Annotated in this window: 52 protein-coding genes and 1 pseudogene (1 of these 53 cut by a window edge); 22 read left to right on the top strand and 31 right to left on the bottom strand. The window is 62.3% G+C overall.

Going from position 1 to position 56,584, the window contains the following annotated elements; translation table 11 throughout:
* The 3 genes in view from JOY50_RS21180 to JOY50_RS21170 are tightly spaced (each overlapping or abutting the next) and all read left to right on the top strand, a layout consistent with a single transcriptional unit that may run on beyond the window.
* Positions 1–338, top strand: the 3' end of a protein-coding gene (locus JOY50_RS21180) for a heme A synthase (RefSeq protein WP_132846323.1). 742 nt of this gene lie to the left of the window's left edge; only the last 338 of its 1,080 coding nucleotides appear in the window; the start codon falls outside the window, past its left edge; it ends in the stop codon at positions 336–338.
* Positions 323–1,216, top strand: coding sequence for a heme o synthase (cyoE, locus tag JOY50_RS21175; RefSeq protein WP_132846324.1), 894 nt, complete (start codon positions 323–325; stop codon positions 1,214–1,216). Before JOY50_RS21180 ends, cyoE begins: the two co-directional genes overlap by 16 nt.
* A complete protein-coding gene (locus JOY50_RS21170) occupies positions 1,213–1,845 on the top strand; it encodes an SCO family protein (protein ID WP_019472426.1) in 633 nt (210 codons plus the stop codon). The genes cyoE and JOY50_RS21170 overlap by 4 nt, the downstream gene beginning before the upstream one ends.
* A 57-nt stretch (positions 1,846–1,902) precedes the next feature.
* On the opposite strand, the gene JOY50_RS21165 is transcribed toward JOY50_RS21170, so the two are convergent.
* The 3 genes from JOY50_RS21165 to JOY50_RS21155 form a co-directional block, all read right to left on the bottom strand.
* A complete protein-coding gene (locus tag JOY50_RS21165; protein ID WP_016497410.1) occupies positions 1,903–2,673 on the bottom strand; it encodes a MetQ/NlpA family ABC transporter substrate-binding protein in 771 nt (256 codons plus the stop codon).
* A gap of 64 nt (positions 2,674–2,737) precedes the next feature.
* Entirely contained in the window at positions 2,738–3,409 is a 672-nt protein-coding gene (locus JOY50_RS21160) for a methionine ABC transporter permease (RefSeq protein ID WP_012269918.1), read from the bottom strand.
* The gene (locus JOY50_RS21155; RefSeq protein WP_016497411.1) at positions 3,409–4,416 is read right to left on the bottom strand and encodes a methionine ABC transporter ATP-binding protein; all 1,008 of its coding nucleotides are present in this window, start codon (positions 4,414–4,416) and stop codon (positions 3,409–3,411) included. Before JOY50_RS21155 ends, JOY50_RS21160 begins: the two co-directional genes overlap by 1 nt.
* A 227-nt stretch (positions 4,417–4,643) precedes the next feature.
* Here JOY50_RS21155 and katE point away from each other — a divergent pair, with 227 nt between their 5' ends.
* Positions 4,644–6,788: a catalase HPII gene (gene katE, locus JOY50_RS21150; protein WP_132846325.1), complete on the top strand. Its 2,145-nt coding sequence runs from the start codon at positions 4,644–4,646 to the stop codon at positions 6,786–6,788.
* A 108-nt stretch (positions 6,789–6,896) separates the two neighbouring features.
* Here katE and JOY50_RS21145 read toward each other — a convergent pair whose 3' ends face one another.
* The 4 genes from JOY50_RS21145 to zur form a co-directional block, all read right to left on the bottom strand.
* Positions 6,897–7,604, bottom strand: a complete 708-nt coding sequence (locus JOY50_RS21145) for a PA5502 family lipoprotein (protein ID WP_132846326.1) — start codon at positions 7,602–7,604, stop codon at positions 6,897–6,899.
* A 127-nt stretch (positions 7,605–7,731) separates the two neighbouring features.
* The gene (znuB, locus tag JOY50_RS21140; RefSeq protein WP_019472431.1) at positions 7,732–8,514 is read right to left on the bottom strand and encodes a zinc ABC transporter permease subunit ZnuB; all 783 of its coding nucleotides are present in this window, start codon (positions 8,512–8,514) and stop codon (positions 7,732–7,734) included.
* Positions 8,507–9,280 (bottom strand): zinc ABC transporter ATP-binding protein ZnuC, encoded by a 774-nt coding sequence (gene znuC, locus JOY50_RS21135; protein ID WP_012269923.1) that lies wholly within the window; start codon positions 9,278–9,280, stop codon positions 8,507–8,509. Before znuC ends, znuB begins: the two co-directional genes overlap by 8 nt.
* Positions 9,277–9,762, bottom strand: a complete 486-nt coding sequence (gene zur, locus JOY50_RS21130; RefSeq protein WP_019472432.1) for a zinc uptake transcriptional repressor Zur — start codon at positions 9,760–9,762, stop codon at positions 9,277–9,279. Before zur ends, znuC begins: the two co-directional genes overlap by 4 nt.
* A gap of 18 nt (positions 9,763–9,780) precedes the next feature.
* Between zur and JOY50_RS21125 the strand changes: the two genes are divergently transcribed.
* Positions 9,781–10,737, top strand: a complete 957-nt coding sequence (locus JOY50_RS21125) for a zinc ABC transporter substrate-binding protein (RefSeq protein WP_132846328.1) — start codon at positions 9,781–9,783, stop codon at positions 10,735–10,737.
* A gap of 209 nt (positions 10,738–10,946) precedes the next feature.
* On the opposite strand, the gene JOY50_RS21120 is transcribed toward JOY50_RS21125, so the two are convergent.
* Complete coding sequence (locus JOY50_RS21120; protein ID WP_138736664.1) at positions 10,947–11,897, bottom strand: homoserine kinase; 951 nt, start codon at positions 11,895–11,897, stop codon at positions 10,947–10,949.
* A 69-nt stretch (positions 11,898–11,966) separates the two neighbouring features.
* Entirely contained in the window at positions 11,967–12,254 is a 288-nt protein-coding gene (locus tag JOY50_RS21115; protein ID WP_019472435.1) for a DUF2782 domain-containing protein, read from the bottom strand.
* 75 nt (positions 12,255–12,329) lie between these two features.
* Between JOY50_RS21115 and polA the strand changes: the two genes are divergently transcribed.
* Complete coding sequence (gene polA, locus JOY50_RS21110; RefSeq protein WP_138736663.1) at positions 12,330–15,077, top strand: DNA polymerase I; 2,748 nt, start codon at positions 12,330–12,332, stop codon at positions 15,075–15,077.
* A 399-nt stretch (positions 15,078–15,476) separates the two neighbouring features.
* On the opposite strand, the gene yihA is transcribed toward polA, so the two are convergent.
* Positions 15,477–16,109, bottom strand: a complete 633-nt coding sequence (gene yihA / locus JOY50_RS21105) for a ribosome biogenesis GTP-binding protein YihA/YsxC (RefSeq protein WP_132846331.1) — start codon at positions 16,107–16,109, stop codon at positions 15,477–15,479.
* A 201-nt stretch (positions 16,110–16,310) separates the two neighbouring features.
* Here yihA and JOY50_RS21100 point away from each other — a divergent pair, with 201 nt between their 5' ends.
* From JOY50_RS21100 to JOY50_RS21070, 7 genes and pseudogenes are all read left to right on the top strand, one after another.
* Positions 16,311–16,613, top strand: coding sequence for a cytochrome c5 family protein (locus JOY50_RS21100; protein WP_243055768.1), 303 nt, complete (start codon positions 16,311–16,313; stop codon positions 16,611–16,613).
* A gap of 31 nt (positions 16,614–16,644) precedes the next feature.
* On the top strand, positions 16,645–17,262 hold the full coding sequence (locus JOY50_RS21095; protein ID WP_132846332.1) for a cytochrome c: 618 nt from the start codon (positions 16,645–16,647) through the stop codon (positions 17,260–17,262).
* 219 nt (positions 17,263–17,481) lie between these two features.
* A complete protein-coding gene (gene dsbA, locus JOY50_RS21090; protein ID WP_019472439.1) occupies positions 17,482–18,114 on the top strand; it encodes a thiol:disulfide interchange protein DsbA in 633 nt (210 codons plus the stop codon).
* Between the two features lie 34 nt (positions 18,115–18,148).
* Positions 18,149–18,981, top strand: a pseudogene (locus tag JOY50_RS21085) (endonuclease/exonuclease/phosphatase family protein).
* Between the two features lie 27 nt (positions 18,982–19,008).
* A complete protein-coding gene (locus JOY50_RS21080) occupies positions 19,009–20,928 on the top strand; it encodes a GGDEF domain-containing protein (RefSeq protein WP_138736662.1) in 1,920 nt (639 codons plus the stop codon).
* Between the two features lie 79 nt (positions 20,929–21,007).
* The gene (locus JOY50_RS21075) at positions 21,008–21,796 is read left to right on the top strand and encodes an N-acetylmuramoyl-L-alanine amidase (RefSeq protein WP_132846335.1); all 789 of its coding nucleotides are present in this window, start codon (positions 21,008–21,010) and stop codon (positions 21,794–21,796) included.
* 286 nt (positions 21,797–22,082) lie between these two features.
* The gene (locus JOY50_RS21070; RefSeq protein WP_019472443.1) at positions 22,083–23,687 is read left to right on the top strand and encodes an EAL domain-containing protein; all 1,605 of its coding nucleotides are present in this window, start codon (positions 22,083–22,085) and stop codon (positions 23,685–23,687) included.
* 39 nt (positions 23,688–23,726) lie between these two features.
* Here JOY50_RS21070 and JOY50_RS21065 read toward each other — a convergent pair whose 3' ends face one another.
* Both JOY50_RS21065 and algB read right to left on the bottom strand, forming a co-directional pair.
* Positions 23,727–25,508: a KinB sensor domain-containing domain gene (locus JOY50_RS21065; RefSeq protein WP_243055766.1), complete on the bottom strand. Its 1,782-nt coding sequence runs from the start codon at positions 25,506–25,508 to the stop codon at positions 23,727–23,729.
* The gene (gene algB / locus JOY50_RS21060; protein ID WP_019472445.1) at positions 25,505–26,851 is read right to left on the bottom strand and encodes a sigma-54-dependent response regulator transcription factor AlgB; all 1,347 of its coding nucleotides are present in this window, start codon (positions 26,849–26,851) and stop codon (positions 25,505–25,507) included. The genes JOY50_RS21065 and algB overlap by 4 nt, the downstream gene beginning before the upstream one ends.
* Positions 26,852–27,061: 210 nt before the next feature.
* Here algB and JOY50_RS21055 point away from each other — a divergent pair, with 210 nt between their 5' ends.
* The 6 genes from JOY50_RS21055 to JOY50_RS21030 all read left to right on the top strand — a co-directional run bounded on the left by JOY50_RS21055 (position 27,062) and on the right by JOY50_RS21030 (position 32,568).
* Positions 27,062–27,883 (top strand): BON domain-containing protein, encoded by an 822-nt coding sequence (locus JOY50_RS21055; protein WP_019472446.1) that lies wholly within the window; start codon positions 27,062–27,064, stop codon positions 27,881–27,883.
* Between the two features lie 174 nt (positions 27,884–28,057).
* Positions 28,058–28,348, top strand: a complete 291-nt coding sequence (locus JOY50_RS21050; protein ID WP_019472447.1) for a hypothetical protein — start codon at positions 28,058–28,060, stop codon at positions 28,346–28,348.
* A gap of 43 nt (positions 28,349–28,391) precedes the next feature.
* Positions 28,392–28,553, top strand: a complete 162-nt coding sequence (locus tag JOY50_RS21045; RefSeq protein WP_003252966.1) for a DUF1328 domain-containing protein — start codon at positions 28,392–28,394, stop codon at positions 28,551–28,553.
* A gap of 2 nt (positions 28,554–28,555) precedes the next feature.
* Positions 28,556–29,026 (top strand): inhibitor of vertebrate lysozyme family protein, encoded by a 471-nt coding sequence (locus JOY50_RS21040; RefSeq protein WP_019472448.1) that lies wholly within the window; start codon positions 28,556–28,558, stop codon positions 29,024–29,026.
* Positions 29,027–29,772: 746 nt separating this feature from the next.
* Positions 29,773–31,101: a glutamate/aspartate:proton symporter GltP gene (gltP, locus tag JOY50_RS21035; protein WP_132846339.1), complete on the top strand. Its 1,329-nt coding sequence runs from the start codon at positions 29,773–29,775 to the stop codon at positions 31,099–31,101.
* Positions 31,102–31,338: 237 nt separating this feature from the next.
* On the top strand, positions 31,339–32,568 hold the full coding sequence (locus JOY50_RS21030) for a nucleoside recognition domain-containing protein (protein WP_019473458.1): 1,230 nt from the start codon (positions 31,339–31,341) through the stop codon (positions 32,566–32,568).
* Here JOY50_RS21030 and JOY50_RS21025 read toward each other — a convergent pair.
* The 9 genes from JOY50_RS21025 to JOY50_RS20985 form a co-directional block, all read right to left on the bottom strand.
* Positions 32,550–33,185 carry an ABC-type transport auxiliary lipoprotein family protein gene (locus tag JOY50_RS21025; RefSeq protein ID WP_243055765.1) on the bottom strand — a complete coding sequence of 212 codons (636 nt, stop codon included), beginning with the start codon at positions 33,183–33,185 and terminating at the stop codon, positions 32,550–32,552. The genes JOY50_RS21030 and JOY50_RS21025 overlap by 19 nt on opposite strands.
* A complete protein-coding gene (locus JOY50_RS21020; protein WP_132846341.1) occupies positions 33,182–34,120 on the bottom strand; it encodes an MlaD family protein in 939 nt (312 codons plus the stop codon). The genes JOY50_RS21025 and JOY50_RS21020 overlap by 4 nt, the downstream gene beginning before the upstream one ends.
* Positions 34,121–34,123: 3 nt before the next feature.
* Positions 34,124–34,915: an ABC transporter ATP-binding protein gene (locus tag JOY50_RS21015; RefSeq protein WP_019473455.1), complete on the bottom strand. Its 792-nt coding sequence runs from the start codon at positions 34,913–34,915 to the stop codon at positions 34,124–34,126.
* Complete coding sequence (locus tag JOY50_RS21010; RefSeq protein WP_243055764.1) at positions 34,912–36,045, bottom strand: ABC transporter permease; 1,134 nt, start codon at positions 36,043–36,045, stop codon at positions 34,912–34,914. Before JOY50_RS21010 ends, JOY50_RS21015 begins: the two co-directional genes overlap by 4 nt.
* Positions 36,046–36,159: 114 nt before the next feature.
* Positions 36,160–37,182 (bottom strand): DUF5924 family protein, encoded by a 1,023-nt coding sequence (locus JOY50_RS21005; RefSeq protein WP_019473453.1) that lies wholly within the window; start codon positions 37,180–37,182, stop codon positions 36,160–36,162.
* Positions 37,183–37,303: 121 nt separating this feature from the next.
* A complete protein-coding gene (locus tag JOY50_RS21000; RefSeq protein WP_132846344.1) occupies positions 37,304–38,710 on the bottom strand; it encodes a pitrilysin family protein in 1,407 nt (468 codons plus the stop codon).
* Positions 38,711–38,740: 30 nt separating this feature from the next.
* Positions 38,741–40,399 (bottom strand): Na/Pi cotransporter family protein, encoded by a 1,659-nt coding sequence (locus JOY50_RS20995; protein ID WP_019473451.1) that lies wholly within the window; start codon positions 40,397–40,399, stop codon positions 38,741–38,743.
* A 238-nt stretch (positions 40,400–40,637) separates the two neighbouring features.
* Positions 40,638–41,408 (bottom strand): TerC family protein, encoded by a 771-nt coding sequence (locus tag JOY50_RS20990; RefSeq protein ID WP_019473450.1) that lies wholly within the window; start codon positions 41,406–41,408, stop codon positions 40,638–40,640.
* A gap of 69 nt (positions 41,409–41,477) precedes the next feature.
* Entirely contained in the window at positions 41,478–42,785 is a 1,308-nt protein-coding gene (locus JOY50_RS20985; RefSeq protein ID WP_016497440.1) for a CitMHS family transporter, read from the bottom strand.
* 267 nt (positions 42,786–43,052) lie between these two features.
* On the opposite strand from JOY50_RS20985, the gene JOY50_RS20980 reads away from it, so the two are divergent.
* Positions 43,053–43,454, top strand: coding sequence for a GFA family protein (locus tag JOY50_RS20980; RefSeq protein WP_132846346.1), 402 nt, complete (start codon positions 43,053–43,055; stop codon positions 43,452–43,454).
* A 127-nt stretch (positions 43,455–43,581) separates the two neighbouring features.
* Here JOY50_RS20980 and JOY50_RS20975 read toward each other — a convergent pair whose 3' ends face one another.
* The 10 genes from JOY50_RS20975 to JOY50_RS20930 form a co-directional block, all read right to left on the bottom strand.
* Positions 43,582–45,537: a DUF4105 domain-containing protein gene (locus tag JOY50_RS20975; protein ID WP_243055762.1), complete on the bottom strand. Its 1,956-nt coding sequence runs from the start codon at positions 45,535–45,537 to the stop codon at positions 43,582–43,584.
* The gene (locus tag JOY50_RS20970; protein WP_019473446.1) at positions 45,534–45,854 is read right to left on the bottom strand and encodes a DUF2388 domain-containing protein; all 321 of its coding nucleotides are present in this window, start codon (positions 45,852–45,854) and stop codon (positions 45,534–45,536) included. Before JOY50_RS20970 ends, JOY50_RS20975 begins: the two co-directional genes overlap by 4 nt.
* 37 nt (positions 45,855–45,891) lie before the next feature.
* Positions 45,892–46,185, bottom strand: a complete 294-nt coding sequence (locus JOY50_RS20965) for a DUF2388 domain-containing protein (protein WP_019473445.1) — start codon at positions 46,183–46,185, stop codon at positions 45,892–45,894.
* Positions 46,186–46,273: 88 nt separating this feature from the next.
* Complete coding sequence (locus tag JOY50_RS20960; RefSeq protein ID WP_019473444.1) at positions 46,274–46,591, bottom strand: DUF2388 domain-containing protein; 318 nt, start codon at positions 46,589–46,591, stop codon at positions 46,274–46,276.
* 304 nt (positions 46,592–46,895) lie between these two features.
* A complete protein-coding gene (locus JOY50_RS20955; protein ID WP_012269957.1) occupies positions 46,896–47,111 on the bottom strand; it encodes a DUF1127 domain-containing protein in 216 nt (71 codons plus the stop codon).
* A 402-nt stretch (positions 47,112–47,513) separates the two neighbouring features.
* Positions 47,514–49,007, bottom strand: coding sequence for an acetyl-CoA hydrolase/transferase family protein (locus tag JOY50_RS20950; RefSeq protein WP_063424583.1), 1,494 nt, complete (start codon positions 49,005–49,007; stop codon positions 47,514–47,516).
* Between the two features lie 186 nt (positions 49,008–49,193).
* Complete coding sequence (locus JOY50_RS20945) at positions 49,194–50,630, bottom strand: NAD(P)(+) transhydrogenase (Re/Si-specific) subunit beta (RefSeq protein WP_016484307.1); 1,437 nt, start codon at positions 50,628–50,630, stop codon at positions 49,194–49,196.
* Between the two features lie 2 nt (positions 50,631–50,632).
* Positions 50,633–50,947, bottom strand: a complete 315-nt coding sequence (locus JOY50_RS20940) for an NAD(P) transhydrogenase subunit alpha (RefSeq protein ID WP_016484308.1) — start codon at positions 50,945–50,947, stop codon at positions 50,633–50,635.
* Between the two features lie 11 nt (positions 50,948–50,958).
* Entirely contained in the window at positions 50,959–52,080 is a 1,122-nt protein-coding gene (locus tag JOY50_RS20935) for a Re/Si-specific NAD(P)(+) transhydrogenase subunit alpha (RefSeq protein ID WP_016497449.1), read from the bottom strand.
* A gap of 436 nt (positions 52,081–52,516) precedes the next feature.
* Positions 52,517–53,416: a LysR family transcriptional regulator gene (locus tag JOY50_RS20930; RefSeq protein WP_132846349.1), complete on the bottom strand. Its 900-nt coding sequence runs from the start codon at positions 53,414–53,416 to the stop codon at positions 52,517–52,519.
* 161 nt (positions 53,417–53,577) lie between these two features.
* On the opposite strand from JOY50_RS20930, the gene JOY50_RS20925 reads away from it, so the two are divergent.
* Both JOY50_RS20925 and JOY50_RS20920 read left to right on the top strand, forming a co-directional pair.
* Positions 53,578–54,759 carry an acyl-CoA dehydrogenase gene (locus JOY50_RS20925; RefSeq protein ID WP_243055761.1) on the top strand — a complete coding sequence of 394 codons (1,182 nt, stop codon included), beginning with the start codon at positions 53,578–53,580 and terminating at the stop codon, positions 54,757–54,759.
* A 14-nt stretch (positions 54,760–54,773) separates the two neighbouring features.
* Complete coding sequence (locus JOY50_RS20920; protein WP_243055760.1) at positions 54,774–55,994, top strand: CaiB/BaiF CoA-transferase family protein; 1,221 nt, start codon at positions 54,774–54,776, stop codon at positions 55,992–55,994.
* Positions 55,995–56,584 lie beyond the last annotated feature (590 nt).

Genomic DNA, 56,584 nt, shown 5'->3' with positions numbered 1-56,584 from the left:
ACCGCCTGGGCGCGCTACTGGTGACTTGCGTGCTGCTGATGCTGAGCTGGAAGCTGTACCGCTGTGGCCTGCCCGGCCTGGCACGGCTGGTGCTGCTGGCGCTGGCCCTGCAAGTGGGCCTGGGCATCAGCAACGTGGTGTTTCACCTGCCGCTGGCGGTAGCGGTTGCGCACAATGCCGGCGGGGCACTGTTGTTGCTGAGCATGGTGCTGGTGAACTACCGCATTCGAGTGGTCGACAAGGTACGCGTGGGTGTCGGCCAAGGCTGGCGCCTGCGACCGGTGGCCGGCGTGGGCATCTCCCATCACATGAGGAACGACTCGTGGCGACGCTTCTGAGCGCACGGTGGGCCAGCTGGCGCGATTACCTGGAGCTGACCAAGCCCAAGGTGGTGGTACTGATGCTGATCACCTCGCTGGCGGGCATGTTCCTGGCCACACGTGCGGGTGTCGGCTGGGGTGTGCTGCTGTTCGGCAACCTGGGCATCGGCCTGTGCGCTGGCGCGGCGGCGGTGGTGAACCATGTGGTGGACCGGCGCATCGATGCACTGATGGCCCGTACCCACAAGCGGCCGCTGGCCCAAGGCCGGGTCGAGCCGCTACCGGCGTTGTTGTTCGCCCTGGCCCTGGCGCTATTGGGTATGGTCCTGCTGCTGGTGTTCACCAACGCCCTCACTGCCTGGCTGACCCTGGCCTCATTGCTCGGTTATGCGGTGCTCTACACCGGCTTTCTCAAACGCGCCACGCCACAGAACATCGTCATCGGCGGCTTGGCCGGCGCCGCCCCGCCGTTGCTCGGCTGGGTCGCGGTAAGCGGCCATGTCAGCGCCGAACCCTTGCTGCTGGTGCTGATCATCTTCGCCTGGACCCCGCCGCACTTCTGGGCGCTGGCCATCCACCGCAAGGAAGAGTACGCCAAGGCCGATATCCCGATGCTGCCGGTGACCCACGGGGAGCGCTACACCAAGCTGCATATCCTGCTGTATACCCTGATACTGCTGGCGGTGAGCCTGCTGCCGTATGCCATCCACATGAGCGGCCCGCTGTACCTGGCCTGTGCCCTGGCGCTGGGCCTGCGCTTCCTGCAATGGGCCTGGGTGTTGTACCGTGGCACCCGGCCGCACGCGGCGATCGGCACCTTCAAGTACTCTATCGGCTACCTGTTCGCGCTGTTCATCGCGTTGCTCCTCGACCACTACCTGCTGCTGAGCCTATGACCCGAACCCAGAAAACCGTCTTCATTCTCGTCGCCCTGGTCGCGTTGATCCTGGGCCTGACCGTCAACAAGGTGCTCAATGGCCGCGACCAGCCCAACCCTGCCGAGTTGATCGACGCCGGCATCATTCTGCTGCCGCAGAGCCGCAGCGTGGCCGACGTGACCATGACCAACCAGGATGGGCAGCCGGTGCAGCTGGATGACCTGAAAGGCAAATGGTCGCTGTTGTTCTTTGGCTACACCTACTGCCCGGACATCTGCCCGACCACCCTGGCCCAGTTGCGTCAGGTGAAGAGCGAGCTGCCCAAGGAAGCCGTCGACCGGCTGCAGGTGGTGCTGGTGAGCGTGGACCCGAACCGCGACACGCCGAACCAGCTGAAGCAGTACCTGGGGTATTTCGACAAGGACTTTGTCGGGGTGGCGGGGTCGATCGAGGATACCCAGAAGCTGGCCAATGCCTTGAGCATTCCGTTCATTCCGGCGGATACCAGCAAGCCGGGGTATACCGTGGATCACAGCGGTAACCTGGCGGTAGTCGGGCCGGACGGGCGTCAGCGTGGGTTCATTCGTGCGCCGTTCAACAACCAGAAGCTGGTGGCGCAGTTGCCTGGGCTGGTTAAACGGGATTGATGGGGCATTAAAAGCTTCGCGGGCACGCCCGCGAAGAATCCAGCGCGATTGTTCGGCTTAGAACGCCGGGACCACAGCGCCTTTATATTTCTCGATGATGAACTGCTTCACTTCAGGCGAGTGCAGCGCAGCCGCCAGTTTCTTCATGTCTTCCGAATCCTTGTTGTCCGGGCGGGCAACCAGGATGTTCACGTAAGGCGAGTCGCTGCCTTCGATGGCCAGCGCGTCTTTTTCCGGGTTCAGCTTGGCTTCCAGCGCGTAGTTGGTGTTGATCAGGGCAGCATCGACCTGGGTCAGTACGCGCGGGATGGTGGCGGCTTCCAGCTCACGGAACTTCACGTTTTTCGGGTTCTCGGCAACATCCTTCACGGTGGACAGGATGTTCTTGTTGTCCTTGAGCTTGATCACACCGGCCTTGTCCAGCAGCAGCAGGGCGCGGCCGCCGTTGGTGGCGTCGTTGGGGATGACCACGGTGGCGCCGGACGACAACTCGTCGAGCTTCTTGATCTTGGTGGAATACACGCCCAGCGGCTCGATGTGCACGCCGGCCACGCTGACCAGGTTGGTGCCCTTGGCCTTGTTGAACTCATCCAGGTACGGCTGGTGCTGGAAGAAGTTGGCGTCCAGGCGCTTTTCGGCAACCTGTACGTTCGGCTGGATGTAGTCGGTGAATTCCTTGACCTTCAGCTCCACGCCTTCTTTCGCCAGTTGCGGTTTGACGAAGTTGAGGATTTCGGCGTGCGGCACCGGGGTGGCGGCAACGGTCAGGGTATCGGCGTGGGCCGAGAAGGCCGCAACAGCGGCAGCAACAGCAAGCAGCTTCTTCATTGATCACTCCTTGTGAGGGCCGCGACGGCCCCCGAACGGGTCGGCCAGGCCGACCCCATTGGGGTTACTTACGGGAAAAATGCACGACCAGTTTGTCGCCCACGCTCTGCAGTACTTGAACCAGTACCAGCAGCAGTACCACGGTCACTACCATCACATCGGTCTGGAAACGCTGGTAACCGAAGCGGATAGCCAGGTCGCCCAAGCCACCGGCACCCACCACACCGGCCATGGCGGTGTACGAAACCAGGGTGATGGCGGTGACGGTAATGGCCGCGAAGATACCCGGACGGGCCTCCGGCAGCAGCGCACTGGTGATGATCTGGCGGGTGGTGGCGCCCATCGACTGGGTAGCCTCGATGATGCCGCGGTCCACTTCACGCAGGGCGGTTTCCACCAGGCGCGCGAAGAACGGCGTGGCACCCACCACCAGCGGCGGGATGGCGCCGGCAACGCCCAGCGAGGTGCCGGTGATCAACACGGTGAACGGAATCATCACGATCAGCAGGATGATGAACGGCAGCGAGCGCAGGATGTTGACCACCAGCGACAGCAGCGCGTACACGCCCTTCTGTTCGAACATCTGCTTTGGCCCGCAGAGGAACAGCAGCACACCCAGTGGCAGGCCCAGCAGCACGGTGAAGAACAGCGAGCCGAACAGCATGATCATGGTGTCGATGGTGGCCAGCCAGATTTCGGCCCAGTCGACGTTGGCAAAGAAATTAAGGGCGTCCATCAACGCAGTACCTCCATATGTACGTCAGCTGCCTTGAAGCGGGCGAACGCCGCTTCCATGTCACCGCCGATCAGGGCGAGGGTGAGCTGGCCATAGGGGACATCCTTGATGCGGTCGATACGCCCGGCGAGGATGCTGTAGTCCACACCGGTTTCGCGGGCCACGGTGCCCAGCAGCGGCGCGTAGGTGGCGTCGCCCTGGAAGGTCAGGCGCACGATGCGGCCCGGTACGTGGGCAAAGTCGTCGCGTTGCTCGCCTTCGTCGACCTGCTCGTCCTCCTGGACGAAGCGCTTGGTAGTGGGGTGCTGCGGGTGCAGGAACACATCGGCCACCGAGCCTTGCTCGACGATCTGGCCGGCGTCCATCACTGCCACGCAGTCGCAGACACGGCGGATCACGTCCATCTCGTGGGTGATCAGCACGATGGTCAGCTTCAGCTCACGGTTGATTTCGGCCAGCAGTTGCAGGACCGAGGCCGTGGTTTGCGGGTCGAGCGCACTGGTGGCCTCGTCGCACAGCAGGATCTTCGGGTTGGTGGACAGGGCGCGGGCGATACCGACACGCTGCTTCTGGCCGCCGGACAGCTGCGCCGGGTACTTTTTGGCGTGGTCTTGCAGGCCGACACGGGCCAGCAGCTCGGTGACGCGCTTGTCGATTTCGCTGCGCGACAGCTCACCGGCCAGGGTCAGTGGCAGGGCGACGTTGTCGGCGACGGTCTTGGAGGCCAGCAGGTTGAAGTGCTGGAAAATCATCCCGACCTGCTGACGGAAGCCGCGCAGCTGGCTGGCGTTGAACGCGGTGACGTCTTCGCCGTCGACGATGATCTTGCCGCCGGAGGGTTCTTCAAGGCGGTTGATCAGGCGCAGCATGGTGCTTTTGCCGGCGCCGGAATGGCCGATCAGGCCGAACACCTGGCCATCTTCGATGGTCAGGCTGGTCGGATTCAGTGCGGGGATTTCCCTACCGGCAACGCGGTAGGTCTTATGTACCTGTTGGAACTCGATCACGTAGCGAACCTTGTGGGGCGCATTGAAATTTGGGTCAGCGGTTAGCTGGGGTCGCGCATTTTAGCCTTTTCCCATAGCTGTTCTTAGCATTTATTTCGTAATGCACCAATCCTTCGGGCATATCGCGACAACTGGTAATCAAGATTGAACGCTCGGCAACGCCCTCCAGTCACTACTTGGACAAGCCCTGAACGGGCACGCCTTAAGACTGATGAGGAGAGCCGATCATGCCCAGCAAGAAAACGGACGCGCCCAAGCAGAGCGAAGCCGCCGGCACCCAGACCCCTGACCGGGCCAATACCAACGCCAAGCTGCAAAGCCTGGAGGCCGACCGCAGCGATGCGACCGGGCATGCGCTGCGTACCAACCAAGGCGTGCGCATCGCTGACAACCAGAACACCCTGAAGGCGGGTGACCGCGGGCCCTCGCTGCTTGAAGACTTCATCATGCGCGAGAAGATCACCCACTTCGACCATGAACGGATCCCCGAGCGCATCGTGCACGCACGCGGTACCGGGGCCCACGGGTTCTTTCAGAGCTATGGCAACCACGCGGAACTGACGAAGGCGGGCTTCCTGCAGGACCCGGAAAAGATCACCCCGGTTTTCGTGCGCTTTTCCACGGTGCAGGGCCCACGCGGTTCTGGCGACACGGTGCGCGATGTGCGGGGCTTTGCCGTCAAGTTTTACACCGACGAAGGCAATTTCGACCTGGTCGGCAACAACATGCCGGTGTTTTTCATCCAGGATGCCATCAAGTTTCCCGATTTTGTCCACGCGGTAAAGCCAGAGCCACACAACGAGATACCTACCGGCGGCTCGGCGCATGACACCTTCTGGGACTTTGTCTCGCTGGTGCCGGAGTCGGCCCACATGGTCATGTGGGCCATGTCGGACCGCGCCATCCCGCGCAGCCTGCGAATGATGGAAGGCTTTGGCGTGCACACCTTCCGCCTGATCAATGCCGAGGGTGTGGCCAGCTTCGTCAAGTTTCACTGGAAGCCGAGCCAGGGCGTGCATTCGCTGCTGTGGGACGAAGCCCAGAAACTGGCGGGCAAGGACACCGACTTCCAGCGCCGTGACCTGTGGGAAGCCATTGAAACCGGCGACTACCCGGAATGGGAGCTGGGCGTGCAGATTGTGCCGGAGGCTGACGAACACAAGTTCGACTTCGACCTGCTGGACCCGACCAAGATCATTCCCGAAGAACTGGTACCCGTTACCCCGCTGGGCAAGATGGTGCTGAACCGCAACCCGGACAACTTCTTTGCCGAGGTCGAGCAGGTTGCCTTCTGCCCTGGCCATATCGTGCCGGGTATCGACTTCACCAATGACCCACTGCTGCAGGGCCGGCTGTTCTCCTATACCGACACGCAACTGAGCCGGCTGGGCGGGCCGAACTTCCACCAGATCCCGATCAACCGCCCTGTGGCGCCCAACCACAACAACCAGCGCGACGCTTTGCACCAGCACATCGTGCACAGGGGCCGTGCCTCGTATGAGCCGAACTCCATCGACGGCGGCTGGCCGAAGGAAACGCCACCCGCGGCACAGGACGGCGGATTCGAGAGCTTCCAGGAACGCATTGATGCGCACAAGATTCGCCAGCGCAGCGAGTCGTTCGGCGACCATTTCTCGCAAGCGCGGTTGTTCTTCCAGAGCATGAGCCCGACAGAGCAACAGCACATCATCAAGGCCTACAGCTTCGAGCTGGGCAAGGTCGAGCGCGAGGCCATTCGTGCCCGTGAGGTGAACGAAATCCTGGCCAACATCGACCTCAAGCTGGCGGCCGCCGTAGCCGCCAACCTGGGGCTGCCGGCACCCAAGGCGGGCACCGTTCAGGTGAAAGGCAGCAAGCTTGCCGAGTCCCCGGCATTGAGCCAGATGAACCATCCCGGGGTTGTCGGCATCAAGGGGCGCAAGATAGCCGTGCTGCTGGCCGATGGCGTGGATGCCGGCAGTGTCGACCGGCTGGTCAAGGCGCTTGAGGCGCACAGCGCGCGCATTTTGCTGCTTGGGCCAACTTCGGCGCCGGTCAAGGCTGCCGACGGCAAGGCGCTGCCAGTGGATGCCTCGATGGAGGGCATGCCGTCGATCATGTTCGACGGGGTGCTGGTACCGGCCGGCAAGGCCGCACTGGATGCGCTGGGGGCGAGTGGTCTGGCCAAGCACTTCCTGCTCGAAGCCTACAAGCACCTGAAGGCGATCGGCTTTGCCACAGAGGGCAAGGTGCTGGTGGACGCGCTGGGCCTGAAGGAGGACAAGGGGCTGTTGCTGGGCGATGACCAGAAGACGCTGGACGCTTTCGTCAAAGCGGTCGAGGGGCATCGGGTGTGGGAGCGTGAAGCTGCTGCGCAGGCTGTGCCGGCCTAGGGCTGTTTCGCACCCCATCGCGACACAAGGCCGCTCCTACAGGAGATTGCATTCCCTTGTAGGAGCGGCCTTGTGTCGCGAAAGGGGCGCGCAACGCTCCCAGTGTTTTCAGCGCTGATGCGGTACCAGAACCACCTGCGCCGGCAGCGAGCGCTGGATTTCATGCTTTTGCTTCAGCTGGAACCCACTGTCGATCTTGCGCACGCGCTTCTCCAGCAAGTTCTTCAGCCACGGCGCATCGTCGGTACGTGGCACCTGGAACACCACTTCGCAGTCATAGCTCACCACATCGGCAGCAATGTCATCGAGCTGGCGGCGCATGGCACGGCTGTCAGTGGTCTTCAACGCCACCACCGTGCTTGGCGCTGTTGGGTCTATGATGCGTGCCGTGGGCTTGGCTTCGGCGGCTTTCAAGGCAGCCTCCGCCTTCTCCAGCTCGGCCTTGCGTGCCTGGGACAGCGGATCGCCACCGGTTACGGCCGGGGCTTGCGGCATCAATGCACGGGCACGGGCCAGGGCGGTGGCGGCCGCGTTCACATCGCCCTTTTGCAAGACGATCTGGCTGCGTTGCAGATAGGCTTCAGCCAACTGACGCTGGTATTGCTCCAGGCGTGCGTCATCCGGCGACTGGGCCTGCAGGGCTGCCAGCTGGTCTTCGGCGGTGGCCAGCTCGTTGCTGGCGATGTTTTGTTGCAACTGCTGCCAGGCATCGGCTTGGGCAGGTGCGGTGGCCTGTTCGACCGGCGCGCTGGAACAGGCAGCCAGGAACAGGGAAAACGCGGCAACAAGCAGATAACGGGAGGCGAACGGCTTCATTCCTGCGACTCTCTATTTGCGCAAAAAGCGAGCAAGTCTACACCCAGGTGCGCACGCTCGAAAACAGGTCTTACAGACCCTTTACCCGGCAAAAGGTTGCAAGGCGTGCCTGCACACGCCCTGTCTCTCAGCGTTTCGGCAGGGCCAGGCTCAGCAAGAATAGCACCGCCGCGCACACCACGATCGACGGGCCTGCGGGTGTGTCCTTGAACCAGGACATGGCCAGCCCACCGCAGACGGCGATAACGCCCAACAGGCTGGCGCCCAGGGCCATCTGCTCGGGGGAGCGGGCGTGACGCTGCGCCGCGGCCGCGGGGATGATCAACAGCGAGGTGATCAGCAGCACACCGACGATCTTCATGGCCACGGCAATCACCACCGCAATCAGCAGCATCAGTGCCAGGCGCAGGCCGGCCACCGGCAGGCCTTCGACCATGGCCAGTTCTTCGTGCACGGTAACCGCCAGCAGCGGCCGCCACAGCGCGGCCAGTAGCAGCAGCACTAGCGCACTGCCGCCCAGGATCCAGGCCAGGTCGGTGGTGCTGATGGCCAGCAGGTCGCCGAACAGGTAGGCCATCAGGTCGATGCGCACATCGTGCATGAAGCTCAGTACCACCAGGCCCAGCGACAGGGTGCTGGGGGCGAGAATGCCGAGCAGGGTATCGGACGCCAGCGGTTGCCTTTGCTGCAAGGTGACCAGCAGGATCGCCAGCAGCAGGCAGCCGATGGTAACTGCCAGCGCCGGGCTGACATCCAGGGCAAAGCCCAGGGCTACGCCGAGCAGGGCGGCGTGGGACAGGGTGTCGCCAAAATAGGCCATGCGTCGCCACACCACGAAGGAGCCCAGCGGGCCGGCCACCAGCGCCAGGGACAAACCGGCAAGCAAGGCGTAGAGAAGAAAATCAGCCATGCTTGCAGTGCTCTCCGTGAACATGGGTGCCAGGGGCGACCACCGAACCGTGCAGGTCGTGGCTGTGGTCGTGGTGGTGGTGGTAGATGGCCAGGCTCGGCGCAGTCTGGCCAAACAGTTCGACGAACGCCGGGTCGCCGCTGACCTGCTCGGGGTGGCCCGAGCAGCACACGTGACGGTTCAGGCATACCACCTGATCGGTGGCGCTCATCACCAGGTGCAGGTCGTGGGAAACCATCAGCACGCCGCAACCATGGCGATCACGCAGGCGGGTGATGAGGTTGTACAGCTCGGTCTGGCCGACCACGTCCACGCCCTGCACCGGCTCGTCGAGCACCAGCAACTGGGGTTCGCGCAGCAGGGCGCGGGCCAGCAGCACGCGTTGCATCTCGCCACCGGAAATGGTCTGGATCGGGCTGTCGATGACCTGTTCGGCGCCCACTTCCTGTAGCGCCGACAAGGCTGCTGCGCGGTCTACGCCGGGCACCAGGCGCAGGAAACGCAGCACCGACAGCGGCAGCGTGGCATCGACCTGAATCTTTTGCGGCATGTAGCCAATGCGCAGCTTCGGCTTGCGCCATACCTTGCCGCGGTGCGGCTTGAGTAGCCCGAGTACGGCGCGCACCAGGGTCGTCTTGCCCGCCCCGTTTGGGCCGATCAGGGTGACGATCTGGCCGGGGGCGACCGACAGGTCGATGCTGTCGAGCACCGCCTCGCCGCCAAAGGTGACGCCGACCTGCTCCAGGCGGATCAGGGCATCGCTCATGCCGCGCTCCGGCAGCTGCCGCACAGGCCGACCACTTCGACGGTCTGCGTCTCGACCGTGAAGCCCACGCCTTTGGCGCTGTTGATGATGGCGTCGCTGATGCTGCTCTGCTCCAGCTCGATGGCCACATGGCAGGCCCGGCAAATCAGGAACTGGCCCTGGTGCACGTGTTCGGGGTGGCTGCAGCCGATGAAGGCGTTGAGCGAGGCAATGCGGTGCACCAGGCCGTTTTCCAGCAGGAAGTCCAGTGCGCGGTACACCGTGGGCGGGGCGGCACGGCGGCCATCCTGCTCGCTCAGCACGGCGAGGATGTCGTAGGCGCCCAGCGGCTTGTGGCTTTGCCACACCAGCTCCAGCACACGGCGGCGCAGCGCGGTCAGGCGCAAGCCCTGGCGGGTGCACAAGGCGTCGGCTTCAGCCAGTGCGCTGTGTACGCAATGGGAATGATCGTGAGGACGGTTGGCCAGCGGCGTGATGGACATGGGCAGCGACGGTTCTGGATGGAGACGTTATTATGTTACCTGTTTCTGACGACTCGAGTATCCACCGTGTCCCGATTCCTAGCTCTGTTTGTCGCTTTCATCGCATTTTCTGCCCAGGCCGATGTGCGTGTGCTCACCAGTATCAAGCCCCTGCAGCAGATTGCCGCCGCCGTGCAGGATGGCGTTGGCAGCCCTGACGTGTTGCTGCCGCCAGGCGCCTCGCCGCACCACTATGCATTGCGCCCGTCCGATGTGCGGCGGGTGGGTGATGCCGACCTGCTGTACTGGATCGGCCCGGACATGGAGAACTTCCTGCCGCGGGTGCTGGCAAGCCGCAGCAAGGCCACGGTGGCTGTGCAGTCGCTTGAAGGCATGAAGCTGCGCCACTTTGGCGAGGACAGCCATTCCCATGAGGAAGAAGACCACGACGACCATGACCACGATCACCGTCCAGGCAGCCTGGATGCGCATTTGTGGTTATCGTCGGTCAACGCGCGGGTAATCGCGGCAAAAATGGCGGCTGACCTGGCACAGGTCGACCCGGCTAACGCGGCTCGGTACCAGAGCAACCTGAAGGCCTTCGATGAGCGGCTGGATGCGTTGGATGGACGTATCAAGGCGCGGGTGGCCGGTATTGCCGACAAGCCGTACTTCGTGTTCCACGAAGCGTTCGATTATTTCGAGGCTGAATATGGCTTGAAGCACACCGGGGTGTTCAGCGTGGCGTCCGAGGTGCAGCCGGGGGCGCAGCATGTGGCGGCCATGCGCAAACGCCTGCAGGAAGTGGGTAAGACCTGTGTGTTCAGCGAACCGCCGCTGCGGCCGCGTTTGGCCGAGACTTTGACTGCCGGGCTGCCGGTGCGTTTGGCTGAGCTGGATGCACTGGGTGGCACCGACCCGGTGGATGGCAAGGGTTACGAGCGCTTGCTGGAGAGGCTGGGTGGTGAGCTGGCGGGGTGCCTGGAACAGCTGTAAGCCTGCACCGGCCCCTTCGCGGGTGAACCCGCTCCCACAGGGATAACACAGACTTAGAGGTTGTCGTTGTGCCTGTGGGGGAATGGGAACAGATGTACGCCTGCACCGGCCCCTTCGCGGGCATGCCCGCTCCCACAGGGACTAAACAAACCTCAAGGTTGTCGGTGTACCTGTGGGAGCGGGTTTACCCGCGAAGAAGCAGACGCGGTCTAGAGGGCGAACGGCAGGTGCAAGGCCACTTGCTGGCGCTGCGCCAGGCGCACTTCGAACTCGCTCGGGTCATGGATCATCACATCCATCCCGGCAAACGACTCGGCCGCAATCAGGCGCGACAGCCAGAAGCGCACGCAGCCTACCCGCAACATTTCCGGCCACAGCTCGGCTTCGGCCGCCGTGAACGGCCGCAGCGCTGCATAGGCTGCCAGCAATGCCTGGGCACGCGGTACATCCACCGCGCCCTTCTCATCCAGGCACCAGTCGTTCACGGTGATGGCGATGTCATACAGCATCGGCCCGGAGCAGGCGTTGTAGAAGTCGATCACGCCGGTCAGGTGAGTGCCTTCGAACATCACGTTGTCGCGGAACAGGTCGGCATGCAGGTTGGCCCGTGGCAACGCGAGGATCTGTGCCTTGTGCGCGGTGATTTCATCCAGCGCCGGCTGCAGCAGTGCAACTTGCTCGGCGGACAGGCGTGGCAGCAGCTCGGCACCCGAGGCCAGCATCCAGTCCAGGCCACGGTCGGTGCGGCGCTCGATGATGTGCTCGCGGGTGGCCAGGTGAATGTGCGCCAGCAGCTCGCCGACCTGGGCGCAGTGCTGGTTGTTGGGCGCCTTGATGTGCTTGCCCGACAGCCGTGGCTGCAGCAGCGCCGGCTTGCCGCACAGCTCGCGCAGGCCGTTGCCGTCGCGATCCCGAATGGCGTAGGGCACAGGCATGTCGGCGTCGTGCAGGGTGTCGAGCAGTTCGATGAAGAACGGCATGTCCTCGCTTGGCCCACGCTCGATCAGCGTCAGGACGAACTCCCCCTGTTCGAGGCTGACGAAGAAATTGCTGTTCTCGGTGCCGGCGGCAATGCCCTGGAAGTCGAGCAGACGGCCCAGCTCATACGGTGCCAGAAAGGTTTCCAGCTCAGGCCGGGTCACGGGGGTGAAGACTGACATGATGAAAATTTGCCCATACGGGCACTTCCGCCGGGAAGTGCCGGGTTGATGTGAACGGTGCGCGTCAGATTACCACTCGAAGATCTTCCAGGACGGAATCAGCATGTCCGGCTGGTCGGATCGAATGAAATTGGCATCAGTGCCATCAGCGCGCACCAGAAAATAAGGCTTGCCGTTTTTCGGCGTGATTTTGATCGCATACAGGAAGCCGTTCTGCCGGTACTCCTGGATGGTTTTGTCGCCTTCCGTGCGAATGGTCACCTCGGGATCGGCCGAGGGGGCGTCATCCGCCGCCAGGGTGACGACTGGCGTGGTTGCCAACAGGCCGAGCAGTAACAGGCGATTGAGTGCACGCATGATAACCTAGTCCCTTTGTCGTCAATGATTCTGGCTATTCTAGCGCCGGACCCGTCGAAAAGGTTGATTCTGCTCATGAGCCAAGCCCCCCTCGTCCTGGTGGACGGTTCCTCCTACCTGTACCGCGCCTTCCACGCGCTGCCGCCGCTGACCACGTCCAAGGGCATGCCGACCGGTGCGGTGAAGGGTGTGCTGAACATGCTTAAGAGCTTGCGCAAGCAGTACCCGGACAGCCTGTTCGCGGTGGTGTTCGACGCCAAGGGCGGCACCTTCCGTGATGCCATGTTCGCAGAGTACAAGGCCAACCGCCCAAGCATGCCTGACGACCTGCGTGTGCAGGTCGAGCCACTGCATGCCAGCGTGAAGGCGCTGGGCTATCCGCTGCTGTGCGTCGAGGGTGTCGAAGCCGACGACGTCATCGGGACCCTGGCGCGCAGCGCTGCCGCCCAGGGCCGCCCGGTGATCATCTCGACCGGTGACAAGGACATGGCTCAGCTGGTGGACGGGCACATTACCTTGGTCAACACCATGACCGGTAGCGTACTGGACGTGGCTGGCGTGCACGAGAAATTTGGCGTCGGCCCGGAACATATCATCGACTTCCTGGCCCTGATGGGTGACAAGGTCGACAACATCCCAGGCGTCCCCGGCGTTGGCGAAAAAACTGCGGTGGGCCTGCTGACCGGTATCGGCGGCGGCCTCAGCGATCTGTATGCGAACCTGGACAAGGTGCCGGCACTGGCCATTCGCGGCGCCAAGACCCTGCCGGCCAAGCTTGAAGAACACCGGGACGCGGCATTCCTGTCCTACGAACTGGCCACTATCAAGGTCGATGTGCCGCTGGATGTCGAAGTTGATGCACTGGTGTGCGGTGAGCCTGACCGCGAAGCGCTGCAAGCGCTGTACACCGAGATGGAATTCAAGAGTTGGGTTGCCGAGGTGCAGCGAGACGCCGCAAGGGCTGGTGAGGATGTTGCGCCGGTCGAAGAGCCGGCGGCCAAGGTCGAGCCGAAGTACGAAACCATTCTTGACCAAGCCCGTTTCGACGCCTGGCTAGAAAAGCTTCGCCAGGCGCCGCTGTTCGCCTTCGATACCGAAACAACCGGCCTGGATGCCCAGAAGGCGCAGCTGGTTGGCCTGTCGTTCGCTGTCGCGCCCCATGAGGCGGCTTATGTGCCGTTGGCCCACGACTATGAAGGCGCACCGGCCCAGCTGGACCGCGAGACCGTATTGCTGGCACTGAAACCGCTGCTGGAAGACCCGGCCAAGGCCAAGGTCGGGCAGAACGCCAAGTACGACATCAATATCCTCGCCAACGGCTCGCCCGCCATCGAAATGCGCGGTGTGGCCTACGACACCATGCTCGAATCGTACGTGCTGAACTCCACCGCCACCCGTCACGACATGGACAGCCTGGCGCAGAAGTACCTCGGCCACACCACCATTGCCTTCGAGGACATCGCCGGCAAAGGCACCAAGCAGCTCACCTTCAACCAGATCCACCTGGACAAGGCCGGCCCCTACGCTGCCGAAGATGCCGACATCACCCTGCGCCTGCACCAGGCGTTGCAGGCGCGCCTGGCACAGACGCCGAGCGTGCAGCCGGTGCTGACGGACATCGAGATGCCGCTGGTGCCGGTGCTGGCCAAGATCGAGCGCCAGGGTGCGCTGGTCGATGCCGCACTGCTGCACATACAGAGCGGTGAACTGGGCGTGAAGATGGCCGAGCTGGAGCTGCGTGCTTACGAGTTGGCCGGTGAGGAATTCAACCTTGGCTCGCCCAAGCAGCTGGGTTCGATCCTTTACGACAAGCTGGGCATGCCGGTGCTGAGCAAGACCGCCAAGGGCCAGCCATCCACCGCCGAAGCCGTGCTGGATGAACTGGCCCTGCTCGGTTATCCACTGCCTGAGGTACTGATGCAGTACCGCAGCCTGAGCAAGCTCAAGAGCACCTACACCGACAAGCTGCCGGGCCAGATCAACCCGCGCACCGGGCGTATCCACACCTCCTATCAGCAGGCAGTGGCGGCTACCGGCCGGCTGTCGTCGAGCGACCCGAACCTGCAGAACATTCCGATTCGTACCGCCGAAGGCCGGCGTATCCGCCAGGCGTTCATCGCCAGCCCGGGCTACAAACTGCTGGCGGCGGACTACTCGCAGATCGAGCTGCGCATCATGGCCCACCTGGCCAAGGACGAAGGCTTGCTGCACGCCTTCCGCAACGACCTTGACGTACACCGGGCGACGGCGGCGGAAGTGTTCAGCGTGGCCCTGGAAGACGTCACCACCGACCAGCGCCGCAAGGCCAAGGCCATCAACTTCGGCCTGATCTACGGGATGAGCGCCTTCGGCCTGGCCAAGCAGATCGGCGTCGACCGCAAACAGTCGCAGGACTACATCGACCGCTATTTCGCCCGCTACCCGGGCGTATTGGCCTACATGGAGCGCACCCGTGCGCAGGCGGCCGAACAAGGGTTTGTCGAAACCCTGTTTGGCCGTCGGCTGTACCTGCCAGACATCAACGCCAAGAACCCGGCCCTGCGCAAAGGCGCCGAGCGTACGGCGATCAACGCGCCGATGCAGGGCACTGCCGCGGACATCATCAAGCGAGCCATGGTCAATGTGGATAACTGGTTGAGCGAGAGCGGGCTGGATGCCCGGGTGATCCTGCAGGTACACGATGAACTGGTACTGGAGGTGCGTGAGGACCTGGTGCAGCAGGTGAAAGATGAAATTCGCCAGTACATGAGCCAGGCCGCGCAGCTGGATGTGCCGCTGCTGGTGGAAGCAGGAATCGGCGCGAATTGGGACGAAGCTCACTGATTGATCAGGTAAAGCTGTGTAGGATCTGCGACGGAGTGACGCGGATCCTGGCACTGCTCAGTGCCGTGGGTGCTGAAGTTTCATGAAACTATCGCAAATAGTTTTCAGGCCTTCGGAACTAAAGTGGTGAAGCGGAACTCAGAGTAACTGAATGGCTGGTGAAGCCCTTCGATGCTCCTATGTTGTGTTAAGTGTTGGCAGATATCTGGACCCCGCCCTAGCGGTCCGGACTTGGACCCCGAACTTCCCCCTCCCCATACGAAGTCCGGGGTTTTTTTTGCCCGGAATTTGGGTCGACCGTACCGGCCTCATCGCCGGCAAGCCAGCTCCCACAGGGGTATCACTTCCCTTGAGTCCTGTGTTGAACCTGTGGGAGCTGGCTTGCCGGCGATAGGGCCCTCAAACAGCAGGCTTGTCTTCCAGCTCCATCCAGCCCGCCAGCACGCGGTAGGCGTCTTCCACGCCCAGGCGCTTGGGTGCCGAGAACAGCTGGATGGTCACGCCATCGCCCCAGCCCTTGCGGATTTCCGACTGCACTTTCAGCAGGGTGTTCTTGCCCGCGCCGTGGGTCAGCTTGTCGGCCTTGGTCAGCAGGATGTGCATGGGCATGCGGCTGGCCTTGGCCCAGTCGAGCATCATCTTGTCGAAGTCGGTCATCGGGTGGCGCACGTCCATCATCAGGATCACGCCGCGCAGGCACTCACGGCTGCCCAGGTAGGCTTCCAGGTGTTTTTGCCAGTGCTGCTTGAGCGGGATCGGCACTTTCGCATAACCGTAGCCCGGCAGGTCGACCAAACGCCGTTCATCGTCCAGACTGAAGAAATTCAACAGCTGGGTGCGCCCCGGGGTTTTCGAGGTACGCGCCAGGCTGGCATGGGTCAGGGTGTTGAGGGCGCTGGATTTGCCGGCGTTGGAGCGGCCGGCAAAAGCCACCTCGTAACCCTGGTCGTCCGGGCATTGTTCGACCTTGGCAGCGCTGAGGGCGAATGTGGCTTTCTGGCAGAGGCCGAGGATGGGGTTCTTGACTTGCATGGGATATCCGATGTGGGTGTTGCCTGACTCTGAAGGCCCGAGCCTGGCAAGCGGTGTCGTTTCCGTTTGGATGGCGGAAGTATATAATGCCCCAGTTTTTGTGTGCTCATTCTCCCAGCGAAGGGGAACGGGCATGGGGTGTCGAACAATAGCTCGCGCATCAGAACGCAGCGCGGCCCCCAACCCTGAAGGTCGTTCCGCATGGCGAAATGGCTGCTTGCTGTCGGTATGTTCCTGCCGGTTTTCAGCGCACAGGCTACACAGGATCCCGAGGTGTTGTACAACCGCACGTGTGCGGCCTGTCACACCGGGCAGTTGCCACAGGCACCCAGACAGGGTGACCGGGCAGCTTGGGAGCCAAGGCTGGCGCAAGGCATGGATGTACTGGTGAAGCACTTGACTCAGGGTTTCAAGGCTATGCCGCCGCGTGGATTGTGCATGGACTGCAGTGCCGAGGACTACCGTTTGGTCATCCTTTGGATGAGCGGCAGTCCCGATACATAACATTTCACCCTTAGCCGTGTTGGATTAGCTGATGAACAAACTAGTCGTGAGTCTGCTGTTGACCCTGGGTGTCGCAGGTGCGGCCACTGCTGCGCAAACTGTCAAAGGCGATGCCGCCGCCGGTCAGGCCAAGACGGCCGTCTGTGGCGCCTGCCACGGTCCCGACGGCAATAGCCCGGCACCGAACTTCCCGAAACTGGCCGGCCAGGGCCAGCGTTACCTCGAAAAACAACTGCACGATATCAAGTCGGGCAAGCGCACCGTGCTGGAAATGACCGGTATGCTGGCCCCGTTCAGCGACCAGGACCTGGCCGATATCGCCGCCTACTTCTCCAGCCAGAAAGGCAGCGTGGGCGCCGCCGACCCCAAGCTGGTCGAACGTGGCCGTTCGCTGTTCAATGGCGGCGACTTGGAGAAAGGCATGCCTGCCTGCACCGGTTGCCACTCCCCCAACGGCGCAGGTATCGCTTTGGCCGGCTTCCCGCACCTGAGCGGCCAGCACTCGCAGTACGTGACCAAGCAGCTCACGGACTTCCGCGAAGGCAACCGCACCAACGATGGCGATGCCATGACCATGCGCACCATTGCCGGCAAGCTGAGCAACCACGACATCGAGGCGTTGGCCAGCTACATCCAGGGCCTGCATTAACGTGTAGGAGCGGCCTTGCGTCGCGATGGGCCGCAAAGCGGCCCCAGTATCCCGCCAGCGCTGCATTAACCTTCAGTTAATGTTAGAGGCCAATGATGAAAGGGCGGCCGGGCCGCCCTTTTTTCAGTCCGCAGCCGTTACACTACAGAACTCGAACCCTTCCCGGCCTGTCTAGTGCAGGTCGCGTCGTGGCGACCAATGACTGCTCAGGAGTAAAGCATGCGTAAACTGATTCTCAGCGCCGCGCTGGTGGCTGCCAGCGTATTCGGTATGACTGCCGTCCAGGCCGCGGAGCCTGTTGCCGGCAAGCAATACCTCGAGCTGAGCAACCCTGTTCAGGTTTCCGTACCTGGCAAGATCGAAGTGGTCGAGCTGTTCTGGTACGGCTGCCCACATTGCTACCACTTCGAGCCGGTCATCAACCCATGGGTTGAAAAACTGCCACAGGATGTCAACTTCAAGCGTGTACCGGCCATGTTCGGCGGCCCATGGGACGCACACGGCCAGATGTTCCTGACCCTCGAAGCCATGGGCGTCGAGCACAAGGTACACGCGGCAGTGTTCGATGCCATCCAGAACCAGCACAAGCGCCTGACCGACCCGAAAGACATGGCTGACTTCCTCGCCACCCAGGGCGTGGACAAGGACAAGTTCCTCGCCACCTTCAACTCGTTCGCCATCAAGGGCCAGGTCAACCAGGCCAAGGAACTGGCGAAGAAGTACGAAATCACCGGCGTACCGAGCATGGTCGTCAACGGCAAGTACCGCTTCGACCTGGGTACCGCTGGCGGGCCGGAAGGCGTTCTGGACGTCGCCGACCAACTGATCGCCAAGGAGCGCGCCGCCAAGTAGGCGGCGTAACCCATGCCTCGCTTCAGAACCACGCGTGGCATTGGCCTGCACCAGCCGCAGGTCAACGAGCATCACCTGGAGGCCTCTGGCCTGCCCGAGGATGGTCGCCTGCGGCTGCTCAGTTTCAACATTCAGGTCGGCATCAGCACCGAGCGCTACCGGCATTACCTGACCCGCAGTTGGCAGCACTTGCTGCCACACAACGGGCGTGCCGGCAACCTGCAGAAAATCGGTGAATTGCTGGCCGACTTCGACCTGGTGGCCTTGCAGGAAGCCGACGGTGGCAGCATGCGCTCGGGCTACGTCAACCAGGTCGAGCACCTTGCCCAACTGGGTGCCTTCCCTTATTGGTACCAGCAGCTCAACCGCAACCTGGGGCGTTTTGCCCAGCACAGCAATGGCGTTCTCAGCCGGCTGAAGCCGCAACTGCTTGAAGATCACCCGTTGCCCGGCCCGGCCGGCCGTGGGGCGATCCTGGTACGGTTTGGTGAAGGTGAAGATGCGCTGATCGTGGTGATGATGCACCTGGCGCTGGGTGCCAAAACCCGCGCCCTGCAACTGGGCTACATCCGCGAGCTGATTGGCGGTTACCGCCACCAGGTGCTGATGGGCGACATGAATACCCATGCCACCGACCTGCTGGAGCACTCGCCGCTGCGCGATCTGGGCCTGATTGCCCCGCAGGTCGAGGCTACCTTCCCCAGCTGGCGCCCGCAGCGCTGCCTGGACCATATCCTGCTCAGCTCAAGCCTTACGCTGGAGCGTGTCGAGGTGCTGGCGCGGCCAATTTCCGACCACCTTCCCGTTGCTGTCGAGATTCGATTGCCTGATGCATTGACTGTGGATACGCTGCCGGTCTTGAGCTAATTGCCATCACCGTTTGCGGACCCCGGCATGACTGAAGACGCTGAGCGCTGGAAAGAAAAATACCTTAAAAGCATCGAGCAGCAAGAAAAGCTCGAACGCCGCTGGGACGCCCGTCTCGACCTGCTGCGTCGCGGTCTGGTGCGCAGCACCCTGGCTGCCGAAGGCAGTGACAAGGTGGTGGACGCGTGCATGAAGGAGATGCGTGAGGTTATCCGCAGCGACAACATGGACGCCGGCCTCGCCGGGTTGATTCCGCGCCTGGAGAAAGCGGTGCTGGACTCTGAACAGCGCCGCGAAACCCGCATGAATCAGGTCAGCGATGCGTTGACCGCGCTGGTGGGCCAGCTGCAAGGCTTGCCGCTGCCCAGCGAGATCTCGCGGCCGTTGAAAAAGCTGGCGAAAAAACTTGATGGTGGCGTTGCCCAGTCCCGCGAACTGCCGCCTCTGTTGGGCGAGCTGAGTGGCTTGCAGGGCCTTGCACTGTCGGCCCTTGGCAAACCGGGGGACGAAGCCCGGCCCGGCTTTTTGCAACGCTTGTTCGGCAGCCGTGAGGACGACCCCCAAAGCGAGCACGTGCCGGTGCCGGTGCTTGTTGCTGACGCGCCCCAGGCTGCAAAGGGCAGTATCGAAGCCCCGCAGCCTGACGATGTGGATGCGCTGCTACCGCTTCCAGCCTCTGCCGCCGAAGCGATCGAAGTGCCTCAACCTGAGCTGGAGGGTTCTGGTCCGGCGCTGATCGAAACAATTGAAACACCTACTGCCCTGCTGCCGCTGCAGGATGAAGCGCCCGAGCCTGGCGCGGCCGTCAGCGAACCTCTGGCAGCAGCACAACCGGCACCCACACTTGAAGAAACCTTCGGCGAAGACGGCCCCTATGCCCTGCCCTACGCGGTAGAGCCGCCCTACAGCCAGGTCGCTGCGCACATCGAAAAGACCCTGATCGGCCTGCTCGATGACCTGAGCCTGCCCGAGCGGCACAAGGCCCAGGCGCTGGAAATGCGCGAGCGAGTCGCCCGTGGCCTGAACTGGTATGAGCTGATCCCGGTGCTCGATGACCTCGCTGTGCTCATGCTGGCGATCACCGACAGTGGCCAGCACGAGTTCGAAACCTACCTGCAGCAGCTCAACGAGCGCCTGGAAGGCTTCCAGAGCCACCTGCACGAGGCCAGCGCCGGCCACGCCGACAACAGCGTTGCCGCTCGCGAGCTGGATACCCAGTTGCGCGAGCATGTCGATGGCTTGCAAAGCAGTGTGCAGGGCGCCGCCGACGTCGATAGCCTCAAGCACATCCTGGAAAACCGCCTGGAAGGCCTGCTGGTCACCATGGACGAGCACAAGCACGAGCGGGATCGCCGCGAGCAAGAGCTGGCCGGGCGCCTGCAAGGCCTGTCCGAACGGGTTGCGAACATGGAGCACGAGGCGCTCGGTTACCGCGAGCACCTGGAAGAGCAGCGCCAGAAAGCCCTGCTCGACCCCCTCACCGGCCTGCCAAACCGCGCGGCCTGGAGCGAGCGGGTCGAGCGCGAAATAATCGAGTGGCAGGAGAACGGCGGCCATCTGGCCATGGCGATCCTCGACTTGGATCACTTCAAGCGGATCAACGACAGTTATGGGCATCTGGCCGGGGACAAGGTTTTGAAGATTGTCGCCGACCAGTTGCGCAAGCGCCTGCGGGGCCGTGACTTCATCGCCCGCTTCGGTGGCGAGGAATTCGTCCTGCTGCTGCCACAGACATCGCCGGCCGCCGCTGCCCAAGTGGCGGAAACAATGCGGGCCACGGTGGAAGCCTGCCCGTTCCACTTCAGGGGCGAGCGGGTGGTGATCACCACCTCCATCGGCCTGGGTGCATTCCGCTCCGGCGAGCGCGGCGACCAGGTGCTCAAGCGTGCCGATGCGGCGCTGTACCGGGCCAAGGAGCAGGGGCGCAACCGCGTCGAGCAGGGCTAGCCTGCAAACACTGACCCACGGTAAGCGCGGCCATGGGGAGCACGTTATACTGTAGCGCTCATTCGCTGAGGCCACTGACGTGCTTTCTTCGCTAAAAAAAACGCTGATTTCCTTTTTGCTATTGTCTGTCGCCGGTTGCTCGACGGGCCTGCGGATTGACCGCAGCCACCCCTCGGCCAACCAGGACAACCGCATCCAGTTCGTTGTCCTGCATTACACCAATGCTTCGCTGGAGCGCTCCCTGGCGTTGCTTACCCACGGTGAGGTCAGCAGCCATTACCTGATTGGCGACGGCCCGGCGACGGTGTATCAGCTGGTGGATGAAAACCGCCGAGCCTGGCATGCCGGTGACAGCCAGTGGCAGGGGCGCACCTGGCTGAACTCCTCGTCCATTGGTATCGAGATCGTCAACCCGGGGTTCACCGACACACCGAACGGCCGGGTCTGGCACCCTTATAGTGAAGCGCAGGTGCAATCACTGATCGCGCTGCTCAAGGACATCGTCAAACGCAACAACATCGAGCCGCGGCACATCATTGGCCACAGCGATATCGCCCCGCTGCGCAAGCTGGACCCGGGGCCGCTGTTCCCGTGGAAGCGCCTGGCCGATGCCGGGCTGGGTATCTGGCCAGATGCCAATGCCGTGGCACGCCAGCAGGCCTACTTCAGCGTCAACCCGCCGAACATTGGCTGGTACCAGCAGGAGCTGGCGCGGTTTGGTTATCAAATCGAGCAGACCGGGGTGCTGGATGTAGCCACCCGCCATGTGATTGCTGCGTTTCAGATGCGCTTCCGCCCGCAGCGCTTCGACGGCATGCCGGATGCGCAGACGGCAGCGATGCTGCAGGTGCTCAACCGCATGCGCTGAGCCCTGTAGGAATACCGTTTTGCACCATCACTCAGGCTGGCGCATCACCCTGTGGGAGCGGGCGTGCCCGCGAAGAATGCGACGCGCGGCATGGCACCGGCTACGCCGGTGTTCGCGGCGGTTCGGCGCTCCGACACGCCCGCTCCCACAGTGATCGCGCAAACCTTTGGATTTTAATAGGGCAGTTGCTCCCACAAGAAACAGTGTGGCGTGCAGCGAAGCGCCAGACGGTGAAGGTGATTCTCAATTCAGTTGCTATACCTTAGTTATCAACTGGATGCCTTTGATGTCTGCCATCATCACCCTGCTGCGCCAAATTTTTTACCGTCCCTGGATGCTGGCCACTTTGGCAGCGCTGGCCAGTGCCGCCCTGTTGCTCTCTGCCAGCATCGGTATTGCCCTGCAACAGATGAAGCAAAGCGAGAGCGAACAGATGAACGCCCAGGGCGAGCGTTTTCTCGACCGCCTCGAGCAAGTGTTTGGCCAGTTGCGAGAAGGGGTGGACCTGTTGCAGGCGCAGCCCTTGCGTGGCTGTAGCCCGGAGATGCTGGCGGCGTTGCAGCAGGTTGGCCTGAGTTCTCGTTTCATTTATGAAGCAGCTTATGTAGATGGCAATGTCGCTTGCTCCAACCGTGGCGATGAGCGGGCGTTCGAACCTTTGCGGGCACCCGATATCCAGGGGCCGACCTACAGCTACTGGTTGAACACCACCACCGAACCGAACGAGAACCTGGCTGCACTGATGTTGGGCCGGGGCAAGTTCGTGGTCTCCACCTCGCGCGGGCACCTGACCGATGTGGTCGACCTGCCCCCGGGCGGCAGCCTGGTGGTGGTGCTGGATAACGGCGCCCGGGCCATACCGGTGCTCGGCCCGCCTCAGGTATGGCCACCGCCCTCCGCATGGTCGAACAGCCACAAGTCACTGCTGGAACTCAGTGACCGGCTGATCTACCGAATGCCGACCAAGTCGCCGGATTACCAGCTTGTGCTGATAGCGCCCAGGGCGAGCCTGCCGCTGAGGATGAACGGCATGCTCTGGTTGCTGTTCCCCGGTAGCGTGCTGGCAGCCTGCTGCATCGGTTGGCTGGTACTCCAGCTGATCCTGCAACGACGGTCGATGAGCTCGGAGTTGCAGCATGCCTTACGGCGTGGCGAGCTACAGGTGCTTTATCAGCCAATCATCGAGCTCGACAGCCGGCGTTGCGTGGGTGCCGAGGCCCTGGTGCGCTGGCGTCGCCCGGACGGCACCCTGACCAGCCCGGACCTGTTCATTCCGCTGGCGGAGAACACCGGGCAGATTCGCCAGATCACCGATTTTGTCCTGCAACGTGTGCTTGAACAGCTAGGGCAGCTACTGCGCTCGCACCCCAAGTTGTACATATCGATAAACCTGGCGGCATGCGATGTGATGGTGCCTCGCATTGGCCGGGTGGCGGCGCGCCTGTTGGCCTTGCATCGCGTGGCGCCCAGCCAGATAGCCTTCGAGGTGACCGAGCGTGGGCTGATCGACGTGGTGGTAGCCCGCGACAACCTGCAGGCGCTTCGCGCCGTGGGGCATCAGGTGCTGATTGATGATTTTGGTACCGGTTATTGCAGCCTGGCCTACCTGCAGACCTTGCCGGTGGACTGCCTGAAAATCGACAAGGCGTTCATTGATGCCCTGGGCCACGATGCCGCCAGCAGCGGCGTTGCCCCGCATATCATCCGCATGGCCCATGACCTGCACCTGCGGGTGATTGCCGAAGGTATCGAGTTCGAGGACCAAGCGGTTCTGCTGAACAGCGAAGGGGTCAACTATGGCCAGGGCTGGCTGTTTGCCCGGCCTCTGAACGCTCGGCAATTTGCCGAGCTGGTCACTCGCGGGCACTTGCCGCGACGGGTTGACCACTGAGTGATTCCGGCCCGGCGATGAGGTCGGTGCAGGCGAAACTCAAACGGGCAACGCCATGTAGAACTGCGTGCCCTCCCCCGGGCGGGAAAACACACCCATGCGCCCGCCATGCAGCTGCACGATCTCCTTGCACAACGCCAGCCCCAGCCCGGCGCCGCCTTTCTTGCGGCCTACTTGCACGAAGGGCTCGAAGATGCGCCCTTGCTGCCCATAGGCAATGCCCTCACCGTTGTCCTCGACGCTGATGATGACCCGCTCCGCATGCCGCCGGGCATGCAGACGGATCCGCCCGCCATTGGCGGTATGGCGGATGGCGTTGTGCAGCAGGTTGTCCAGCACCCGATCCAACTGGGCGGCATCGGCCTGAAGGCGTGGCAGCGGCAGTTCCAGTTCCTTGATCAACTCGATCTGCTTGTGTGCTGCCTGCTCGGCAAAGCGCAGTTGCGCCCGCTCCAGCAGTTCGTCCAGGGCGCAGGGGGCCAGGTCGAGTTTCTGCAGCCCGCTTTGGTAGCGGGAGAAGTTGAGCAGGTCGTTGATCAGTTGGGTCAGGCGCTGCATTTCTTCGCCGATGGTTTCCAGCAGGTCGTTCTCACGAGCCTCGGGCGGGAACTTGACCCGCTCGCGCAGCAGGCCGAAGGCCATATGCATGCCCGTCACCGGGGTGCGCAGTTCGTGGGAGGCGCGCAGCACGAATTCGCTGCGCACCCGCTCGAAGGCCCTTTGCTCGGTCACATCGTGCAGCACCATCACTGCGCCAAGGATCGGCCCTTGCGGGTGGCTGACGGGGGTCAGGCTGTAGGTGAGCAGGCGTGATTCTTCATCAACCTCCATGTTCAGGTCGTCAGGTGGGCGGTCCAGGCTGCCGCCGCGCAGTACCTGGCGCAGCTGTTGCTCAAGCTCGGGGCGTTGCAGGGCTTCGGCCAGGCTGCTGCCCACGCGGCCGTCGTTCCAGCCAAGCTGGCGCTGCGCCACCGGGTTGAGGTGCTCGAGGCGGCCCTGGCGGTCGATGATCAGCAAGCCGTCGTCGATGCTGTCGAGCACGGCCTGCAGCCGCTGCTGGCCGGCGAGCAGCTCGTCCACATTGGTGGCCTGGTGCTTGCGCAAAGCATCGGCCATCAGGCCAAAGCGGCGGGTCAGCTGGTTGAGCTCGGAAGCCTGAGTGACCGGCAAGGTGACGTCGAAGTTGCCTTTGCCCAGCTGGTCGGCCGCCTTGGCCAAGGCTTCGATCGGCTGGCCGAAACGCCGGGCGATGTTGTGCGCGGTTATAAAGCCCAGTACCAGCACCACCAGGCCCATCAGGCCGAGGACACCACTGACCAGCAAGGCGCGGTCACGGGTGCGTTCCTCGCTACGGGTGATCAGGTCCAGTGCCTGCCTGTGGGAATCGATCAGGTCGCTGCGCACCTGGTTGAACGCGGCCCCCAGCGGCTCATCCACCCCCATGCTGCGAGCGGGTGCGGCGCTGTCGCGATAGGCCTGGAGGAAGGCCTGGTAATTGCTGCTGGCCTTGCTGAAACCGGTGCGCTCACCGCCTTGCTCCAGCCCTTGATTGAGCAAGGCCTGGAAGTTTTCCTGCAGCAGCCGCAGGCTTTCCGGGGCGGTGTCTTCATCAAGCATCAGGGTCAGCTGTTCGCCCAGGTTCTGGCGCAACTTCAGCCCCACTTCCAGGGCATGGGTGGTCTCGCGCACCAGCTGCTGTTGCACGGTGGCCATCTGCAGCACGCTGACCAGGCCCAGCAGCAGCCCAAGCAAGGCCACGGTCACGAGCGCCGAGATGCTGAGGAAAAGCCGCGTGCGCAGCTTCATGGGTGGCCACTTCATAGGTTGTACTGCTTGCGTTTGCGGTACAGGGTGGAGGCATCGATGCCCAAGGTCTTGGCGGCTTGGTCCAGGGTATCGCTGGCGGCCAGCACAGCGCCGATATGGGCGCGCTCCAGCTCATCCAGGCTCAGTGCGGCGCCCACGCGCGGGGCATTGCCGGCGGGTTGTTCGCCCATGCCCAGGTGGCTGATTTCCACACGCTCCTGCGGGCAGATGATGCTGGCCCGTTCCACCACGTTGCGCAGTTCGCGAATGTTGCCGGGCCAGCGGTAGTTGAGCAGGGCCGAGCGCGCCTCGTCACTGAACCCGCGAGCGGGGCGGGAGTATTCCTTGACGAAGCGGGCAAGGAAACGGTCGGCCAGGGTAAGGATGTCCTCGCTGCGCTCGCGCAGGGGGGGCAGGTGCAGTGTGATGACGTTCAGGCGATACAGCAGGTCTTCACGGAAGCGGCTTTCGCGCACCATCTCTTCGAGGTTCAGGTTGGTGGCGGCCAGAATCCGCACATCGGCACGCCGGGTAACCGGGTCGCCGACGCGCTCGTATTCCTTGTCCTGGATGAAGCGCAGCAGTTTGGGCTGCAAGGTCAGCGGGAAATCGCCGATCTCGTCAAGGAACAGCGTGCCACCGTCCGCCTGGCTGACTCGCCCCAGTGTGCTTTCGCTGGCGCCGGTGAAGGCGCCGCGGGTATGGCCGAACAGTTCGCTTTCCATCAACTCGGCGTTCAGCGACGGGCAGTTGATGGTCACGCAGGCTTTGCGTGCACGCTTGCTCCAGCCATGGATGGCCCGGGCCAGCTCGCCTTTACCGGTACCGGACTCACCCAAGATGAGGATGTTGGCGTCGGTGGTGGCAACCTGGCGGGCGGTTTCCAGCACCGCCATCATGGCCGGGCTATGGGAGTCGAGGCCGTCCTTGGGTTTGCGCACTTCACCTTCCAGGGCTTCCAGGCGCGCAGAAAGCTGGCGCACCTCCAGTTGCTTGGCGGTGGCCAGGCGCAACTGGTCAGGGCTGCACGGCTTGACCAGATAGTCGGCAGCGCCGGCCTGGATCGCGTCTACCGCAGTGTCGATTGCCGAATGCGCGGTGACGATCACCACGCGCATCCACGGGGCCTGGATGCGCATCTGCGCCAGTACGTCCAGGCCGTTGTCCTCGCCCAGGCGCAAATCGAGGAAGCACAGGTCGAACACCTGGCGCTGCAGCAAGGTTTCGGCCTGGGCGGCGCTGTTGGCCGTGGCCACGCTGTAGCCCTCGTCCTCCAGGCAGTAGCGGAAGGTGCGCAGGATCGCGGACTCGTCATCCACCAGCAGAATGCGGCCTTGCTTGTCCTGGGCTGACTCCATTTCCTGTGCTCCTTAGGGATAGATCTTTATTTAGTGTGGGAAAAATCGGGCAAGTTGCATGGTCCATTCTGAAGGATTCTGTCCTTTGCATGCTAGCCAATGGCCAAACGATGCCTACAGACCGCGATTTTCCAATGATTTGCTTAGAGACATGCGCTGGCACATTGGTTGCGATGATTTTCAGATTTTGCCTACGAAGGAGGCACTGCCATGCCCTTTTCCCTACGTACAGCCGTTCTGGCAGCCACCCTGCTGCCAATCTTTACCCCGGCTTTCGCCGACCCTGTACAGGACGCGCGGCTGGAAGGCGCGCTGCAAACCGCACTGTCACTGAACCGCATGCTCGACCCGTTTCGTATCAAGGTAGAAGTGGACGGCAAGCAGGCGCGGCTTTCGGGTGAGGTGGAGAACGAGGTCGAGCGGCAGCTGGCCGAAGATATAGCCCGGGCCACCCGGGGCATCGAACAGGTGGAAAACCAGCTGCAGGTCAACGCCCAACTGGTTGAGCGCCCGCTGGAGCTGCGTGCCTACGCCCAGCGCCTGGAGGACGCCACCCTGGCGGCGGTGATCCGTGCCCGGCTGCTGTGGAGCCGTACAACCGAAAAAGCACCCATAGAAGTGCAAAGCAGTGACGGCGTGGTGACGTTGCGCGGCAGGGTTGACAGTGCCGAAGCCAAGGAGCTGGCGGGCGTGGTGGCGCGTACGACCGACGGCGTGCATCTGGTCAACAACCTGGTCAGCCTGGATACCGCCGCCATGGCCAAGGCGCGGGAAACGCCGGTGGGGGCGCCAACCGGGCCGCAGCCGAGTGACAGCTGGATCGTCGACAAGATCCAGAACAGCTACCGCTTCAGCCGCAACCTCGATGGCCTGAACCTGAAAGTGGCCAGCGAAGCGGGCATGGTGCGGCTGTCGGGCGAGGTGGTCAGCGCTGAGCAGAAAACCATCGCCGTGGAGATCGCCCGGCAGATCATCGGTGTACGCGGGGTGGACGCCGATTTGCTCAAGGTGGCGACCAAGGTGGAAGGCTGATCGTGCAATTCGCACGACCCCACAGGCGCCATCGTGCAGGATACGTGCTTGGCGTCCATTTGCCGTCTAGTTAAACCATTGATTTATAAGGAATTTATTTAAATCACAAGGCTGGCATGCAGGCTGCAATTACCTGTTCAGGTTTGAACAAAAATTACAGCAGGAGGAGCCGGCATGAACCGCCAATCCGTCAACCGCTCGCAGATCGCCGCACTGCCATTGCGCCAGATGCTGACACTTGGCATGGCGCTGCTGCTGACTTTGGCCGCTGGCCTCTTTTATTACAGCTGGCAGACAGCGCGCCTGGCTGAGCAAGTGGCAGCTCAGACTGCCCTGTTGACGCAGATTCAGGCAACTCGTGCCAATACCCTGGTCCAGGCCGCTGACCGGCTGCCAGCTGGCCAGGCCACTGTTTCACCGGCCACCCTGGAAAATGTCGTACCCCAGGACCGTTGGGTTTTCTGACCCACCGGCCGGATCTATTCCGCAAAAAGAAAGGAGAACCACCATGCTGAGCTGGGCTATCACTTTCCTCATCATCGCCATTGTCGCTGCCGTTCTGGGCTTCGGTGGTATCGCCGGCGCTGCGACGGGTATCGCGAAGATCCTGTTCATTGTCTTCCTGGTGCTGTTCGTAGCCTCCTTCTTCTTTGGACGTGGACGAGGTTGAAGATGGGCAGGAAGCTTTCTACAGCCCTGGCTGCCGCCCTGTTACTGGGTGGCAGTGCGGCGGCGATGGCGGCCAATGACGGCCAGGTCCGGGTCGATCAGTTGCTCGGCTCGGACCCGGAGTACCGGGAAGCCTGGCAGGACACGATCAAGGGCGAGGAACGCCTGCCCGATTGGGTGGTCAATCTGACCGGCAGTGCCCAAGAGCAGATGTCTGCCGTTACCGAAGACGGCGACAAGTACTTGGTCGGCCCTCTGTGCGAGGCCCAGGACAAGTGCACCTACAAGCGCCTGATCGTTGCCTTCAGCTGGGATAAGGACGATGCCTACGGGATGCTCGTGGAGGTACCCGAAGGTTTGCCGAGCGACAAGTCGCCCACGCGCCATGCGCAGTACCGTTGGCTGGGCGAACCCGACGACGGCATGAAGGCGATGCTGCAGGAGCAGCTCAAGCGTGACCCGAACTGGTACTGAGCATTTTGTTGCGGGTACGGATGAAAGGTCACCGACTGTCACGTAATAGAAGCTGAACCTTTCTATAGTTCAGCCTTCTATGATGCGCCGCCCCGAGGAGGGGCAGCACATGACCAAGGGGTCGGGCTGTTCTGATTGCTACAGGATCGGAGTGGCCTAGGGGTACAGGGAGTGCCTCCAGCGATGGGCCGGGTCAGGAAAGGCGGAATCGGAAGTATCAGGTCTGCGGTGTCACAGGGATACCTTGGCAGACCTGACTTCCGAGGAGCCCTGTAGGAAACGTCGCTTTCCTTGCGCGTTTTTTCCCCTGAGACACATTTTGTCTCGACCGTACATCAAATTTTTTTCGAGCTCCTGGCTGCTTCTACAAGTGGCATTTACGCCATTCGGATTGTCGAACAAGCCATCTTCTTCGCCCTTTGTGTACCGTCAAATCTGCCGAAATCTGGCGGTTTGGTCTTGTTCGGGATTCCGAACGTTATAAATCAAGCACTTGCGGACGCCCTCTTTTCGTGCAAATCGATATGCATAAACGGTATGGGGTATGCGTTTCCGGCATTAGCTTTCGCCCCTTGCCGTCGCAATAGTTGCCGCCTTTTTCGCTGGCCAGAGCGCCCTGTCGCTCGCCTGCGGTGTCCTTACATGAAGTCGCCGGACGGAATCTTCTGCTGTACGTGACCTTGCCAATGGCTTTGTTACGTGTGCATCCGCCAGGTGCCATGACCACTAGAACAAAGGGTAAAGACATGAAGAAGGCAAAACTGAGCCTCGCCTGGCAGATCGTTATCGGTCTGGTGCTGGGTGTTGCAATCGGCGCGCTACTGAATCATTTCAGTGCAGAAAAGGCATGGTGGATCAGCAACGTCCTTCAGCCTGCTGGTGACATCTTCATTCGCCTGATCAAGATGATCGTCGTCCCGATCGTGATTTCGTCGCTGATCGTGGGTATCGCCGGGGTAGGCGATGCGAAGAAACTGGGCAGCATCGGCCTGAAGACCATCATCTACTTCGAAGTGGTGACCACCATCGCCATCGTCGTGGGCCTGGTGCTGGCCAACCTGTTCCACCCGGGTGCCGGCATCGACATGAGCACCCTGGGTACCGTGGATATCTCCAAGTACCAGGCCACTGCGGCTGAGGTGCAGCATGAGCACGCGTTCATCGAAACCCTGCTCAACCTGATCCCGTCGAACATCTTCGCAGCGCTGATGCGTGGCGAAATGCTGCCGATCATCTTCTTCTCGGTAATGTTCGGCCTGGGCCTTTCGAGCCTGCAGGCAGAACTGCGCGACCCGCTGGTACGTACCTTCCAGGCTGTATCGGAAACCATGTTCAAGGTCACCCACATGATCATGAACTACGCACCGATCGGCGTGTTCGCCCTGATCGCCGTCACCGTGGCCAACTTCGGCTTCAGCTCGCTGCTGCCGCTGGCCAAGCTGGTGCTGCTGGTGTACTTCGCCATCGCCTTCTTCGCCTTCATGGTGCTGGGCCTGGTCGCCCGCGTGTTCGGCTTCTCGGTAATCAAGATCATGCGCATCATGAAAGATGAGCTGATCCTGGCCTACTCCACCTCCAGCTCCGAAACCGTGCTGCCGCGCGTGATCGAGAAGATGGAGAAGTACGGCGCGCCGAAGTCGATCTGCTCGTTCGTGGTACCGACCGGCTACTCCTTCAACCTTGATGGTTCGACCCTGTACCAGAGCATCGCGGCCATCTTCATCGCCCAGCTGTACGGTATCGACCTGTCGTGGAGCCAGCAGCTGCTGCTGGTGCTGACCCTGATGGTCACCTCCAAAGGTATCGCGGGCGTACCGGGCGTATCGTTCGTGGTCCTGCTGGCCACCCTGGGCAGCGTGGGCATCCCGCTGGAAGGCCTGGCCTTCATCGCCGGTGTCGACCGCATCATGGACATGGCCCGTACCGCACTGAACGTGGTGGGCAACGCCTTGGCTGCACTGGTCATCGCTCGCTGGGAAGGCATGTACGACGCGGCCAAGGGCGAGAAGTACTACGCCTCGCTGATGGCCGACAAAAAGGAAGCTGTCATCGCTGGCGAAACCGCCAAGCGCTGAGCCTGACCGCTGATTGATAAAGAGCCCCGACCTGTCGGGGCTTTTTGTTGTCTGTGAAACGTTGGGGCCTTTGTGGGAGCGGGCATGCCCGCGAACACCGGCAACGCCGGTGCCATCTACCGCGTTAGCTGATTCGCGGGCATGCCCGCTCCCCCAAGCTCCTGTGTCAGGGCTGCGATCGCCAGTGAGGGGCTGCGATACGCTATCATTCGGGCATTTTTCAGGGGGTACACGCGGATGCTCAACGGCCTTTGGCTTGGCTTTTTCCTGGTGGCGGCGGTGTCCGCCCTGGCCCAATGGCTGGTAGGCGGCAACGCTGGCATCTTCGCGGCAATGGTCGAAAGCATCTTCGCCATGGCCAAGCTGTCGGTTGAGGTGATGGTGCTGCTGTTCGGCACACTGACCCTGTGGCTAGGCTTTCTGAAGATCGCCGAGAAGGCCGGTATCGTCGAATGGCTGGCCAAGGTGCTGGGCCCGCTGTTCGCCCGCCTGATGCCGGAAGTGCCGCCCGGCCACCCGGCCCTTGGCCTGATCACCATGAACTTTGCAGCCAACGGCCTGGGCCTGGACAACGCCGCCACGCCGATCGGCCTGAAGGCCATGCGCGCGCTGCAGGAGCTGAACCCCAGCAGCACCACCGCGAGCAACGCGCAGATCCTGTTCCTGGTGCTTAACGCCTCGTCGCTGACGCTGCTGCCGGTCACCATCTTCATGTACCGGGCCCAGCAGGGCGCGCCCGACCCGACCATGGTGTTCCTGCCAATCCTCCTGGCGACCAGCGTCTCGACCCTGGTCGGCCTGCTGTCGGTGGCAGTGATGCAGCGTTTGCGCCTGTGGGACCCTGTGGTGCTTGCCTACTTCATCCCCGGCGCCTTGCTGCTGGGAGGCTTCATGGCCTTTCTTGGCACCTTGTCGGCCGCCGCGCTGGCCAGCCTGTCGTCGATCCTGGGCAACCTCACGCTGTTTGGCGTGATCATGCTGTTCCTGGTGATTGGTGCCCTGAAGCGGGTGAAGGTGTATGAAGCCTTTGTCGAAGGGGCCAAGGAAGGCTTCGATGTGGCCAAGAACCTGCTGCCCTACCTGGTGGCGATGCTGGTGGCGGTGGGTGTGCTGCGCGCGTCTGGTGCCCTGGAGCTGGCCCTGGACGGTATTCGCCATGCGGTGAACTGGATGGGCCTGGACACCCGCTTCGTCGAGGGCCTGCCCACCGCGTTGGTCAAGCCGTTCTCAGGCAGCGCAGCTCGGGCCATGCTGATCGAGACCATGCAGACCCAAGGCGTGGACAGTTTCCCCGCCCTGGTGGCGGCGACGATTCAGGGCAGCACCGAAACCACCTTCTATGTACTGGCTGTGTACTTTGGCGCCGTGGGCATCCAGCGCGTGCGCCATGCGGTGGGTTGCGCACTGCTGGCCGAGTTGTCCGGGGTGATCGCGGCGATCTTCGTCTGCTACTGGTTCTTCGCCTGAACCTTCAGCTGAGCCTGGTTGGCCTGGACAATGGTCCAGCTCACCACCTGCCCCACCAGCTGGTCGCTGGCCTGACCAAAGCCGGCGACCACCGCTGACACTTGCTTGTCAGCGAGCGGCTGGCGGATCTCGAAGCGCTTGCTGGCCAGAATGCGCTGGTCGCGCCCCTGGACCAGGCGCGCATCGTAGCGGATCACCACCTCCACCGCCCCGCCCGGGCGGTATTCACTCTGAAACGCCTGCAGCTCGCCAGCCAGCTCATAATCGGCCTGCAGGTTGCTGTCGTCGGCGCTCAGGCGCTGCACCTGGCCGTCACGCTGGAAACCATCGAGCAGGCGGTTGCGCAGCAGCACAGGGGCCGCATCGCTCCAGCGCGCGCCCTTGTAACTGCTGACCACATCGCCCTGGGGGATGACGGCAATGCGCGGCCCCGCCAGCACTTCACTGGCCAGCGGCTTGTTCAGGCGCAAGGACCAGTCCAGCGGCGCCGCCGTGCGGCTGGGCTGGTTTACCGGCAGGCGATAGAGGTCGACCGGTTCGGTCTTGGGCAGGATCGAGCAGGCACTGGCCAGGCTCAGCGCGGCCGCCAGGGCCAGCAGGCGCAACGACGATTTCATGGCTGGAACTCCTTGTTGTTGTCGCGGCCGAGCAGGTAGCCACTCGGGTCTGCCTCCAGTTGCCGGGAAATGCCTTTGAGCGCGTTGAGGGTTTCGCGCAGCTCGCGAATGGCTGGGGTGAGCTGGTTCAGGCCCTGGGCGCCGTCGCCGATGGCCTCGCTGTTGTTTTTCAGCAAGTTGTTGATGGTGGCAGTGCTTTCGGCCAGTGACTGCATGGCCTGTTCGGCACTGCCGATTGCCTGCTTGCCATCGCTGGCCAGCAGGCCGTTGGCATTGCGCATCAGTGCCTGGGTTTCGGCCAACGTGGCACTGGCCTGCTTGCCCACCTGCACCAGTTGCTCGATGGCCTGGGCGATGCTGCCGTGCTGGCCGGCGAAGGCACCCGTGGTCTTGTCGAGGTTGGCCAGGGTGCTGCTGAGGTGGCCGATGTTGTCCTCGGAGAACATCTGGTTGGCGTTGTGCAGCAGCAGGTTGATGTTGGTGACCAGGTCGCTGCTGTCATTGAGCAGGCGCGAGATGGGCGACGGCGAGGCAATGATCACTGGCAGCTTGCCGTCCTTGCCCTTCAGTTCAGGGCTGTGCGGGGTGCCGCCGCTGAGCTGGATGAACGAGTTGCCCGTCACGCCGGCCAGGGTCAGCTTGGCCTGGGTGTCTTCTTTCACCGGGGTGTCACCGCTCAAGCGCACCCTGGCCAGTACCCGGCGCGGGTCTTTCGGGTCCAGTCGCAGGGTGGATACATCGCCCACCTTGATGCCGTTGTACTGCACCGGGCTGCCGCGCGACAGGCCGGAAACGGCTTCGTTGAACACCACTTCGTAATCCTTGAAGGCGTCATCGACACTGGACTTGGTCAGCCATAGGCCGAACAGCATGGCACCAGCCACCACCAGGACGGTGACCAGGCCGATAAGGACGTGATGGGCTCGGGTTTCCATTGCTCAGCGCTCCTGCCCGGCACGGGTGGCGGCCTGCTCGGCGGCGCGCCCGCGTGGGCCGTGAAAGTATTCTTGAATCCAGGCGTCGTTGGTCTGTTCGACCTCGGCCAGCGGGCCGGCCACCAGGACCTTTTTCTGCGACAGCACCGCGATGCGGTCGGTAATGGTGTACAGGGTGTCGAGGTCGTGAGTGATGAGGAACACCGACAGGCCCAGTGCATCGCGAAGCGTCAGGATCAACTGGTCGAACGCGGCGGCGCCGATCGGGTCCAGGCCGGCGGTGGGCTCGTCGAGGAACAGGATGTCCGGGTCCAGGGCCAGGGCGCGGGCCAGCGCTGCACGCTTGATCATGCCCCCTGACAGCGAGGATGGGTACTTGTCGGCGGCCGAGATTGGCAGCCCGGCCAAGGCCAGCTTCACGCCGGCCAGGTGCTCGGCATCGGCGCGGGACAGCCCGGCGTGTTCGATCAACGGCAAGGCCACGTTCTCGGTGACGGTCAGCGAAGAGAACAGCGCGCCCTTCTGGAACAGCACGCCGAAGCGCCGTTCCACCAGCGAGCGCTGTTCTTCGCCCAGGCCGGCAAGGTCCTGGTCGAACACCTTGATCAGCCCCTCATTGGGCCGTCGCAGGCCAATGATGCTGCGCAGCAGTACCGATTTACCGCTGCCCGAACCACCGACCACGGCCAGGATTTCGCCACGGTACAGGTCAAGGTCAAGGTTTTCATGCACAACCTGGCGGCCGAAGCGGTTGCAGATGCCGCGGGCTTCGATCACTTTTTCCCGGTCATTCACCAACCCATCTCCATGAAGAACAGGGCGGCCACGGCGTCCAGCACGATGACCACGAAAATCGACTGCACCACCGCAGAGGTGGTGTGTGCGCCCACCGATTCGGCGCTGCCGCTGACCTTGAAGCCTTCGAGGCAGCCGATGGCGGCGATCAGGAAGGCGAAGAACGGCGCCTTGGCCAAGCCCACCAGGAAGTGTTGCACGCCTATATCGGTTTGCAGCAGCGACAGGAACATGGCCGGCGAGATATCCAGCGACAGGGCGCATACCACCGCGCCGCCGACAATGCCGCAGATCATCGCGATGAAGGTGAGCAAGGGCAGCGAAATCAGCAGTGCCAGTACCCGTGGCACCACCAGCAGCTCCATTGGGTTCAGGCCCAGGGTGCGGATGGCGTCGATTTCTTCGTTGGCCTTCATCGAGCCGATCTGCGCGGTGAAGGCGCTGGCAGTGCGGCCGGCCATGAGGATGGCGGTCAGCAGCACGGCGAACTCGCGCAGGAACGAGAACGCCACCAGGTCGACAGTGAAAATGGTCGCACCGAACGCTGCCAGCACCGTGGCACCGAGGAAGGCCACCACCGCGCCTACCAGAAAGGTCAGCAACGCGACGATGGGGGCCGCGTCCAGCCCGGTCTGCTCGATATATGCCACAACAGGCGTGAGGCGCCAGCGGTGCGGTGTCAGGGCGCGGCGCAGCAGGGTCTCGAGGATGACACCGATGAAGCCGAGCAACTGCATGGAATCCTGCCACAATGTGGCGACGGCGCGGCCGATGCGTTCCAGCAGCAGCATCAGTACGTTGCGCTCGGGCTCCTTGACCGGGATGCAGTAGTCCTGGACCGAGCAGTACACGTTCTTGAGCAGCGCGCGGCTGGCTTCGGGCAGGTCCTGAGTACAGTGTGACAGGCGCTCGGAGCCGAGCAGCTCGGTCAGCAGCGAGGCCCCGGCGGTGTCCAGGCGGCCCAGCTGGCTGAGGTCTGCGACGGTGTCGGCAGTGAATTGCGCGCGCAGCTGCTCGCTCTCGCGCTTGAGGCTGGCGTAGTGCGCCAGGGTCCAGTCACCGGTTATGCGCAGGCAGGCCGGTTGGCTGCTGGCGTCCAGGGTGGCGCTGGGGGTGGTCATAGGCTCCATGCAATTGACTCGGCGCTAAGGCTTAGGGGCTGATCATAGCGCAGCGGGCCTGGGCTGTTTGGTGATTATGTGCTGTGTGTTGATGCCCTGGGGCGCATAGCGCCCCCGTTTCAATTACTGTGCCGGTGCATCGTCAACCACCTTGAAGCGCAGCACGCCGATCACCTGGCCATCTTCGGTCAGCACCCTCACCTGCCACTTGCCCACCGGGTTTGGCGGGAAGTTCTGTTTGTGGGTCCAGGCGCGGTAGCCTTCCTTGCGCCCCCCGTGGATGTCCAGGGCGATGCGGTCGACCTCTTTGCCGTCCTTTTGCCACACATGGTAGATCCGCTCGTTCAGGCCGCGTGGCGCGTTGATGGCGGTGTAGGCATACAGGCCACTGCTGCGGATGCGGCTGGCGGCAATCTCGTCCAGCGACTCGCCTGGCTGGCGGTTCAGCACTTCGGTGCTCACCGCCACCTCGGTCATCCACAGGGTTGCCGGCGGTACCCAGGAGCGCAGCAGCCAGCCCCCGGCACCGACCGACAGGGTAACCAGTACCAGCGCCACGGCGCGGCGCCAGTTGTTGATCGGGAAGCTGCTGGCCAGGCTGGGGAACGACAGCGCCATGGCCGCGATCAAGGCCAGCTTGAAACTTTGCGCGGTGGTGAGGTGCAGGATGATGGGCAGCGCGGTCAGTAGGGCGGCGAACAGCGTGAGGGTGTGCAGCGCCAGGAACAGCCAGCGCCGCGGTGCCAGCCATTTGTAGTACAGCGGATCGATGATCGAAATCAGGCCCGCAGCACCTAGCAAACCGGTGAACACCAGCTGGCCGCTGTTCCAGGTGGTGGTGATGAAGAAGAACGGCAGCACGAAGAACAGCGTTTCCTGGTGGATCATCTGCGTCGCGTAGCGCAGCAACGGCTGCGGGATTTCGCGGTTGAAGGTGCGCGCAAACAGGCCGGTGAGGGTGTTTTCCAGCATCAGCCAGACCCAGCTGACCAGCATGAGCACGGCAACCCAGCTGGCCAGGCCGGCCTGGCGGTCGACCAGGATGAAGCTGCCGATGCCGGAGAGGAAACCGCCGAGCGCGATGATGCCAGGGTAGCGTTTGAGCAGTTCGATGATGCGCTGGACGATATGGGGGATTTGGGGCATGGGGGGCTACAACAGAAAGGATGAGGTGGCTGTACGGGCCCTTCGCGGGCATGCCCGCTCCCACAGGGTTCGGCGATAACGCCCGCGAAGGGGCTGGTACTGGCAAAAGGATACCGCCGATTCACCGCTGCCGTGTAGCACCACTCGGCCGCTCAGGTCCTGGCCGGCGCCAGCGCAGCAACCCTGCCGCCAGAATCAGCCCCACAAGCAAGGCGACCAGCCCGTAAAGCTCGTCATAGCCAAGCAACGGCTTCTCGATGCGCACATAGCCATCTTCCTTGAGCAGTTCTTTCAGCGCCTGGTTGGCCTGTTCAAGGCTGACCTGGCGCAGCTTGCGCACCGGGTTGGCAAAGCGCCCGTCGGTATAGTCGTTCAGCGCCCCCCAATAGTAGTCGGCCAGGGCGCTGTTGCCTTGGGTGCTCCAGCTTTCCTTGGCCACGCTGGCGTCCTTGATACGGGCGAAGGTGTCCGGGTCGAGGCCTTCCTTGCGCAGATGGTCGAACAGGGCCTGCATCACCTTGACTGCCTTGTCGATGTCATCGCGCTCAAGGTCCGCATTGAGGCTGAGCAGGCCAGTGTCGCCAAAGCTCTCACGCTGCACCGAGGGGCCGTACGACAGCCCGTTGCGCAGGCGCAGCTGGTCGTACAGCGCCCAGTCGAGATAGCGCGACAGCAGGTCGAGGGTAGCCTGGTGGTCGTTGTCCAGCACGGGCTCGATGAACAGCCAGTGCAGCTTCACACTATCGCCCAGCCAGCCGCGGGTCAGGTCGCGCCGCTGCTCCGCCTGGTGGGTGATGCTTTCAAGGTTGCGGCGTTCTTCCGGTTCAGTGGCGGGCAGCTCGCCAAAGGTCCGCTCCAGGTAGGCCGGTAGCAGGCGGTCGAGGCCACCGACCATGATCAGGGTCATGTTGTTGGCCGCGTACCAGCGGTCACGCAAAGCCTGCACCTGCTCCAGGGTCATGTCGTCGATATTGGAGCGCTCCGGGCATTTCAGGCCCAGCTCGGTCGCTAGCTGGGCGCTGGCGGGGTGGCCGATATCCTGGCGGTCGAGCCAGCGCTGCAGGTGGCCATAGTGCCCGCCATCTTCGCGTTCGATGATGCGCTTGGCGGTGGCCAAGGCCTTGGCATCGATAGGGGTGTCGCGGATGACCGCCAGCAGCAGGTCGAGGACCTTTCGCTGGTTGCGCGCCGGTGCTTCGATGACGAAGGTGGTGTCGGCGCTGCTGGTGTAGGCATTCCACTCGCCGCCCAGCGCTTGCAGGCGTTCTTCCAGGCCGCCCTCGCCTGTTTCGTCGATGCCGCTGAACAGCAGATGCTCAAGCAGGTGCGGCAGCTCTTTCTGCTCGCAGCCGAAGTCGTCCAGGCCCACCCCGACCACCAGGCGGATTGCTACGTGGTCACGTTCGTAGCCGTTTTTCAGGATGACCTGCAGGCCATTGGGCAGCAGGTAACCCTCAACCCGGGAACGGTCGAGGGCCAATGAGGGCAGGCTGCAGATCAGCAGGCAAACGAACATCAGGCAACGCATGGGCGAGCGAGGGTCCTTTTGTAGGCAGAATCAGGGCAGACGGGCTTCGTCCGGTACGCTGTCGAGCATCAGGCCGCCGGTGTCCGAGCCGCCCAGTACCACATAGGCACTGCTGCAGAACAAAGAGTTCAACCGTTTCATGTCGGCAATCAGTTCCAAGTGTAGCGAACTGGTCTCGATACTTTGCACCACCTTACGCTGCAAGCGGCTGACATGGGCGTGCGCCAGGCGCCGTTCCTGGGCGCGGAAACGGCGTTTTTCCCGTAGCAGCAGGCGGGCGCTTTCCGGGTCGGCACTGAGAAACACCGACAGGCCCAGGCGCAGGTTGGCCAGTAATTGCTCCTGCAGGCCGGTCAGCTCCTCCAGGCCTGTCTGGGAAAACTCCCGGCGCTGGCTGGTTTTCTGCTGCTGGACCTTGCGCAGCATGCGCTCGATCAGGTCGCAGGCCAGCTTGAGGTTGATCGCCAGTTCGATGATCTCGGCCCAACGGCGGTTGTCCTGCTCGCTGAGGTCTTCGCGCGACATCTGCGCCAGGTACAGCTTGATGGCGCTGTACAGCGCTTCGGCATCTTCACTCAGGGCGCGCACCTGCTGTGGCAGGGCGGTCTGGGTGCCGCGCAGGGCACCGAGCATGGCTTCGAGCAGGTTGTCGACGATATCGCCCAGGCGCAGGGTTTCGCGGCATGCGTTGGCCAAGGCCAGGCTGGGCGTTTCCAGTGCCGAAGGGTCGAGGTGCCGTGGGCGCCCTTGCCCGTTGCCTGTTTCGCGTTCGGGCAGCAGGGTATTGCACAGCCGGCCCATGAGTTTGACCGTGGGTAGCATGAGCAGGCAGCGCAGCGTGTTGTAGAGCAGGTGGAAGCCGATGACCAGCTCTTGTGGGCTGAAGCTCAGCGAGTCCATCCACGCCACCAACGGGTGCAGCACCGGGATGATCAGCAGCAGGCCGAGCAGCTTGTACAGCAGGCTGCCCAAAGCCACCCGGCGCCCGGCGGTGTTCTGCATGCTGGTGCTGATGAAGGCCAGCAAGCCACTACCGATGTTGGCGCCGACCACCAGGCCGATGGCCACCGGCAGGCTGATGAGCTCGGCGCCGGCCAGTGTCGCGGTGAGCAGCACGGCAGCCAGGCTGGAATAGGAAATCATGGCGAACATGGCGCCGACCAGGGCGTCCAGCATGATGTCGCCGGTCAGTGAAGCAAACAGCACTTTCACACCTTGGGCATGGGTGATTGGCGCAGCTGCCTGCACGATCAGCTCCAGTGCCAGAATGATCAGGCCCAGCCCGATCCCTACCCGCCCCAGCTGGCCAGCCCGTGTCTGCTTGCGCGAGAGGAAGAAAATAACGCCCAGGAAGATAAGCAGCGGCGACAGCCACGACAGGTCGAAGGTGAGTACCCGGGCCATCAGCGCGGTACCCACATCGGCACCCAGCATGATCGCCAAGGCCGGGGTCATAGCCATCAGGCCCTGGCCGACGAAGGACGTGACCAACATGGCCGTGGCGTTACTGCTTTGCACCATGGCAGTGACCAGAATGCCGGCGATGAATGCCAGCGGGCGCTTGTCCATGTTCTGGCTGATGATGCGTCGCAGGTTCGAGCCGAATACCCGAAGGATGCCGGTACGCACAATATGGGTGCCCCAGACCAGAAGCGTCACGGCCGAAAGCAGGTTGAGCAGGGTCAGCATGGCGAAGGCCCCCTGTTGCACTGGCCCAGCGGGCCAAGAAAAGAATCGTGAGCGTTTGAAGAATTTTCAGTGCTCACTCAAAGCTTTAGTTGTTTTGCGCAGCTGTCGCCAGCTTCGCATGGCAGTCATTTATTTGAAACAGAGCTCACATGAATGATTGCCTGTGCAGGCCCTCTTCAGGAAGGTGGGTATGCAAAAGGGCCCCGAAGGGCCCTTTTGTGTCCTGCACTTCCTGGTTTTATTGACCTGGAATGTCTTTGCGCAGTTTCACCGGGTCATGCTCTGTGCCTTTCTTGCGGGCCGAGGCGGTGCGCATGCGGATGTTGATAGCTTCCACTGCCAGCGAGAATGCCATGGCGAAGTAGACGTAGCCCTTTGGTACGTGCACCTCGAAAGCCTCGGCGATCAGCACGGTACCGACCACGATCAGGAACGACAGTGCGAGCATCTTCAGCGACGGGTGTTTGTCGATGAAATTGCTGATGGCACCGGCGCAGAGCATCATCACCAGCACGGCTACGACGATGGCGGCGATCATCACCGGCACGTGAGAAACCATGCCCACTGCGGTGATTACCGAGTCCAGCGAGAACACGATGTCGATGATGGCGATCTGGATGATGGTATAGAAAAACTTGCCACCCGCGCCTTTGGGCTCATCCGGGCTTTCATCTTCGCCTTCCAGGCCGTGGTAGATCTCTTGCGAGCTCTTCCATAGCAGGAACAGGCCACCGAAGAACAGGATCAGGTCCCGCCCGGAGATGCCCTGGCCGAATACCACGAACAGGTCGGCGGTAAGGCGCATGACCCAGGTAATCGACAGCAGCAGCATGATGCGGGTGACCATGGCCAGGGCCAGGCCGAAGATCCGGGTGCGCGGCTGCATGTGCTTGGGCATGCGGCTGACCAGGATCGAGATCATGATGATGTTGTCGATCCCGAGGACGATCTCAAGCGCGGTGAGGGTAAAAAAGGCAACCCAGATTTCCGGGCTGGTCAGCCATTCCATGTAATTTCCTTCGAGCGGTAATGGCAACGCGCCCTGGTCAGGGCGCGTCGCGTAGGTGATACGTATTTATTAAAGACTACTGAACAGCGGGAAAATCCCCATCAGCAGTGCGGCGAGCATTATGCACAGGCATACCAGCACTGCCCACTTGAGCGTGAAGCGCTGATGATCGCCGAACTCGATACCGGCCAGGGCCACCAGCAGGTAGGTGGAGGGTACCAGTGGGCTGAGCAGGTGTACCGGTTGCCCGACGATCGACGCACGGGCCATTTCCACCGGGGTGATGCCGTAGTGGCTGGCGGCTTCGGCCAGCACGGGCAATACGCCGTAGTAGAAGGCATCGTTGGACATGAAGAAGGTGAACGGCATGCTCACGATCGCGGTGATTACCGCCAGGTAGGGGCCGAGCGCTTCGGGGATGACCGCCAGCAGGCTTTTGGACATGGCGTCGACCATGCCGGTACCCGACAGGATGCCGGTGAAGATGCCGGCGGCGAAGATCAGCCCGGTCACGGCCAGCACGCTGCCGGCGTGGGCGGCGATGCGGTCCTTCTGCTGCTGCAGGCACGGGTAGTTGACGATCATGGCGATGCTGAAGGCGATCATGAACAGCACGGGCAGCGGCAGTACGCCGGCGATCAGCGCGACCATCAGGGCGGCGGTCAGGGCACCGTTGAAGTACAGCAGCTTGGGCCGGCGTGCTTCCGGGAATTGCGAAACGGTGATTTCGCTGTGGTCGATGTCGTCGGTCGGCAGGTGCAGTTCGCCCAGGCGGGCACGTTCACGCTTGCCGTACATGTAGGCAATGGCCAGGATCGCCACCACGCCGAACAACATGGCCGGGATCATCGGCACGAAGATGTCCGACGGGTCGACGTGCAGGGCACTGGCGGCACGTGCAGTCGGGCCACCCCAAGGGGTCATGTTCATCACCCCGCCGGCGAGAATGATCAGGCCGGCCATGATCCGCGGGCTCATGCCCAGGCGGCTGTACATCGGCAGCATGGCGGCGCAGCAGATCATGTAGGTGGTGGCGCCGTCACCGTCGAGGGAGACCACCAGGGCCAGCACGGCAGTGCCGACAGAAACCTTGAGCGGGTCGCCCTTGACCAGCTTGAGGATCTTGCGCACGGCCGGGTCGAACAGGCCGGAGTCGATCATCAGGGCGAAGTAGAGGATGGCGAACATCAGCATCACGCCGGTAGGTGCGAGCTTGCTGATGCCTTCGAGCATCATGGGGCCGATCTTGGCGGAGAAACCGCCGAACAGGGCGAACAGGATCGGTACCAGGATCAGCGCGATCAAGGCCGACAGGCGCTTGGTCATGATCAGGTACATGAAGGTGATGACCATGGCAAAGCCGAGGAAGGTCAGCATGGCAATACTCCAGGCGTGGCGCGGCGAAATGAAAGTCGATTCGGGCGGATCAGCGCGTCAGGCGCTGCGCAGGGAGCATGCGGAGGGGGACTGCAGGAAGGCGGGTACAGGAATACATCAGAATCACCATTGTTGTTGTTGATTGGGCCGGGCGCGGTGTTTACCGGGTGCCCTGGCTGACCGGTCTTGTGCCGGTAGTGGGGGCTATCCTATGAGGGCAAGCTTTCAGCCAGCTTTCGCCGAGGCAAAGGCGACGAGAGGTAGGTGATGCAGAATGTGACCGAAGGAGGCTGCCATTGCGGCGCCTTGCGTTACCGGTTGGAGGGTGACCTGACAGACATTGCCCACTGCCACTGTACGATTTGCCGACGGGTAAGCGGCGGGCTGGTGGTGACCTGGGTCACCCTGCCCCGTTCGGGGTTTGTGTGGCTGGCGGGTGAACCGAACTGCTATGTGGCGCCGGCCAGTTGCAGCCGGTACTTCTGCGGGCATTGTGGGGCGCACGTGGCGCTGGTGACCACGCACAGCCCTGAGACGGTTGATGTGACGGTGGCGACCCTGGATCACCCGGAGCGGGTTAGGGCCAACCGGCATATCTGGGTGGGCAGCCGGTTGGCCTGGCTGCATCTGGATGAGGATTTGCCAGAAGAGGATGGCGAAAGCCAGTAAGCAATTGTGCTGGTGCTGCAGGCCCTATCGCCGGCAAGCCAGCTCCTACAGGTACTGCGCAGTATTCAAGGCCTGTGCAGAATTTGTGGGAGCTGGCTTGCCGGCGATAGGGCCGGTACAGCCATGCTTACAATTGCAGGCCACCCGCCGCTTTGTGCAGCGCCCGCAAATGCTCACCGATCTGCTTCACATTGGCCTCGACCGCGGCAATTTCCTTGGCGCGCGATGGCTCCAGCAGTGCCCTCACCTCTTTGTCCAGGCTGGTGCTCAAGCGCAACAGCTGCGCCTGGCGTTCGCTGCTCACCTGCTCAAGGTGCTTACGCTCCTCGGGTTGTGGCAACCCGTAGCCCTTGGCATCGAGCAACTCTGCAGGGCGGCTGAGGAAACCGCTGTTGGCGAGCATCTGCTTGAGGGTTGCGTCAGCTTTGTTGATGCTGCCATCTTTCAGCGCCGCAGCATTCAGGTAGCGCTGCTTGACCTCGTCCTGGGCCAGCAGCAGCTGCCGGCGCAAGCTGGCCTGTTCCAGCAGCAGCAATGCTGCGCTGGTGCGCAGGTCGGCCTTGGCGAACCAAGGGCGGCGTTGTTCGGCATCCAGGGCTAGCCAGTCTTCAACCAGGGCCTGCTTGATCGGTAACTGTTTCTTCAGCACCTCGAACATGGCCTGGTAGCGGTTGCGGTAGGAGTCGAAGCGATAGCCCAGGCGTAATGCCTCGCGCGGGTCGTCGAGCACGCTGGTGTCGGCCAGCCCCCTGCCCTTGAGCACGGCCAGCAAACCGTTGGGCATGATGCTGTCGAGGTCGTTCAGGCGTGGGTTGGCGGTGCCGCTGCGCAGCAGTTTCAGTGACTCCACCGCACAGTTGTTGGACAGGAACCAATAGTTGCCGTCATAGCTCCAGTGCATCTCGGCGGCCTGACGCACCAGGTTCTCGACTTCATCGCGGCTGAGCTTCAGGGGTACCGAGGCTAGGCTACGCAGTTCGGTCTTGGTGTATTCGTCGATCACCTGGCCCAGCGGCAGTACGAACAATCGTGAGGGGTACACACCGACCAGGCCGTCCCAGCTGGACAGCTGCACGTCGTTGACGAAGGCGCGGTACGACAGCACCAGGCTCTGGTCGAGGTCCAGGCGGCAGTCTGGACCGCGTGGGCGGCCGGGCTTGCAGATCACCAGGCGCAGCATGCTGTGGCCCCAGCGGCTGACCAGGTTCTGGTTGGCTTCGGCCAGCAGGTAGTCCACTTCATAGACCCGCTCGGGGTCGATTTCACCCAGCGGCTGGCGCGCGAAGTCGCTACCCGCGTTGATGAACGGCAGGCCCTTGGCGCAGGTGTCCTGTTGCGGTGCCCAGCCGAAGTGCTCGCGCAGGTACTGGTTAAGCGCCGGGCGGCGGCAGCCGTAGCTCGGGTCGAGGAGGAAGTACTCCATGTTGACCGCGATGTACTCCTTGGGGCTGCTCAGCTCATAACTGTCGGGGCTGCGCACGAACTGGCCATTGTGCTGTTCGCGCTCGCCGCGTCGGCCCACGTACTGCTGCCAGCCGGCCAGGTCGAGCAAGCGCGGGTCGTCGCTGAGGGTGAAGCGGCGCTCGGCCTGGCCGCGGCACGCCTCGGGCAGGCCAACCTTGCCCAGCGTGCCTTGCTGGCGCTTGCAGCGGGCGATCAGCGAATTTTCGGGACCGGGCCACAGGCGCGCGCGGTCGTAGATATGGGTGAGCTCGTGCAACACGGTGGCCAGCAGTTCTTCACGTACTGTGCCGTGGGGGCGGTTGGTGCGCTCGGTGGCTGCGCTGCCGTCAGTGAGGCTGGGCAGCAAGCGACGGTTGAGCTCAAGGGTGGACACCAGCGATGCCTGGCCGTAGGCATCGGCCGGCATGGTGTCGCTCCAGCTGACCCGCACGCGACGGTCCAGCTGCTGCTTGAAGCGAGGGGGCAGCTTGCCCATGGCCTCGTCAAGCAGGGCCTGGGTGGCTTGGGTTTGTTGTGGGTCGAGGCCGGATGCCTGCAGCTGGAGCTGCAGGTCGGCCAATGCGGGCGTACCGAGCAGCGTCAGGGCGCAGCCGAGCAGCCAGGTACGCATACGGTTCACAGTGCGAGGATGGCTTCGGCCAGTACCTGGTCGCTGGCGCCGCGTGCTTCTGGCACACGCTCGCGCAGGGTGCTGAAGGCGGCTTCAAGCTGGACACCCCGAATGTCGCCATTGCTGGCGACGAAGCTGGCGGCGTCATCGTGAGCTTCGCGTACCACTTTGGAGTCGCGAATTGAGGTGGTGGTGTCTGAGGTGAAGTCGATCGAGCGGCCAAAGGCACGCACGATGATGTTGCTGGTGGCCACCAAGGTCTGTGCATGGGCCAGGTCGGCCAGTAGCAGCATGCCGAGGGTAGCGGCAATCAGCGGTTTACGCATGGAGCATCTCCGAAAAAATACAGGGAGTCAGATGTAGCTATTGGACGAGAATTGCCTGCGCCAGTTCCAGATCGCCGACGGCGTGCTGTGAACAATTGTGGCGTAATGATTCCAGCGCGGCCTCCAGCCGCACACCGCGGATCTGGCCGTCACTGGCAACGAAGGCGGCAGCATCGTCGCGTGCCTGGCGGACCAGTTTGCGATCAAACGGTGCGCTGGTGACCTGGCTGGTGACATAGCCAGTGATGACCAGGCTTTGCGTGGTGGTATCCATGGCATGGGCACTGGCCATACCTGCAACGGAGAACAGCAGCGGCAACAGATAACGCATGGGCTCTACAACGGCTGGGAACGGGGGCGACAAAGGCGGGTGCAGCTGTGCGTGTTGTAACCCGCACAGCTGAACGGCTCAGCCGGGGTCAGAGCGCCAGGATGGCCTGGGCCAGTTGCGCGTCGCTTGCTTGCAGGGCCGGCATCTGCGAGCGGATGTGCAGGAAAGCGCTTTCCAGCTTGGCACCGCGGATGTCGCCCTGGCTGCCAACGAAGCTGGCGGCGTCGTCACGGGCGGCCTGGACAATCTTGTCGTCACGGAACGATGAGGAGATATCGGAGGTGGCATCGGTGGACGCGGCCACTGCGCCAACGACGGCATCGGTGGTGACAACGAAGCTGGTGGCGTGTGCGGTGCCGGCCAGGCTCAGCATCAGGGCGGCGCCAATCAGGTGTTTACGGGACATGATGGTGGACTCCTGGACTAGGATCGAGTGGTTCTGCTTATCGGACGCTCACACAGCTCGTCGCGGTACGTTTAACAGCGGGTTTCAACAGACTGTTAAGCCAAGCGTATCACGCGCCGTTGTTTGTGGAGGTTAATGAACGGCACGCCAATTAACTGTACCTGTATGTCTTTGGTTTATTTCAAACTGTACTGGTAAGCCTACGAGCGGCTCTAGCGTGCGGCCTGGAAATAAAAAACCCGTCGCAGTTACCTGCAACGGGTTTGGGAATTAGCGGTGCCGGCCGAAGCCGGCAAGCCGGTGCTTAGCGCCAGAAAGGCTTGCTCAGCTCTTCGTAACGCTGCGACTCGCTGATGCCGGCGTCGGCCAGCAGACGGCTGTCCAGGCGAGCCAGTTGACGGCGGCTGGCCATGCGGCGCTGCCACAGCAGCAGGGTGGACAGTGCGCGCAGCGGCATCGAGGCGTTGGATTGCTGGGCGTTGCTTTCAAAAACCAGACCGGAACTGAGGGTACGTTCCATGATGCTTCATCCTTCCGCTTATGGCGGGATTAGGTAGTGATTTAACTGATGCCAATGATCCTCCTCTATTGTCCATAACAGTAGATACAGTTCTGTTGAAAGACGATGGCTCAGTTAACTGTGTAACCCTACTGTTGCACTCGAAAATGGCGCAACTGTACTGGTCCGCACGAATATGGTGCGTTTTAAGGACGTGAGTGGGTTTCGAACGGCGAGGATCGGCAGAAAACCGGTACAGTAGAACAGTTTATGTTACGTTAGCTGGCGGAACTGTGCAGCACAGTCTTGTAGGAGCGGCCTTGTGTCGCGATAGGGCCGCAGAGCGGCCCCAGTATTGCGATGTCAAAGCTGAGTTAGAAGGGGCTGCTGTACAGCCCCTCGCGACACAAAGCCGCGCCTGCATCAGCTGGCCAGCATGCGCCCGGTTTCTTCCAGGTTCTCGTGCCAGCTCAGCGCTTCACGCAGGATGTGCGGGGTATGGCCGCCGCGCTGGCAGGCGCGATCGAAGTAGTCGTTCAGCGCAGCGCGGTAGTCTGGGTGCACACAGTTGTCGATGATCGCCCGTGCCCGCTCGCGCGGCGCCAGGCCACGCAGGTCGGCCAGGCCTTGCTCGGTCACCAGGATGTCCACGTCATGCTCGGTGTGGTCGACATGGCTGACCATCGGCACTACGCTGGAAATCGCGCCGCCCTTGGCAATCGACTTGGTGACGAATACGGCTAGGTGGGCGTTGCGGGCGAAGTCGCCCGAGCCGCCAATGCCGTTCATCATCCGGGTGCCGCACACGTGGGTGGAGTTGACGTTGCCGTAGATATCGAACTCCAGTGCGGTGTTGATCCCAATGATCCCTAAGCGACGTACCACTTCCGGGTGGTTGGAGATTTCTTGCGGGCGCAGCACCAGCTTGTCCTTGTACCGCTCCAGGTTGCCGAACACGTCGGCATTGCGGCGGCCAGACAAGGTGATCGAGCTGCCAGACGCGAAGCTCAGCTTGCCAGCGTCGATCAGGTCGAAGGTGGAGTCCTGCAGTACTTCGGAGTACATGGTCAGGTCTTCGAACGGCGACTCGATCAGGCCGCACATCACCGCGTTGGCGATGCTGCCGATACCGGCTTGCAGCGGGCCGAGCTTATTGGTCATGCGGCCAGCTTCAACTTCTTGTTTGAGGAAGTTGATCAGGTGGTCGGCGATGCCCTGGGTTTCGTCGTCCGGCGGCAGTACGGTGGACGGCGAGTCTGGCTGGTTGCTGATGACGATGCCGACAATCTTGGCCGGGTCGATCGGGATGGCGGTGCTGCCGATGCGGTCGTCGACCTTGACCAGCGGGATTGGTGTGCGGGTCGGGCGGTAGGTCGGGATATAGATGTCGTGCAGGCCTTCGAGGTTGGGGTTGTGCGAGAGGTTGATCTCGACAATCACCTGCTTGGCAAAGATCGCGAAGCTGGCCGAGTTGCCCACCGAAGTGGTTGGCACGATGTGGCCTTGCTCGGTGATGGCCACCGCTTCGATGACAGCGATGTCCGGCAGCTTCAGCTGCTGGTTACGCAGTTGTTCGACGGTTTCCGACAGGTGCTGGTCGATGAACATCACCTGGCCGTCGTTGATGGCCTTGCGCAGGGTGCTGTCGACCTGGAACGGCATGCGGCGAGCCAGCACGCCGGCCTCGGTCAGTTGCTTGTCCAGGTCGTTGCCCAGGCTGGCGCCGGTCATCAGGCTGATTTTCAGTGGCGACTGCTTGGCACGTTCGGCCAGTGCATGCGGTACGGCCTTGGCTTCGCCGGCGCGGGTGAAACCGCTCATGCCGACAGTCATGCCGTCCTCGATCAGACCAGCGGCATCAGCCGCACTCATTACCTTGCTGTGCAGGGAGGACAAGCGGATACGATCACGGTACATGGATTGTTATCTCGGGCTACTGAAACTACTGCAGCGCAGTCTAGAGATTTAGCCCATTGCCGTCCCACGACCATGGTCGTATGAGAAGCCTTGAAGTAGAGCCATTGATCCGGATCAATAAAAGGAAAGCCCCGGCAGAATCTGACCGGGGCTTCCTTTATATCAATTGGTTTGCAGCGGCGGTTTTCACTCCACCGCCTTCACCATGTCCTCGATGACTTTCTTGGCGTCACCGAACACCATCATGGTCTTGTCCAGGTAGAACAGTTCGTTGTCCAGGCCGGCATAGCCGCTGGCCATGGAGCGCTTGTTGACGATGATGGTCTTGGCCTTGAACGCTTCGAGGATCGGCATGCCGGCGATTGGCGATTTGGGGTCGTTCTTCGCCGCCGGGTTGACCACGTCGTTGGCGCCCAGTACCAGCACCACGTCGGCCTGGCCAAACTCGGCGTTGATGTCGTCCATCTCGAACACCTGATCGTACGGTACTTCGGCCTCGGCCAGCAGTACGTTCATGTGCCCGGGCATGCGGCCCGCCACCGGGTGGATTGCATACTTCACGGTGACGCCGTTGTGGGTCAGCTTCTCGGTCAGCTCCTTCAGCGCGTGCTGGGCACGGGCCACCGCCAGGCCGTAACCCGGGACGATGATCACGCTGTCGGCGTTACTGAGCAGGAAGGTGGCATCGTCGGCCGAACCGGACTTCACCGGGCGCTGCTCTTTCGAGCCTTGCGCTGCGCCGGCGTCGGTGTCGCCGCCAAAGCCACCGAGGATGACGTTGAAGAACGACCGGTTCATCGCCTTGCACATGATGTACGAGAGGATGGCACCGGACGAACCCACCAGCGAGCCTGCGATGATCAGCATCGAGTTGTTCAGCGAGAAGCCGATACCGGCCGCCGCCCAGCCCGAATAGCTGTTGAGCATCGACACCACCACCGGCATGTCGGCGCCGCCGATCGGGATGATGATCAGCACGCCCATGACGAAGGCCAGGGCCAGCATCAGGGTGAAGGCGCTGTAATGACCGGTGAAGGTGAACAGCAGGCCAAGGGCGATGGTGGTAAGGCCCAGGATCAGGTTCAGTTTGTGCTGGCCGGGGAACTGTACCGGTGCGCCCTGGAACAGGCGGAACTTGTACTTGCCCGACAGCTTGCCGAAGGCGATCACCGAACCGGAGAAGGTGATTGCACCGATGGCGGCGCCGAGGAACAGCTCCAGTCGGTTACCGGTGGGGATCGGGTCGGTGATTGCGGCAACGATGCCCATCGACTGCGGCTCCAGCACGGCGGCGATGGCGATGAACACCGCAGCCAGGCCGATCATGCTGTGCATGAAGGCGACCAGTTCCGGCATCTTGGTCATCTCGACGCGCTTGGCCATGATCGAACCGGCGGTACCACCGACCAGCAGGCCGACGATGACGTAGCCAATACCCGCAGTAGCCAGCTCGGCGCCCAGCTTATAGATGAGGCCAACCGTGGTCAGCATGGCGATGCCCATGCCGATCATGCCGAACAGGTTGCCGCGACGCGACGTGGTCGGGTGCGACAGGCCCTTGAGCGCCTGGATGAAGCATACCGAAGCGACCAGGTACAGAAGTGTTACCAGATTCATGCTCATGCTTACTTCTGCCCCTCGTTCTTGGCTTTCTTCTTGAACATCTCAAGCATGCGGCGGGTGACCAGGAAGCCACCGAACACATTGACCGCGGCCAGGGCCACGGCGAGGGTGCCCATCAGCTTGCCGGCAGGGGTCACGGTGAGGGCGGCGGCCAGCATGGCGCCGACGATCACGATGGCAGAGATAGCGTTGGTCACGGCCATCAGCGGCGTGTGCAGGGCCGGGGTGACGTTCCACACCACGTGGTAGCCCACATAGATGGCCAGCACGAAGATGATCAGGTTGTAGATGCCATGGGAAATTAGCATGTCTTCCATTGTCGTGCTCCTTAGCCGTTCTTGCGGACGACTTGACCATCACGGCACATGAGGCAGGCCGCGACGATGTCGTCTTCGAGGTTGATGACCAGCGCGCCGTCTTTGTCGAACAGCAGCTTCATGAAGTCCAGCAGGTTGCGCGCATACAGCGCCGAGGCATCGGCACCCAGCTGAGCTGGCAGGTTGGTCGGGCCGACGATGGTCACGCCGTTTTCCTTTACCACCTGGTCAGCAACGGTGAGCGGGCAGTTGCCACCTTGGGCTGCAGCGAGGTCGATGACCACCGAGCCAGGCTTCATCTGCGCAACGGTTTCTGCGCTGAGCAGCGTGGGTGCCTTGCGGCCTGGGATCAGCGCCGTGGTGATGACGATATCCGCTTGCCTGGCGCGCTCGTGCACGGCCTGGGCCTGGCGTTGCATCCAGCTGGCTGGCATGGGGCGGGCGTAACCGCCAACGCCTTCAGCGCACTCGCGTTCCTCATCGGTCTCGTAAGGCACGTCGATGAACTTGGCACCCAGCGACTCGATCTGCTCCTTCACAGCCGGACGTACGTCGGACGCTTCGATCACTGCACCCAGGCGCTTGGCGGTGGCGATGGCCTGCAGGCCGGCAACACCCGCCCCCAGGATCAGCACGCGCGCGGCCTTCACGGTACCGGCGGCGGTCATCAGCATGGGCATGAAGCGTGGGTAGTAATGGGCAGCCAGCAACACGGCCTTGTAACCGGCAATGTTGGCCTGCGACGACAGCACGTCCAGGCTCTGCGCCCGCGAGGTGCGTGGCGCGGCTTCCAGGGCGAAAGCGGTGATGCCGCGTTCGGCCATCTTGCCGATCAGTTCACTGTTGAAGGGGTTGAGCATGCCCGCCAGCAGGCTGCCACTGTTGATCAGGGCCAGCTCCTGGTCGTTGGGGGCGACCACCTTGAGTACCAATTGGGCGCCATAGGCATCGGCTGCGCTCCCAAGGGAAGCGCCCACGGCCTCATAGGCACTGTCCGGAATGCTGGCGTTGAGCCCTGCCCCCCGTTGGACGGTGACCTGATGGCCCTGGCCAATCAGTTTCTTGATGGTTTCCGGGGTCGCTGCGACCCTTGTCTCACCGGTCTGCGTCTCGAGAGGAACACCAATGTGCACGACTATTTCTCCTGCGGTGACCTTTTGTCTTTGTATGAGCCAGCGCACTTCGGATGGTGCGCTGGGGCGGCTGTGGAGCGCCGACCCGCCGAATCCCGGGCGGGCGAAGCATTTTGCAGACGAACCCGGGGGCCTTCAACCGGTTATGGAGCGAAACGAAGTTAAAACTACAAGTCACCCTGTGACCGCTTGTCGCAGCGGTATGGCTCCAGCCCGTCAAACATAGGCTATTGGGAGATTAGGAGAGAAAATCAAAAATATTTCGGTTAATTCGCTTATTGCACGGTGAGTGTCGCAAAATACCGCGCAAAGCCGCGTGGTTAGCAGGGTTAAAGGGAGTTTTCACTCTGGCATAACAGTTTATGCATATGCGACAAATACATACATCTGTAGGTGTTTAAAATAATTGACTACAGAGTCAATTTGTCGCACTTGGTCAAGTTGCTGAGGTGTAGGCCTGGGCCTGGCTAACCAGCCAGTCGCGGAAGGCGCGCAGCGAGGCCGACTCTACCTTGCGTTCCGGAATCATCAGATAGTAGGCCTTGTCGCTGATCAGGGCATGCCTGTTAGCGACCACCAGCCTACCCTCCCCCAGCTCACGCTGGATCAGGAACGGCGGAATCAGTGCGATCCCCATTTCATGTATGGCCGCCTGGGCGAGCATCGAGAATAGTTCATAACGCGGGCCTGTCATGTCGCGTTCCACATTCATCCCCAAACTGCCGAACCACTGCCGCCAGGCGTAGGGGCGCGTACTTTGCTGCAGCAATGGCAGTTGGGCGATGCGCTGTGTTTCAAGCATGCCCTGCCCGGCCAGCAATGTCGGGCTGCAGACGGGGACCGGGTTCTCCCCCATCAGCCGGTGCGACTGGGTGCCGGACCAGTCGGCATCACCGAAATAGATAGCGGCATCGAAGGGGGTGTCGGCGAACAGGAATGGCCGGGTGCGGTTGGTGAGGTTGACCGTGACCTCCGGATGGCGTTGCTGGAAGTCCTTCAGGCGCGGAAGCAGCCATTGGGTACCAAAGGTAGGCACTACGGCCAGTTCGATCACGCTGGCGCCCTGCTGGCCCATCACCGACAGGGTATCGCGCTCTACGGCGTCCAGTTGGGCGGCAACCTGGCGGCTATAGGAAAGCCCGGCCTCGGTCAGCTTCACGCCGCGGCGCGAACGGCGGAACAGTTCCACATTGAGGAAGGCTTCAAGGCCGCCAATCTGCCGACAAACGGCACCCTGGGTCAGGGCGAGTTCCTGCGCAGCCTTGGTAAAGCTCTCGTGGCGCGCCGCCGCCTCGAAGCAAACCAGGGCGGCGGTGCTGGGGATCTTGCGGCGCATGTACGTCAACCTCACTCGTAAGGCTGTTTATAAGGTGTTTTACCGATCTACGAAGTGACAAATTATCACTAATTGGTGCGCAATCCTCGTTTGTCCCGGCGGCCGATCAGGCCTAGGCTCAAAGGCACAAGAAACTGCCCCCTATTTCGAGGATTTCGCTCATGGCCGGTAAAGCAAGCTTCCACTGGATCGACCCGCTGCTGCTGGATCAGCAGCTCACTGAAGAAGAGCGCATGGTGCGTGACAGCGCTTATCAGTTCGCCCAGGACAAGCTGGCCCCGCGTGTGCTCGAGGCCTTCCGCCACGAGCAGACCGACCCGGCGATCTTCCGCGAGATGGGGGAAATTGGACTGCTGGGTGCCACCATTCCCGAGCAATACGGCGGCAGCGGGCTGAACTATGTGTGCTATGGCCTGATCGCCCGTGAGGTTGAGCGTATCGATTCGGGTTATCGCTCGATGATGAGTGTGCAGTCGTCGCTGGTGATGGTGCCGATCAACGAGTTTGGTACCGAGGCACAAAAGCAGAAGTACCTGCCCAAGCTCGCCAGTGGCGAGTGGATCGGTTGTTTCGGCCTGACCGAGCCTAACCATGGCTCCGACCCTGGCTCGATGATCACCCGCGCAAGGAAGGTCGAGGGCGGTTACCGTCTGACCGGGAGCAAGATGTGGATCACCAACAGCCCCATCGCTGATGTATTCGTGGTCTGGGCCAAGGACGATGCGGGGGATATCCGCGGCTTTGTCCTGGAAAAAGGCTGGCAGGGCCTCAGCGCCCCGGCAATCCATGGCAAGGTCGGCCTGCGCGCCTCGATCACCGGTGAAGTGGTCATGGACAATGTGTTCGTGCCAGAAGAGAACATCTTCCCGGATGTGCGCGGTCTCAAAGGCCCGTTCACCTGCCTCAACTCCGCCCGCTATGGCATCTCGTGGGGGGCGCTGGGTGCGGCCGAAGCCTGCTGGCACACCGCGCGTCAGTACACCCTGGAGCGTCAGCAGTTCGGCCGCCCTCTGGCTGCCAACCAGCTGATCCAGAAGAAGCTGGCCGACATGCAGACCGAAATCACCCTGGCACTGCAAGGCTGCCTGCGCCTGGGGCGTATGAAGGATGAAGGTACGGCTGCTGTGGAAATTACCTCGATCATGAAGCGCAACTCTTGCGGCAAGGCGCTGGATATCGCCCGCATGGCGCGCGACATGCTGGGTGGCAACGGCATCTCCGATGAGTTTGGCGTGGCCCGTCACCTGGTAAACCTGGAGGTGGTCAACACCTATGAAGGTACTCACGACGTGCATGCACTGATCCTGGGGCGTGCGCAGACCGGTATCCAGGCCTTCTATTAATAAGGAACCAGCCCATGGGCGCGCTATCACATCTGCGGGTGTTGGACCTTTCGCGCGTGTTGGCCGGCCCATGGTCTGGCCAGATTCTCGCTGACCTGGGCGCTGACGTTATAAAGGTGGAGCGCCCGGGCAGTGGTGACGATACCCGCGCGTGGGGGCCGCCCTTCCTCAAGGATGCCGAGGGTGAAAACACCAGCGAGGCGGCTTACTACCTGTCGGCCAACCGTAACAAGCGGTCGGTGACCATCGACTTCACCCGGCCTGAAGGGCAGCGCCTGGTGCGTGAGTTGGCGGCGAAGTCCGATATTGTCATCGAGAACTTCAAGGTGGGTGGTTTGGCGGCCTATGGGCTGGACTACCAAAGCCTGAAGGCGATCAACCCGCAGCTTATCTATTGCTCCATTACCGGTTTTGGCCAGACCGGGCCGTATGCCAAGCGTGCGGGTTATGACTTCATGATCCAGGGGCTGGGTGGGCTGATGAGTCTGACCGGCCGCCCGGAGGGTGAGGACGGCGCTGGGCCGGTCAAGGTGGGCGTGGCGCTTACCGACATCCTTACCGGGCTGTACTCCACGGTGGCCATGCTTGCCGCCCTTGCCCATCGGGAGCAGACCGGGGCGGGCCAGCATGTCGACATGGCGTTGCTCGATGTACAGGTAGCCTGCCTGGCGAACCAGGCCATGAATTACCTGACCACGGGCAACCCGCCTCGGCGCCTGGGCAATGCGCACCCTAATATAGTGCCCTACCAGGACTTCCCGACGGCGGATGGCGACTTCATTCTTACCGTGGGCAACGACGGCCAGTTCCGCAAGTTTGCCGAAGTGGCCGGGCAGCCACAATGGGCGGACGATCCACGCTTCCTTACTAACAAGCAGCGGGTGGCCAACAGGGCCGAGCTGATTCCACTGATTCGCCAGGCCACGGTATTCAAGACAACCGCCGAATGGGTTGCCCAGCTGGAGGCTGCTGGGGTGCCGTGCGGGCCTATCAATGACCTGGCGCAGATGTTCCAGGACCCACAGGTGATGGCGCGTGGGTTGGCGGTGAACATTCCGCATCCATTGGCGGGTAGCGTGCCGCAGGTAGCCAGCCCTATACGGTTGTCGGAGACGCCGGTGGAGTATCGACGGGCGCCGCCGCTGTTGGGTGAGCATACCGAGGCGGTACTGGGGGAAGTGCTGGGGCTGGAGGCAAGTGAGGTGCAGCGCTTGCGCGAGGCCGGCGTGCTCTAGAAACAGCTGGTGCTATATAAAAGCAGGGAGGCCGCCAGGCCTCCCTGCTTTGCTTTTCGCCGATATTAAGGTTTCTTGAAATTAAAGGTTGACGAGGTTTCGAATCCCCTTATAATGCGCCCCACTTCCAGCGGCATCGGAACGACAAACTCCTTGAGATTCAATGAGTTAAGTAGTTAAGGTGATGCTGAAAGGGCTACGATCAACTGATCGCAAGCGGTTGAAATGGTGGTTGACAGCGCTTCTAAACGCTGTATGATTCACCTCCCGCTACGAGAGATCGCAGCGAGTTAAGTGTCTGAAGTTAAACGAGTTTCTCGCAAAAAACTTCAAAATAAACGCTTGACAGGCTCTGAGGAAAGCGTAGAATGCGCGCCTCGGTTGAGACGAAAAGCTCTTAACCAAACGCTCTTTAACAAATCGAATCAAGCAATTCGTGTGGGTGCTTGTGAGTATGGACTGATAGTCAAAAAGATTATCAGCATCACAAGTGACCATGCGAGAAATCACATAGTCATTTGAGATTGCTGAGCCAAGTTTAGGGTTTCTTAAAAACCCAAGCAGTATTGAACTGAAGAGTTTGATCATGG

The sequence above is a fragment of the Pseudomonas sp. BP01 genome (assembly GCF_022760795.1).
Classification (GTDB): Bacteria; Pseudomonadota; Gammaproteobacteria; order Pseudomonadales; family Pseudomonadaceae; genus Aquipseudomonas; species Aquipseudomonas putida_Q.
Note: the sequence above shows the minus strand (reverse complement) of the source record. Positions and strands in the feature narration are given on the sequence as shown.

Excerpts from the sequence above, each read along its gene's own strand:
- JOY50_RS20950 (WP_063424583.1), bottom strand. The coding sequence starts at position 49,007 with ATGTACCGTGATCGTATCCGCTTGTCCTCCCTGCACAGCAAGGTAATG.
- JOY50_RS21065 (WP_243055766.1), bottom strand. The coding sequence starts at position 25,508 with ATGAAGTGGCCACCCATGAAGCTGCGCACGCGGCTTTTCCTCAGCATC.
- katE (WP_132846325.1), top strand. The coding sequence starts at position 4,644 with ATGCCCAGCAAGAAAACGGACGCGCCCAAGCAGAGCGAAGCCGCCGGC.
- zur (WP_019472432.1), bottom strand. The coding sequence starts at position 9,762 with ATGTCCATCACGCCGCTGGCCAACCGTCCTCACGATCATTCCCATTGC.
- znuC (WP_012269923.1), bottom strand. The coding sequence starts at position 9,280 with ATGAGCGATGCCCTGATCCGCCTGGAGCAGGTCGGCGTCACCTTTGGC.
- algB (WP_019472445.1), bottom strand. The coding sequence starts at position 26,851 with ATGGAGTCAGCCCAGGACAAGCAAGGCCGCATTCTGCTGGTGGATGAC.
- gltP (WP_132846339.1), top strand. The coding sequence starts at position 29,773 with ATGAAGAAGGCAAAACTGAGCCTCGCCTGGCAGATCGTTATCGGTCTG.
- JOY50_RS21095 (WP_132846332.1), top strand. The coding sequence starts at position 16,645 with ATGAACAAACTAGTCGTGAGTCTGCTGTTGACCCTGGGTGTCGCAGGT.
- JOY50_RS21030 (WP_019473458.1), top strand. The coding sequence starts at position 31,339 with ATGCTCAACGGCCTTTGGCTTGGCTTTTTCCTGGTGGCGGCGGTGTCC.
- JOY50_RS21040 (WP_019472448.1), top strand. The coding sequence starts at position 28,556 with ATGGGCAGGAAGCTTTCTACAGCCCTGGCTGCCGCCCTGTTACTGGGT.
- JOY50_RS21050 (WP_019472447.1), top strand. The coding sequence starts at position 28,058 with ATGAACCGCCAATCCGTCAACCGCTCGCAGATCGCCGCACTGCCATTG.
- JOY50_RS21045 (WP_003252966.1), top strand. The coding sequence starts at position 28,392 with ATGCTGAGCTGGGCTATCACTTTCCTCATCATCGCCATTGTCGCTGCC.
- JOY50_RS20955 (WP_012269957.1), bottom strand. The coding sequence starts at position 47,111 with ATGGAACGTACCCTCAGTTCCGGTCTGGTTTTTGAAAGCAACGCCCAG.
- JOY50_RS21055 (WP_019472446.1), top strand. The coding sequence starts at position 27,062 with ATGCCCTTTTCCCTACGTACAGCCGTTCTGGCAGCCACCCTGCTGCCA.
- JOY50_RS20960 (WP_019473444.1), bottom strand. The coding sequence starts at position 46,591 with ATGTCCCGTAAACACCTGATTGGCGCCGCCCTGATGCTGAGCCTGGCC.
- znuB (WP_019472431.1), bottom strand. The coding sequence starts at position 8,514 with ATGGCTGATTTTCTTCTCTACGCCTTGCTTGCCGGTTTGTCCCTGGCG.
- JOY50_RS20970 (WP_019473446.1), bottom strand. The coding sequence starts at position 45,854 with ATGCGTAAACCGCTGATTGCCGCTACCCTCGGCATGCTGCTACTGGCC.
- JOY50_RS20930 (WP_132846349.1), bottom strand. The coding sequence starts at position 53,416 with ATGCGCCGCAAGATCCCCAGCACCGCCGCCCTGGTTTGCTTCGAGGCG.
- JOY50_RS21125 (WP_132846328.1), top strand. The coding sequence starts at position 9,781 with ATGGAGACGTTATTATGTTACCTGTTTCTGACGACTCGAGTATCCACC.
- JOY50_RS21115 (WP_019472435.1), bottom strand. The coding sequence starts at position 12,254 with ATGCGTGCACTCAATCGCCTGTTACTGCTCGGCCTGTTGGCAACCACG.
- JOY50_RS20925 (WP_243055761.1), top strand. The coding sequence starts at position 53,578 with ATGGCCGGTAAAGCAAGCTTCCACTGGATCGACCCGCTGCTGCTGGAT.
- JOY50_RS20940 (WP_016484308.1), bottom strand. The coding sequence starts at position 50,947 with ATGGAAGACATGCTAATTTCCCATGGCATCTACAACCTGATCATCTTC.
- JOY50_RS21165 (WP_016497410.1), bottom strand. The coding sequence starts at position 2,673 with ATGAAGAAGCTGCTTGCTGTTGCTGCCGCTGTTGCGGCCTTCTCGGCC.
- JOY50_RS21005 (WP_019473453.1), bottom strand. The coding sequence starts at position 37,182 with ATGCCCCAAATCCCCCATATCGTCCAGCGCATCATCGAACTGCTCAAA.
- JOY50_RS21080 (WP_138736662.1), top strand. The coding sequence starts at position 19,009 with ATGACTGAAGACGCTGAGCGCTGGAAAGAAAAATACCTTAAAAGCATC.
- JOY50_RS21020 (WP_132846341.1), bottom strand. The coding sequence starts at position 34,120 with ATGGAAACCCGAGCCCATCACGTCCTTATCGGCCTGGTCACCGTCCTG.
- JOY50_RS20965 (WP_019473445.1), bottom strand. The coding sequence starts at position 46,185 with ATGCGTTATCTGTTGCCGCTGCTGTTCTCCGTTGCAGGTATGGCCAGT.
- JOY50_RS21170 (WP_019472426.1), top strand. The coding sequence starts at position 1,213 with ATGACCCGAACCCAGAAAACCGTCTTCATTCTCGTCGCCCTGGTCGCG.
- JOY50_RS21160 (WP_012269918.1), bottom strand. The coding sequence starts at position 3,409 with ATGGACGCCCTTAATTTCTTTGCCAACGTCGACTGGGCCGAAATCTGG.
- polA (WP_138736663.1), top strand. The coding sequence starts at position 12,330 with ATGAGCCAAGCCCCCCTCGTCCTGGTGGACGGTTCCTCCTACCTGTAC.
- JOY50_RS21145 (WP_132846326.1), bottom strand. The coding sequence starts at position 7,604 with ATGAAGCCGTTCGCCTCCCGTTATCTGCTTGTTGCCGCGTTTTCCCTG.
- JOY50_RS21025 (WP_243055765.1), bottom strand. The coding sequence starts at position 33,185 with ATGAAATCGTCGTTGCGCCTGCTGGCCCTGGCGGCCGCGCTGAGCCTG.
- JOY50_RS20985 (WP_016497440.1), bottom strand. The coding sequence starts at position 42,785 with ATGCTGACCTTCCTCGGCTTTGCCATGGTCATCACCTTCATGTACCTG.
- JOY50_RS20980 (WP_132846346.1), top strand. The coding sequence starts at position 43,053 with ATGCAGAATGTGACCGAAGGAGGCTGCCATTGCGGCGCCTTGCGTTAC.
- JOY50_RS21120 (WP_138736664.1), bottom strand. The coding sequence starts at position 11,897 with ATGTCAGTCTTCACCCCCGTGACCCGGCCTGAGCTGGAAACCTTTCTG.
- JOY50_RS21000 (WP_132846344.1), bottom strand. The coding sequence starts at position 38,710 with ATGCGTTGCCTGATGTTCGTTTGCCTGCTGATCTGCAGCCTGCCCTCA.
- dsbA (WP_019472439.1), top strand. The coding sequence starts at position 17,482 with ATGCGTAAACTGATTCTCAGCGCCGCGCTGGTGGCTGCCAGCGTATTC.
- JOY50_RS20995 (WP_019473451.1), bottom strand. The coding sequence starts at position 40,399 with ATGCTGACCCTGCTCAACCTGCTTTCGGCCGTGACGCTTCTGGTCTGG.
- JOY50_RS20945 (WP_016484307.1), bottom strand. The coding sequence starts at position 50,630 with ATGAGCATGAATCTGGTAACACTTCTGTACCTGGTCGCTTCGGTATGC.
- JOY50_RS20920 (WP_243055760.1), top strand. The coding sequence starts at position 54,774 with ATGGGCGCGCTATCACATCTGCGGGTGTTGGACCTTTCGCGCGTGTTG.
- yihA (WP_132846331.1), bottom strand. The coding sequence starts at position 16,109 with ATGCAAGTCAAGAACCCCATCCTCGGCCTCTGCCAGAAAGCCACATTC.
- JOY50_RS20990 (WP_019473450.1), bottom strand. The coding sequence starts at position 41,408 with ATGGAATGGCTGACCAGCCCGGAAATCTGGGTTGCCTTTTTTACCCTC.
- JOY50_RS21010 (WP_243055764.1), bottom strand. The coding sequence starts at position 36,045 with ATGGAGCCTATGACCACCCCCAGCGCCACCCTGGACGCCAGCAGCCAA.
- JOY50_RS21070 (WP_019472443.1), top strand. The coding sequence starts at position 22,083 with ATGTCTGCCATCATCACCCTGCTGCGCCAAATTTTTTACCGTCCCTGG.
- JOY50_RS21100 (WP_243055768.1), top strand. The coding sequence starts at position 16,311 with ATGGCGAAATGGCTGCTTGCTGTCGGTATGTTCCTGCCGGTTTTCAGC.